The sequence below is a fragment of the Buttiauxella izardii genome (assembly GCF_003601925.1).
GTDB classification, from domain to species: domain Bacteria; phylum Pseudomonadota; class Gammaproteobacteria; order Enterobacterales; family Enterobacteriaceae; genus Buttiauxella; species Buttiauxella izardii.
Genome location: NZ_QZWH01000033.1, coordinates 1 through 49,499, shown reverse-complemented (window position 1 = coordinate 49,499; position 49,499 = coordinate 1). Strand labels below are relative to the sequence as shown.

Here is a 49,499-nt window from a genome sequence, read left to right as displayed (position 1 = left end):
GGCGACCCCGACCAGCCGATTATCACCGGGCGCACTTACCACGCCGCCAACCGCTCGCCGGGCGACCTGCCGGGCACCAAAACCCAGATGGCGATACGCTCGCAGACCTACAAGGGCAATGGTTATAACGAACTGATGTTTGAGGACCAGACCGGCCAGGAACTGCTGTCGATGCATGCCCAGAAGGACATGAAAACGGTGGTGCTGAATAACCGCGATACCGATGTGAAAGTCGACCACTCGGAAACTATCGGAAATAACCAGAGCATCAGCGTTGGGCTGGGGCAGACGGTGAAAGTCGGCAAGGAAAACGCTGGAGGGCATGACCAGAAAATCACCGTGGCGCACGACCGTAATATCACCGTCTGCAATGACCAGACGCTGAAAGTCACCCGCGACCGGACGGTGGACAGCGGACGTGATGACAACCTGTATGTGGAACGTGACCGTAAAGTGACAGTGAAGGGCAAGCAGGAGCACAGGACCAACGGAAACCACATCAGCCTGGTGGAAGGTAAGCACAGCCTGGAAGTAAAAGGCGACCTGGCGCGCAAAGTGACCGGAGCGCTGGGTATCCACGTTGACGGCGATATTGTGCTGGAAAGCAGCAGCCAGATTAGCCTGAAGGTGGGAAGTTCATTCATCGCAATACACCCGGCCGGTGTGGACATTATGGGTGTGAAAATCAACCTGAATGGTGGCGGGAGTCCGGGGATGCCGGTTCAGACGCTGGAAAGCACCCTGCAAGGTGAAATGAGTAGTGATGACAATAATACAGCGGAGAATAATAAAGGGAGCGATGATTCCGGCGGTGGTGGTGATGGATTTGGGGAGCAGGAGCCATCGAAAGAGAAGGACATCGTAGAAAATGATACAGATATAATTACTACAGAGACGATGGTAGCAATGCCGATCGACCGTAGCAGAAAAAGGATCGGTGTAGGCGAACAAGTAAACTTAACTTGCAACAATGAAGTCACTGCTTGGTCTTTGTTATCAATAGAGAGCGGCGTTTTGTTAAAAACAGGTAGCCATTCGGCTAGTTTTACCGCCTCTGACAAAACAGTGAAAGCGATGGTGACAGCTACGACGGCCAATGGAGAGAGTAGTGTTCAATTCATTATTGTGGAACCTTCAGCATTTGTGATGAAACGGGTACCAGGCTCGCCACTCCTCCATCACAACGGTTTTCCTGAATGCGGATGGCTTGGTAGACCCTATGTTGAACCTATTGATGTCAACTTCTACGCCATCTTTATAAGGGAAAGAGATTCCCAAGCTACTGGTACAGGGCCTTATGGGGGTTTGACAGGAGCGTGGCACGGAAGATACCCGACAGGAGCGTCCGATTGGTTTGGCATCGTTGCCCAGGAATATTCCCCTCATCTGGGAAATACTCTTGATTCAAGTATCTATGACACTATTTTTGCCACTATAGGGACTCATGCAGGTAGTGAAACACCATTTATAGCTTGTACTCTTTCAATGCCAATATTATGGGAGTGGACTATTGATAAGACTAAAATTTATAGTTTCCCCGGAACAGAACAAAAACATGAGATATTTACTGATGGACGTTGCACAACTACTAAAACAGTACATCATGAAACCACAAATTACACTGATTCAGATAGCGGTCTTAAGTTTATGCGTCGTTAGTTCTTTCTCAATACATTGTGAGAGTGAAATGAAAAATAATATTTATATGAGTTTGCATGAGGTCAGCGATAAAATACAACATTTTGAAAAAGACCCCACTCTTGAAAGCAATAATGCTAACTTACGAAGTGCAATTTCAATTTTAAATAATAGTGATTTTTCTCGGAATGAATCTTCACTATCCAATTATAACAAATATAGAGTAACTGCCCTGAAGTTGCATCTAAAGATTGTTGCGTTATTTGAGTTGTATTATATTGAAAATTATAAACCTGATAAGCCTTATTATATGAATCTCATGCCTCCTCAGAGTTCTGTAGATGCACCAGTTTTTGGTCCTGTGGACTCTATGCAAATTAAAGATAAGACAGTGCGTGAGAAATATATGTCAGACATTAATGAAAACAATAAAATCGGAAGGGAAATTTCATTTCAAAGTGAGTTGGCTTCTCTAAAAAATCTTTTGCAGACACCGGATGTGAAATTAGGGAGCATTGCCACTGTTGAGTATTTCATCAAAAAATATTATACCAAAGACTCGGCTTCTGAGGCTGAGATAAAAGAAGTTATTGGGCGCTCAGAGTTAAGTGGTAATGTTAAGAATAGAATTATTGAAGATATCACTAAATAACATTAATATTTTCCACTCATGGGGATTAAAAGGCGAAGATATCATAGAATGGGTGTTGAAATAGTAAAAGCCCTTACGGGCTTTTACTTAAATTAATGCAACCGTATTACTGCAACCAATAAACCGCCTCAAACGGCCGTAAACTCATTTCACCTGGTTTACCCGCTGCATCAGCGTAATTGCTCATCAGCACATCCCAGTCACCTTCAAAGGCTTCCGGCATCCACCATTGGTTTTCACGGCTGAGGTTGGCGGCAACGATCAAGGTTTGCCCTTGCCATTCGCGGCGATAGCACCACAAATACGGATGCTCAGGCAGCAGATCCAGATAATTACCCCAGGTGAAAACAGGGTTCGCTTTACGCAGCTTAATCAAATTTTGATAGGCGTAAAACACGGAGTCCGGGTCATCGACCGCCGCTTTGGCGTTGATCGTTTGGTAGTTATCGCACAGGTTTATCCACGGCGTGCCATCAGTAAATCCGGCATGTTCGCCATCATTCCATTGCATCGGGGTGCGGCTGTTATCGCGGGATTTACTGGCGAGGATCGCCAGCAGATTGTCGCTATCACGGCCTTGTGCGCGCAATTCTGCATACATGTTGTGACTTTCCACATCGCGGTAATCGACGATGCGTTTGAAGTGCGGGTTCGTCATTCCCAGCTCTTCGCCTTGATAGATATACGGAGTGCCCTGCATTCCGTGGAGCACCATCGCCAGCATTTTTGCCGCCGGAACACGTAACTCGCCTTCATCGCCAAAACGCGACACGATGCGCGGCTGATCGTGGTTACACCAGAACAACGCATTCCACGCCACGTTGTGCATGCCTTGCTGCCAGTGACTGAAAATGGCTTTCAGCGCCACGTAATCTGGAGCCGCCAGCGCCCATTTTTGCCCGTTGGGATAATCCACTTTCAGGTGATGGAAGTTGAACGTCATCGACAGTTCATCGCTGTTAAGCGCCGCGTATTGCTGGCAGTTATCCAGCGTCGTTGACGACATTTCACCCACCGTCATCAACTCGCGTGGCACAAACACATCGCGGCTCAACTCTTGCAGATATTCGTGAATGCGCGGCCCGTCGGTGTAGAAACGACGTCCGTCACCGCCTTCAATATCGTCCGGGAAATCCTGATCTTTCGACACCAGATTGATCACATCAAGACGTAAACCATCCACGCCGCGATCGGCCCAGAACTCACAAATCTTCTTCAGTTCAGAACGAACCTGTGGGTTTTCCCAGTTCAGATCCGCCTGCTCTGGCGCGAACAAATGCAGATAATACTGGCCGCTTTCCGCGTGCCAGCGCCAGGCGTTGCCGCCAAATTTAGAGCGCCAGTTGTTTGGCAACACATCCGGCGTGCCGTCGCGCCAGATATAAAACTCGCGGTATGGGCTCTCTTTATTGAGCGCTTCGTGGAACCAGGCGTGCTGAGTGGACGTATGGTTAAACACCATATCCAGAATGATGCGGATGCCGCGCTCATGGGCACCGGCCACCAACAAATCAAAATCATCCAGCGTGCCGTAGGTGTGGTCGATGGCGCAATAGTTCGCCACGTCGTAGCCGTTATCCACCTGCGGGGAAACATAAAACGGAGTCAGCCAAATGGCATCAACGCCCAGCAGTTTGAGGTAATCGAGGCGTTTGATGACACCAATCAGATCGCCAGTGCCGCTGCCGGTCGTGTCCTGAAAACTCTTCGGGTAGATTTGGTAGATGACGCCATGTTGCCACCAGGGAGTTGAGTTCATAATCCTTTCCTAAATCGAAGGGGCCAAAATTGGCCCCAGGTAAAACTAAACCACTAACAAAGTGCCCTGACGATGTTTGCGCTTATACATCACGCTGGTCAGTATGATTGGAACCACCACCGCAATCAGCATCGCGAGGGAATACACTTCCCAGTAACGCGGCTGAATGGACAAAATACCCGGCAAGCCGCCGACGCCAATCCCGTTCGCCATCACGCCGCTCAGGCCACACAGCAAGCCCGCGATACCTGAGCCAATCATCGCGCACAGCATCGGGAAGCGATATTTCAGGTTGATGCCGTACATCGCCGGTTCGGTCACGCCGAGGAAGGCGGAAATCGCTGCCGGAACGGAAATCTCACGTTCGTTATGTTTACGGCTACAGATAATGATGCCGACAACCGCAGACGCCTGAGCAATGTTAGACAGTGCAATCAGCGGCCACACTGGCGTTCCGCCCATGCTCTGAATCATCTGCATGTCGATGGCGAGCGTCGTCTGATGCACACCGGTAATCACCAGCGGTGCGTACAGGAAGCCAAACAGTGCGGCACCAATCGGTGCAAAACTTCCCGTCATCAAATGGCGAACCGCAAACGCCACACCATCACCAATCCAGCGACCAAACGGGCCGATAAACGCATGAGCCAGGAACACCGCCAGAATCAGCGAACACACAGGCACTATTACAAGATAGAGGTAATCTGGCACGATGCGTTTCAGACGCGTCTCAATAAAGCCCAAAGCCAGGCCCGCTAACAATGCTGGAATCACTTGCGCCTGGTAACCAACTTTCTCAATAGTGAACCAGCCAAAGTTCCACACTTCGGGAATTTTGCTACCTAATTCATAGGCATTCATCAGCTGCGGTGACACCAGTGTGACGCCGAGCACAATACCAAGGATAGGTGTCCCACCCATTTTTCGCACGGCAGACCAGCAAATTCCGACCGGCAGATAGAAGAAAATCGCTTCGCCAATCAACCACAAGAAGTCGTAGATTGATTGCAGGGAAGGGTGCATTTGTGCCAGCGTCTGGCCGTTACTCATTGGCAAATCGCCAATCACATTACGGAAGCCGAGGATCAAACCGCCGCTGATTAATGCCGGTAACAGCGGGAAGAAAATTTCTGCGAAGTGGGAAATAAGCTGCTCGTGCCATTTCATGTTCTGGCGCGCGGCGAGTTTCGCTTGTTCTTTATCTGCGGTGCTATGCCCTGTAGCGGCGATCAGCGCCTTGTAGTAATCGCCCACTTCCGGGCCAATCACCACCTGGAACTGCCCGGCGTTGGTAAAGCAGCCTTTCACCATCGGCAGCTCTTCAATCTCTTTCGGTTTCGCAATTGCGGTGTTGTTCAAAACAAAGCGTAAGCGGGTGATGCAGTGACTGACGGTGGCAATGTTTTCACGCCCGCCGACCAGTTCTATCAGCTTATCGATATCCTGTTGTTTCACTTTGGCCATGATGAGGTTCCAGAGTAAGGAGAGAGTTTTTATCTGCTGCAAGGTTATCTTTTAATCTTCCCATCGAAAATGGGAACGTTCCCGAAATCCAGCGACGATCACAATAAACCGTCATCGTGGGGTTTTACTGGAGAGTGCTGGGGATAACGATCTGGCGCAGTTCGCGGGCTTGTGTGACTTGCCCGATCAACTGCAATACCGACTGGCGGCCCGCTTCGGCGTACCCTGGGTCGACGGTAATAATTTCTGGATGCAGGAACTTCATCAGCGGCGTATTACCGACGCTCGCCAGTTGCAGCGTGGTGCGTTGGTGTTCTTGTAGATATTTGCTGGCACCCAGAGCGAGGGTATCGGTGGCGCATAACAGGGCGGTGGTTTCCGGCAGCAAAACTTCAGCAACGTGCTCGTAGCCCTGTTTCATCGCCAACCCCGGCAGCGCCACGTTTGGCGTCAGTTGATGTTGCTTGCAGAAGGCGAGATAGGCCTCATGGCGGCGTAAACCGGTGGTCACATCGCTATGCGGCACGCCGAGGAAACTGATCTGGCGATGGCCTTGCTCATAAAGGCGCGACATCAAAATATTGATGGCCCCTTCGTCGTCATAACAAACCGAGGCAAACCCTTTGGCATCACGCGCCATCAGCACCAGCGTCGCTTGCCACGGGGCGAGCATCTTTTCATTAATGCCGGTAAAACCGAACAGAATCACGCCGTCGATATTGCGGCGCTTGAGCATTCCCAGGTGTTCTTCCACCAGTTCCGGGTCGAACTGGCTTTCCATCATGATCGGGTCGTAACCCTGCTCGTAAAGCGCCGGCAGCATGGTTTGCACAGCGAGGTTTTCCGATAACGAATCCAGACGCGTCACAATAATGGCGACCACTTTATCGCTCTGCCCACGCATCGCGCGCGCCGAACGGGAAGGAGAAAACCCTTCTTGCTGCATCACCGCTTCTACGCGTTCACGTGTGCGAGCACTCACTCCGCTTTCATTATTCAATACACGAGAGACGGTAGATTTACCCACACCGCTTAAGCGGGCGATATCTTTTATCGTGAGGCGGCTTTGCATAACAATCCTTATTCCCGGCAATCAATTGCTCATTAGAGTACGGCGGTCAAACAATATCACAAGGGAAAAAATTCTGGTTTACGTTAGGTTGATGTTTCGGGGCGTATTGTATGTCCCACTCGAATGAGAGTGGTTACAACTGCTTGAAGTCTTTTGTAGGTCGGATAAGCGTAAGCGTCATCCGACAGGAACTTGATCTTCAATAGGTAGTGAATCTCAACATCTTTTTAACCGGAGGCGACATGGAACCTGATCCCAGTCCAGACCCTGTAATGACAGGAATCATCCGGTAAAAATCCCTTCTTAAATTAGAGGTGGCGCCTTACCGGATAGCGTAAGGCAGCGGCTTCAATCGTCCTTTTCGATTTGTCCCTGCTGATGAAAAAATTTGACCTGTAAGGTATGGCTTTGCCGTGCCCGCATGTTACCAGGCGCCGCCACTAGCGGTGCCGAGGGACTATTATGCTGTTAAAAAATCTGACCCGGCAGTTGTTCGCGCAACTTGGCCGTCACCTGCCTCGTCGCTTGATCCAGCGCGACCTGATGCCCGATGACAACACTGTTGCTCACGCACAAGAAGTTCCGGCTTCATTGAGCGAATCCTGCCTGAAATATGCACAAGCATCCGAAGAGCAACTGTATCGTGATTTCCAGAGCCACCCGGAAGGGCTAAATGCGCGTGAAGTTGAAAACGCGCTCGAACGCCACGGCCCGAACCAAATCCCGGCGCAAAAACCGTCGCCATGGTGGGTGCATTTATGGCTGTGCTATCGCAACCCGTTCAACATCTTGCTGACAATTCTCGGCATTGTTTCCTATTCCACCGAAGACCTGTTTGCCGCAGGCGTGATTGCGCTGATGGTGGTGATCGCCACCCTGCTGAATTTTGTGCAGGAAGCGCGCTCCACCAAAGCGGCGGATACGCTCAAAGCGATGGTCAGCAACACCGCCACCGTGCTACGCGTGGTGAATGAAAACGGTGAAAACGAGTTTGTCGAAATCCCGCTCGACCAACTGGTGCCGGGCGATATCGTCAAACTTGCGGCGGGCGACATGATCCCAGCGGATTTGCGCGTTATCCAGGCTCGCGATCTGTTTGTCGGCCAGGCATCGCTAACTGGTGAATCGTTGCCGGTTGAAAAGGTGGCGGTGAGCCGTGATATGTCACACAACAACCCGCTGGAATGCGACACGCTGTGCTTTATGGGCACCAACGTGGTGAGCGGCACCGCGCTGGCAATGATCATTTCTACCGGTGGCAACACCTGGTTTGGGCAACTGGCCGGGCGCGTGACGCAGCAAGAAAGCGAGCCGAACGCATTCCAGAAAGGCATCAGCCGTGTGAGCTGGGTGCTGATCCGCTTCATGCTGGTGATGACGCCAATCGTGCTGCTGATTAACGGCTTTACCAAAGGCGACTGGTGGGAAGCGGCGCTGTTCTCACTCTCCGTTGCCGTCGGTTTAACCCCTGAAATGCTGCCGATGATTGTTACTTCAACGCTGGCTCGCGGGGCGGTAAAACTCTCGAAACAGAAAGTGATTGTCAAACACCTCGACGCGATTCAGAACTTCGGCGCGATGGACATTCTGTGCACCGATAAAACCGGCACGCTGACCCAAGATCGCATCGTTCTGGAAACTCACACCGACATTCTTGGCGCGGTGAGCAACCACGTTCTGCACACCGCCTGGCTCAACAGCCATTACCAGACCGGGCTGAAAAACCTGCTGGATGTGGCGGTGCTGGAAGGTGTTGAAGAAGATCACGCTCGAAACGCTGCGGCTCGTTGGCAAAAAGTGGACGAGATCCCGTTCGACTTTGAACGCCGCCGGATGTCGGTAGTGGTTTCTGAGCAGCCCGAGGTTCACCAGTTGATCTGTAAAGGCGCGTTGCAGGAGATCCTCAACGTCTGCACGCAAGTGCGTTATGGCGATGAAATCGTGCCGCTGAGCGAATCCATGCTGGCGCGTATTCGCCGCGTCACTGACGATCTGAACCGCCAGGGTTTACGTGTGGTGGCGGTGGCGACCAAATTCCTTCCGGCGCGCTGTGAAGATTATGGCCGCGTAGATGAATCCGACCTGATCCTCGAAGGCTACATCGCGTTCCTCGATCCGCCGAAAGAAACCACGGCACCTGCGTTAAAAGCGCTGAAAGCGAGTGGGATTACGGTGAAAATCCTTACCGGTGATAGCGAGCTGGTAGCGGCGAAAGTGTGTCGTGAAGTGGGGCTGGATGTGGGCGAACTGGTTATCGGTAGTGATATCGAAAACATGGCCGACGAAGCGCTGGCGGAGCTGGCGTTGCGCACTACGCTGTTTGCTCGCCTGACGCCTATGCATAAAGAACGCATCGTGCGTCTGCTGCGCGGCGAAGGCCATGTAGTTGGATTTATGGGCGATGGCATTAACGACGCCCCGGCGTTGCGCGCCGCAGACATCGGGATTTCCGTGGATGGCGCAGTGGATATTGCCCGCGAAGCGGCGGATATTATCCTGCTGGAAAAAAGCCTGATGGTGCTGGAAGAGGGCGTTATCGAAGGCCGCCGTACTTTCGCCAACATGCTGAAATACATCAAAATGACCGCCAGTTCTAACTTCGGCAACGTGTTCAGCGTGCTGGTAGCCAGCGCCTTCCTGCCGTTCTTGCCGATGCTGCCGTTACACTTACTGATTCAAAACCTGCTGTACGATGTCTCCCAGGTGGCGATTCCGTTCGACAACGTGGACGACGAGCAAATCAAGAAACCGCAGCGCTGGAACCCGTCTGACTTAGGTCGCTTTATGGTGTTCTTCGGGCCAATCAGCTCCATCTTCGACATTCTAACGTTCTGCGTGATGTGGTGGGTGTTCAAGGCGAACGTGCCGGAAGCGCAAACCCTGTTCCAGACCGGTTGGTTCGTAGTCGGTTTACTATCGCAAACATTGATTGTGCATATGATTCGCACCCGTCGCATTCCGTTCATTCAGAGCCGTGCCGCCTGGCCGTTGATGATCATGACGCTGGTGGTGATGGTGGTTGGCATCAGTCTTCCGTTCACTCCGCTGGCAAGCTACCTGCAACTTCAGGCGCTGCCGCTGAGCTACTTCCCATGGCTGATTGCGATCCTCGCCGGATATATGACGCTGACTCAGTGTATGAAAGGCTTTTACAGCCGTCGTTACGGCTGGCAGTAATCTTAATATTGGCGGGATGTGATCTACATCCCGCTGGTTCCCTCCATAACCTTGATGAATATTTCCTCACGTGTTACCAGATTGTTTTTGCTTTTTTCTGGCCCGTCATTGTTAAAGGAATATTCATGTTTAAATCCATACGTTTGAGCCTGCTGGCAGGTTGCATCGCGGCAACTTGCCCGGCATGGGCCGCACCGGCTGGTGATTTGCCACTCATGCCCTGGCCGCAGGAAGTTGACCGCCCATCCGCCGAAGGCACGCTGCAAATTGATAACGCCATTTCCATAAAAATCAGCGGCGACAAACTGCCAGGTGCCACCGACCGCTGGCGGCAGCGCATCTCCCAGCAAACGGGCTGGCAACTGCAACCCGCTCAGGCGAATCCCGCCAAACCGACGATCGATATCCAAATCAAAAAAGCCGTTGATCCTTTACCCCAACTCAACAGCGATGAAAGCTACGAATTAAGCGTCACCGCTGACGGAGTAAAGCTGACCGCCAATACGCGATTTGGCGCGATGCGCGGCATGGAAACCCTGTTGCAGCTGATTCAAAATGGCCCGGAAAACACCGCCATTCCGTTTGTCGCCATCAAAGATCAACCGCGCTTCCCGTGGCGTGGGCTGTTGATCGACTCCGCCCGCCATTTCATGCCGGTTAAAGATATTCTTCGCCAGTTAGACGGCATGGCCGCCGCGAAAATGAACGTGCTGCACTGGCATTTAACCGACGATCAAGGCTGGCGCTTTGCTTCCACCGCGTATCCAAAATTGCAGCAACTGGCGAGCGACGGCGACTTTTACACGCAGGCGCAGATGAAAGAAGTGGTGCGCTACGCGACTTCGCTTGGCATTCGCGTAGTGCCGGAAATGGACTTGCCGGGACACGCATCGGCGATTGCGGTGGCGTATCCGGAATTGATGAGTGCGCCAGGACCGTATCAAATGGAGCGCCATTGGGGCGTGCTGAAACCGCTGCTCAACCCAACCAAAGACGCGGCTTATAAATTTGTCGATACCCTGATTGGCGAGCTGACGGCGATTTTCCCGGACAGCTATTTACACATCGGCGGCGATGAAGTTGACGATGAACACTGGCAAAAGTCGAAAGAAATCCAGGCGTTTATGAAGCAACAAAATCTGGCGGATACCCACGTGTTGCAGACGTACTTTAACCAGCGTCTGGAGAAGATCCTCGAAAAACATCACCGTCAGATGATGGGCTGGGACGAGATTTATCATCCGGATCTGCCGAAAAGCATTTTGATCCAATCCTGGCAGGGGCAGGACGCGCTGGGTGCCGTGGCCGCAAACGGCTACAAAGGCATTCTCTCGACTGGCTTCTATCTGGATCAACCGCAATCTACCGCTTACCACTATCGCAACGAAATCCTGCCGCAAGGCCTGAATGGCATTGATGAAATTAACGAAGCTGACAGCGCACAAAGTTGGTTCTTCAGTATGCCGCGCCTGAAAGGCAGTGCCGTGGAAGGCAGCTTTACGTTAGTGAATGGGAAAAGTTCATGGCGTGGGTTTATCGATTTCAAAGGAAAATCCCGCCGTGCGGTGCGCGATATCCAATGGCTAAGTCCAACGCAGGTGACATTTACCGTCGATACCTGGATGGGGGAAACTCGCCCGGTATTAACCCTGGATAAAGACAAACTCAGCGGCTACATGCTGGTGGGCAACGTGCGCTACCCGGCGACCGGGCAGAAGCTGGATGACGTACCAGATGGCATTCAGCCGGTGGTGCCAACGTCTGAGCAAATGCACAATATCATCGGTGGCGAAGCGGCTTTGTGGGCTGAAAACGTGGCATCCCCGTTGCTTGATATCAAACTGTGGCCACGAGCGTTTGCGGTGGCCGAGCGTTTGTGGTCCACCGAAGATGTGAAAGATATCGATAATATGTACCAGCGTTTGCAGGCGATAGACGCGTGGTCGACGGTTTCGGTCGGTTTGCAGCAACATGCGGCGGCGGCGGAGCAAATGACGCGCCTTGCGGGCACCACCGAGATTATGCCGTTGCAGATTCTCGCTCAGGCGGTTGAACCTGCACAGTATTACACCCGCCAGCATCTGAAATTCCAGGCCGGAAACTACCATCACTTCGAGCCGTTAAATCGCTTTGCTGATGCGCTCGGAGCCGAAAGCAACCAGGTGCGCGCGCTGGATACGTGGGTTGATAAACTGATTGCTGACCCGGAAGATGGCAATAGCGCGGACTCCCTGCGCCATACCTTTGCACGCTGGCAAAGCAACACGCCGGACGTGCTGGAATTAATCAACGGCAATTATCAGCTTAAGGCGTTAAAACCGGTGGCGGAAAATGTCGATAAGCTGGCAGGAATTGGCTTGCGATTAACGGACTTAGTGGCAAAACAGGGAACATTGAGCGCGGATGAAGTTCAGGCGATTCAGAAGCAGCTTGATGATGCGGCGCAAACGCAGGATGAAGTGGTGATTGCGGCGGTGTATCCGTTGCAGAAATTATTGCGGGCGAGCGTTAAACCGTAATTGTTCAAAAGGCCGCGAAAGCGGCCTTTAAATCGAGGGTTAGCGGCGAATCGCAATCGCTTCGATTTCAATCTTCACATCTTTTGGCAGGCGGGCAACTTCCACGCAAGAACGCGCAGGGAAAGTCGCTTTGTGCTCATTAAAGAACGCTTCGTAGGTCGCATTAACGGTCGCGAAGTCATTCAGATCTTTCACGAAAACGGTCGTTTTGACGATATCGCCCACTTTCAGGCCAGCCGCTTCAACAATCGCCTGCACGTTTTCCAGAGACTGACGCGCTTGCGCTGCCACATCTTCCGGTACGGTGCCGGTTTTTGGGTTAACCGGAATCTGGCCGGAAGTGATGATCATGCTGCCAAGGTCAACGCCCTGAACATATGGGCCGATTGCGGCAGGTGCGTTTTCGGTACTGATGGTACGAGAAGACATTTTCATTCCTTATGAGAAGTGATAAAGCTCCCATCCATTATAGGGACGAGAGCTTTAGCGGCAATGATTAATCTGCCAGCACAACGTAATGTGAGAACTCCTTCTCACAATATTTGCATTTGAGACTGATGTTTTCGTCGCGCTTTTTCACTGCAAAGGAGGAGTGAACCGGTTCGCTTCTGCTGATGCAGTTGGTATTCGGGCAGACCAATACTTTGTCGATGCGCGAAGGCAGGCTCGGTTTGCTCTTACCCACTACTTCATATTCATCAATACGGTTGACCGTGGCGTGTGGCGCATACAGTGCCAGTTGGTTAACTTGCTCGTCAGTCAGGAAAGTATTTTCGATTTTAATCAGGTCTTTGCGGCCTTGCTCGCGAGACGGCAGATTCAGGCCGATAGTGATGCGCTGGTCGGTTTCCGTTAACTGGAACAGCGTCAGCAATTTAAAACCAACCTGCGCAGGAATATGGTCGATAACAGTGCCGCGTTTAATCGCTTCAACTTGTAATTTGTTGTCGTGTGTCATCTTAATCTTCCTCTCACTCAAACCAGTTCAGGTTGCAAAACTAACGCCAGCAGAGCCTGGCGGGCATAAATACCGTTGCCTGCCTGCTGGAAATACCAGGCGTGCGGGGTTTTATCCACATCCGTGGTGATTTCATCAACGCGTGGCAGCGGGTGCAGCACTTTCATATTCTCGCGGGCATCCACCAAATCTGCGGCGCGCAGCACAAACTGCGCTTTCACGTTGGCGTATTCCGACGGGTCAAGGCGCTCTTTCTGCACGCGCGTCATATACAAAATATCCAGCTCAGCGACCACGTCGTCGATAGCTTCGTGGCAACTCCACTCAATGCCTTTTTCATCCAGCATATCGAGAATGTACTTCGGCATTGCCAGCGCGTTTGGCGCGATAAAGTAGAAGCGGTTGCCTTCGAATTTCGCCAGCGCCTGCGCCAGAGAATGCACGGTGCGGCCATATTTCAGGTCACCGACCATGGCGATATTCAGGTTTTCCAGGCGGCCCTGCGTTTCCTGAATGGTGAACAAATCCAGCAGCGTTTGCGTCGGGTGCTGGTTCGCGCCATCACCCGCATTCAGCACCGGTACATTGCCCGAGAACTCCGTTGCCAGGCGCGCCGCACCTTCTTGCGGGTGGCGCATCACGATGGCATCAACATAAGTGCTGATAACCGAAATGGTATCGGCCAGCGTTTCGCCTTTTTTGCCCAGCGACGTATTGCTGCTGTCTGAGAACCCGACCACCGACGCGCCCAGGCGGTGAATGGCGGTTTCAAAAGAGAGGCGCGTGCGCGTTGACGCTTCAAAGAAACAGCTGGCAACAACGATGTGTTTCAACAGTTCAGGTTGCGGATTCGCTTTCAGTTTTGCCGCGGTAGACAACACCAGTTCAAGTTCTTCACGACTGAGATCGTTTATGGAAATGATATGTTTTTGATATAGGGGGTTAGCCATGTTTATCTCCTGTTCTCGGGCGTCGGGCAAAAAAAAAGCCCCTCAATGAGGGGCCTTTGGAATTGATTGCTGCAACGGAGAAAAAAACAGGTTAGCGCCGTCTTTTAGACGACGTGGTGTGGCAATTTTTTGAACACACTGGACCATGCTTCCTCCGGCAAATTGTGGCGCATTATACGCATCTCAAAGGACACTTCAAGCGAATAATTCACAGTTTTTACCTATTAGCAATCGGTTGCCGTGAATAGTTATCCGGCTTTAATGCCACCGAAGGTGTTGCTGTCAGGCATTCTTACTGCGTAGTTCAAAACGCGGTGAAATCAGGCCGTACAACGTCCAGCCCAGGAATGTCACGATGGCACCGTACATCATCGCTTCTTCACCCGATGAATACAGGGCGTAGAAGCTATACATCGCACCAATGAATGCGAAGATATTGGCAATGCGCGCTTTGTTCGGTGCCACATTCGCCACTTTCTGAATAATCACTAACGCCGCCATCGACAGAATGTAAGGGATAATATTGGTGACTACCGCCAGGTTAACCAGCACGTTGAACTGTTTATTCAGCGACGGGCTGATGGTCATTAACGACAGCCCGGTCTGGATAAGCACGATAACAATCATGCCTTTTACAGGCGCATCGGCTTTGGTCAGTTTAGAGAAGACTTTAGGGAAATAGCCCTCGTCAGCAGAGGATTTAAACACTTGAGCGATAGTGAACTGCCAGCCCAACAGTGAACCGACGCAAGACATAATCATCAACGCCATGATGATTTTACCCACGCCAGGTGTGAACATCTGCGCAAAGGCTAAACCAAACGGTGCGGTTGAATTAGCCAGATCCATGTTTGGCACGATACCGGCAATCACGTTGGTAGAAATAATGTAAATCACCGCTGCGCCCAGCGTGCCGCCGAGTACCGCGATAGGCACATTACGCTCAGGATTTTCCACCACGTCAGTATTTGCGCAGGCAGATTCCAGACCTAAGAATGCCCATAAAGTCATGGCAATAGAAGAACCGACAGCTTCAAAAACAGGAAGATGATGCGGGTTCCAGGATTCTACGTACATTGTTGGGCTGAACCAGAACCAACCAATCACGGAAATTCCCAGTACCGGGATAATGACGCCCCAGACGGTGATGCCGCTAATCTGCCCGGTAATGCGAGCTCCGCCAAAGTTTGCCGCAGTGGCGAGCCACAAAACGCCGATAGTGGCGATACAAATCCCGATTGGGGATAAGGTCGCATCCAGTAATTCGGTGCCATAACCCACGGCGGAAATCGCAATCGCGACGTTCGCAATCAGCAGCGAAACCCCGTAAGTGTAGTTCGCCATAAAGTTGCCTGATTTGCCAAAGGCGTACTCTGCGTACCCGCCCATACCACCTGATTTGCGGCTAAACATCCCGCATTTCGCGAATGCATAAGCCAGCGCCATTGAGCCTAGCGCGGTGACTAACCATGAAATTATCGAAAGCGTTCCGACTTCCGCTAATTTGGTCGGCAACATGATGATTCCTGATCCCATCATGTTTACCGCAGTCAAAATGGTGAGCTGAACGACGCCCATTTTGTTGTTACGCTTAGACCTACTCATAATCTGTTCCTTTAATAATTTTGAGTAGCGAAGAACCGGAAATGTCACGCTTCTTCGCTGTTTCTTTTTTTATGGAAGAATCAATTTTTGCCAGTCACTCTGACGTTTTTTGATTTCAGATTTATTGTTTAATAACATAGCCATAAGCGCGTTTTTTGCGGTCCTCATCCAGTTTGATATATACCCCTTGCAACTCCGGCGCGAAGCCAGGTAACAAATTGATCCCTTCTTCCAGCGCCAGGAAATAGCGCTGTACAGAACCGCCCCAGATTTCCCCTGGAACCACACACAAAACGCCTGGAGGATAGGGCAGAGCACCTTCGGCGGCGATGCGACCTTCAACCTGCGATAGCGCCACTAACTCGACGTTTCCGCGCACAAACTCGATGTTTGCCTGTTGCGGATTCATCACGACTTTCGGGAAATGATCTTTACGGAACATCTCTTTTTGCAGCTGTTTCACGTCGTGGCTGACGTACAAATCGTGCATTTCCTGGCACAGTTGGCGGATGGTGTAACCGTGGTAGCGTTCTTCGTAGGTTTTGTAGATGGATGGCAGGACTTCAGATAACGGAGCATCTTCTTCAATCAGGCGTTCAAAACGCGCAATCTGGGCAACAAGGTGCTGCATCTTCGCCATGTCTTCCGCAGGCGTCATCAGGAACAAAATGGAATTCAGGTCGCATTTTTCCGGCACGATGCCGTTCTCGCGCAGGAAATTGGCGAGAATGGTCGCAGGGACACCAAATTTGTCGTACTCACCGGTTTGAACGTTGATTCCCGGCGTGGTCAGCATCAGTTTGCAAGGGTCGACGAAATATTGATGCTCTGCGTAGCCTTCAAATGAGTGCCAGCGATCGCCTGGGATGAAATTAAAGAAACGCAGATCGTTTGCCATGACCTCAGTATCAAAATCCTCCCATTTGCGGCCTTCCACTGTTTCTGGCACGAACGGGCGAATGTGTTTGCAGAGTTTTAACAGCAGCTTACGTGTTTCAATCCCCACTTTTACGCAGTCCATCCACATGCGCTTACCGCTTTCGCCTTCATGCATTTTGGCGTTGACATCAAGCGCTGCAAATAATGGGTAAAATGGGCTGGTGGAGGCGTGCATCATAAACGCGTTGTTCATACGTTTATGATTCACATAGCGATCCTGACCTTTTATATGTTTGTCTTTTTTATGGATTTGCGAGGTTTGCGAGAAGCCCGCCTGTTGCTTATGCACTGACTGTGTCACCAGAATCCCTGGATCGTTTTCATTCAGTTCGAGCAACAGCGGTGAGCAATCATTCATCATTGGGATGAATTGTTCGTAACCTACCCATGCGGAATCAAACAGGATGTAGTCGCACAGATGGCCAATCTTATCGACAACCTGACGCGCGTTATAAATGGTGCCGTCGTAGGTACCTAACTGAATAACCGCAAGGCGGAACGGACGTTTTTCAGCGCCACGATTTGGAGCTACTTCGCGCACTAAATCACGCAAATATTTTTCTTCAAAACAATGGGCATCAATACCACCGATAAAACCAAACGGGTTGCGAGCCGTTTCCAGATAAACAGGTGTGGCACCTGCCTGAATCAATGCGCCGTGGTGGTTTGATTTATGGTTATTACGGTCAAACAGCACCAAATCTCCCGGAGCCAGCAGCGCATTAAGCACCACTTTGTTTGAGGAAGACGTCCCGTTTAATACGAAGTAGGTTTTATCGGCGTTAAACACTTTCGCCGCATGCATTTGTGCGGTGCATGGTGCGCCTTCGTGAATCAGTAAATCGCCCATCGAGACATCTGCGTTACACAAGTCAGAACGGAAGAGTGTTTCACCAAAGTAATCAAAGAATTGGCGTCCGGCTGGGTGACGACGGAAGAACTGACCGCCCTGGTGTCCTGGGCAGTCAAATGCGGCATTGCCTTGCTGCACATATTCCACCAGGCTGCCAAAGAACGGTGGCAGCACTTCTTTTTCATATTTAACCGCTGCGGCTTCCAGCTGTTTGCCGTAGAAATCCACGTTTCCATCGCACAGTTCAAACACGCCGGTGACGCGTGGAAGCACTTCTGCAGGCAGCTCTTCTTCGCAACAGACCGCGACAAAAATTGGAATGCCGAAGCCTGTTTGTTCAATAGTATTCAGCATCCCTGAGATAGCATCTTTCACGGAAATAACAGCAGCAGACACATCAGTAAAATTAGTATTCGTTATATCGACGATTTCACGTTCGGTACTAAAGCATTCAGTTGTGCTGGTATTAACCGCTATTTTTAATTTTTCCATTTTGCTTGTGTTCTCTAATATTTGTAATGCATAAAATTTAGATATGGCATAGCCGTCAGATATTCCCTGTTGGGATTCCGATGCTTTGTTATTTTTTAAAGGCAATAGCTACCCGCAATAATTCTTAATATGGAATTATTGTTATGAGTCGTTAAATGCCAGGTGATTGATTCACCAGTCAGGCTTGTCTGTTAATTTGGATAATCAAATACTGCACGCAAAACAATAGATAATAGTAACCCTATTCAATGGTTTACTTGGTTTATCAATGTTTGGTGACAAGCAGGAACGAGTATCCGCATAAGCAGATGCCGGTGGGGGGAATTACTTAGAGTTGAAAAGGTGGAAGTCAAAGCAGCTACGATGTATCAGCATCATAATATGCGTAATACGTCGGATGTGTGGCATGGCCTTATTATTATTTTCCATTTTCTATTTCCCTTCATTTTTGGAAATCGGGGCTATTGTAATCATGATGATTTCTAAAACTGTGATGTATGTCACTTTTGATTTTTGTGTTAATAACAAAACATTGTTTTATTTGAAAGCTAATGAATAAGTTATCAATAGCTGGGGTTATTAATATGTGAAGCTATCAATTGCAAAATGGAGAATATTTTAAAAATAAATGCTTCTTGAGCGGGATTAATCGCATTATTTCTTAGCCAGAAGCTGTAGAACTGTAAAATTGATAACATAATGAAGCTCTTTTGTTAATGAATTTCCTTCATGTCCGGCAGGCGGAGATATTCATAAGAATGCTTATTTTGTATTACTTGGTGCATTTTTATTCACGAAGGTGATGTTAGCAATAAATGCTATTTTTTTGTCATTTTTTGAATCATCTCTCTTTGCGGTAATCCCTCGGTGATTTTAATCAGCTGTTTGTACATTTTTTGGAGGCAGCACAGGTTTTCTCAAAAAACTCGTGGCGACTAAAGAGGAATGCTCGTATAAATACCGTAATAAAACATCGTTTCAAAAAAGGTATTGATTATGATTATCGGCAACATTCATTCTTTGCAATCCTGGCTGCCGGAAGAACTGCGCCAGGCAATTGAGCACGTTAAACAGCACATCACGCCAGAAACCCCATTGGGCAAGCATGATATCGACGGTAACCGTCTATTTATGCTGGTTTCAGAAGACAGCACGCAACCCATTGCAGAGCGCCCGGCGGAGTTTCACCAGCGCTATCTGGATATCCAGATCGTAATGCGCGGCGTGGAAGGCATGACCTTTAGCTGCCTGCCTGCTGGCACGCCGGAAACGGATTGGCTGGCTGATAAGGACATCGCGTTCTTGCCGGAAGGCGAGCAGGAAAAAACCGTTATCCTTAATGAAGGGGATTTCGTGGTGTTCTATCCGGGCGAAGTTCACAAGCCGCTTTGCGCGGTGGGGAAACCGGCGACCGTGCGTAAAGTCGTGGTGAAGATGTTGGTTGGATAACAGAATTTGGCCATAACCCTCTCCCACGGGAGAGGGAAGGCTGGCGTTACTTGGTAAGCGTTGCGACCATCACCGCTTTAATGGTGTGCATCCGGTTTTCAGCCTGATCAAATACCACGCTATTCACCGACTCAAATACTTCATCAGTCACTTCCATTCCGCCGTGCATGCCGTATTGCTCAGCCATTTGTTTGCCCAGCGTCGTTTGGTCATCATGGAAAGCGGGCAGGCAGTGCATAAACTTCACGTCTGGATTGCCGGTTAGAGCCAGCATTGCACTATTCACCTGATAACCACGTAGCCGCTCAATACGCTCCGCCCATTTTTCCTTGGCTTCGCCCATCGACACCCAGACATCGGTATAAATGAAGTCGGCACCTTTGACGCCAGTTGCAACATCTTCCGTCAGAGTAATGTTCCCACCGTTGTGAACCGCGAGCGCCTTGCATTCTGTTACCAGATTTTCATCCGGCCAACAGGCTTGTGGAGCCACCAGACGCAGGTTAAGCCCGGTGAGCGCGGCAGCCTCCAGCATTGAGTTCCCCATGTTATTACGCGCATCGCCAGCGTATACCAGTGTCATTTGCTGGAAGGTTTTGCCGGGCAATTGCTCCTGCATCGTTAATAAATCGGCCAGCAACTGCGTGGGATGAAACTCGTTGGTCAACCCGTTCCACACCGGTACGCCTGCGTGCTGCGCCAGGGTTTCAACGATTTCCTGGCCATAGCCGCGATACTGAATACCGTCATACATCCGGCCTAAAACACGCGCTGTATCTTTAATTGATTCTTTATGCCCTATCTGGCTGCCGCTTGGGCCGAGATAAGTGACTCGTGCACCCTGGTCAAATGCGGCAACTTCGAAAGAGCACCTCGTGCGAGTCGAGTCTTTTTCGAAGATGAGCGCGATGTTTTTTCCAGTAAGCTGCTGAACTTCAGTGCCTTTTTTCTTATCTTTTTTCAGGCTTGCAGAAAGAGCGAGTAGTTCATGAAGTTGGGCAGGGGTGAAATCCAGTAATTTCAGAAAATGCTTTTGATAAAAATGACTCATATTTCCCTCATTTGGCACTCGCCATTTATTGAATATAAATTCAATTTATATGTGTATTTATTCATTTGCAACCCCCGGCGTAAAAACTTTACCGGGAAAGGTGGAGGCAAAGTCAGCCGTGTGTGAAAATAGAAGTATCTGTCTACAAAATTGAGGAAAGGTCCATGGCAAATCCAGAGCTGTTGGAAGAGCAACGCGAAGAAACGCGTCTGATTATTGAAGAATTACTGGAAGACGGTAGCGATCCTGATGCGCTGTACACTATCGAGCATCACCTTTCCGCAGACGATTTCGAAACTCTAGAGAAAGCCGCTGTAGAAGCCTTCAAAATGGGTTACGAAGTGACTGATCCGGAAGAGCTGGAAGTGGAAGAGGGCGACACAGTTATTTGCTGCGACGTGCTGAGCGAATCTGCACTGAAAGCTGAATTGCTGGACGAGCAAGTTGAGCAACTGCTGAACCTTGCCGAGAAATTCGGTGTGGAATATGACGGTTGGGGTACTTACTTCGAAGACCCGAACGGCGAAGACGGTGAAGAAGGTGATGACGACGAAGAAGTCGACGAAGAAGTCGATGAAGACGACGACGGCGTGCGCCACTAATCACTTCGGTGCAGCGGTGTCATGCCGCTGCATATTAAGGACAAATAACAATCCCTATGAACTACCCGCAACTCCTTTCCCCGGTATTAAATTTCCTGCATTGCCCAACGCCAGAAGCCTGGATTGAAAAAGCCCGTCAGCCGGAGCATTTACCGTTATTGCTTACTGATCATCTGGTCTGTGAGTTAAAAGCGGCGCAAACGGCGATGTTTTTTATTCGCAAATATGTTGCCGATAAAACCAGTGCCCAGGCGCTTCTCGACTGGCTCAAGCCGTATGAGGATTTTACCTTCCGTGAAGGTGCCGATCCTGATTTCATCGCGCTTCATAAAACCCTGAGCAAAAGCGTGATGCCAAAAACGGACAACGCCTGGGGTAAACAACTTATCGACAGCATGGTTTTGTTGATTAAAGAAGAGTTACACCACTTTTGGCAGGTGCGCGAGATTATGGTTGCTCGCAACATTCCTTACGTGAAAATCACCGCCAGCCGTTACGCAAAAAGTTTGCTGGGTGAAACACGGACCCATGAGCCAGTGATGCTGGTAGATAAATTGATTTGCGGGGCTTATATCGAAGCGCGATCTTGCGAGCGTTTTGCCGCGTTAGCGCCACATCTTGATGATGAATTGCAGAAGTTTTATTTGTCGCTATTACGCTCAGAAGCCCGTCATTATCAGGATTATTTAGCGTTAGCCGAGCAAATAGCAGGAAGAGATATTAGCGACCGTGTGCGTTTCTTTGGCGAAGTCGAGGCCGCTTTAATTAGCAGCCCGGATAGCGAGTTTCGTTTCCATAGCGGCGTACCCGTTTAAAGCGTTTTCAGCATCCGCACTTCGCAGTCTACATGCCCGGTACATCCAAGCGGTTCGGAGATGTGCTCAAAGCCCAGACGCTCATACAGCGCGATAGCTTCTGTCAGAAACGCGGTCGTTTCCAGGTAGCAGCGCTTGAAACCTTCTTCGCGGGCGAAATCCATCGCCTGCAACGCCAGGCGTTTTGCCAGCCCTTTGCCACGCACCATCGGCAGAAAGTACATCTTTTGTAATTCACAAATTTCCGGTTCGCTGCACGTTAATGGCGCTACACCGCCACCGCCAACAACTTCGCCGTCCATTTCCACAACCCAATAAGCATGGCCTGCCTGGCTGTATACCTGATAAAGCTCATCCAGATTAGGGTCAGCAACGGTATAGCCTTTATCGGCTGTTAAACCATATTCAGCAGAGACTTCGCGGATAACGCGTGCGACTGCCGCATTGTCGTCGAGGGTTATCCGGCGCAGCGCGATTTCAACCGGAGCGGTAATATTCATAATAAGACTCGTGATCCTTTAAACATATATTGCGAGTTAATAGCACTCTCGTAAAAAGGGCGCAAGAGAGAGCTTTTTAATCATGCATAAAAAAGGCCGGGAAATTTCCCGGCCTTCTCAAATCGCTCACTCAATTACAGAGCAGCAATCGTTTCTTTTTGCTCAGCCAGCTTAACTTTCGCTTCGCCACAGGCAGCCAGACGTTCGCGTTCTTTTGCGACAACGGCTTCTGGCGCGCGCGCCACAAAACCTTCGTTCGACAGCTTGTTCTCGATGGAGGTGATTTCCACATCCAGCTTCGCCATCTCTTTGTCCAGACGCGCAAGCTCAGCGGCTTTATCCACCAGGCCTGCCATTGGAATCAGCAGCTCTGCACCTTCGATGATTTTAGTCACGGAAACCGGGCCTTTATCATCAGCAGGCAGCAAGGTGATGCTTTCCAGACGCGCCAGGTTTTGCAGGAAGGTACGGTTCGCATTGACGCGACGTTCCGCTTCTGCGCTCACGTTACGCAGCAGGATTGGCAGTGGTTTGCCCGGAGAGATGTTCATCTCAGCGCGAACGTTACGCACGGCGGTGATCGCCAGCTTCAGCCACTCGGTATCGGCAAACGCAGCTTCATCGTCCTGCTCGCTGTTATACGCCGGGAACGGTTGCAGCATAATGGTATCTGCGGTGATGCCTTTGAAGGTTTTCACGCGCTGCCAGATGGTTTCAGTGATGAATGGAATGATCGGATGCGCAAGACGCAACAGACCTTCCAGCACGTTAATCAGCGTATTACGCGTACCGCGCAGTTCCGCTTCAGAACCGCTGTTCATCACCGGTTTGGTCAGCTCCAGATACCAGTCGCAGAACTGATTCCAGGTGAATTCATACAGAATGTTGGCAGCGATATCAAAGCGATAGCTGTCCAGCGCTTCACGATAGGCTTTCACGGTACGGTTAAACTCTGCCAGAATCCAGCGGTCTGCCAGAGACAGAACCATTTCGCCGCCGTTAAAGCCACAATCCTGGTCTTCTGTATTCATCATCACGAAACGGCTGGCGTTCCACAGTTTGTTACAGAAGTTACGATAACCTTCCAGGCGTTTCATATCCCAGTTGATATCGCGACCTGTTGACGCCAGAGCTGCCAGGGTAAAGCGCAGCGCATCGGTGCCGTGTGGTTCGATGCCGTTCGGGAATTGCTTCTCGGTACGCTTACGGATTTTCTCAGCCAGCTGCGGCTGCATCATGTTGCCGGTACGCTTCTCGAGCAGATCTTCCAGGGAAATACCGTCAACCATATCCAGCGGATCGATGACGTTACCCTTGGACTTGGACATTTTCTGCCCTTCGTCATCGCGGATAAGACCGGTCATGTAAACGGTTTTAAACGGAACCTGCGGCTTGCCGTCTTCATCTTTGATGAAGTGCATGGTCAGCATGATCATGCGTGCAATCCAGAAGAAGATGATGTCGAAGCCGCTAACCATCACGCTGGTCGGGTGGAAGGTGCGCAGCGCTTCGGTGTTCTCAGGCCAGCCGAGAGTGGAGAACGTCCACAGGCCGGAAGAGAACCACGTGTCCAGCACGTCTTCGTCCTGGTTCAGTGCAACGTCGTCGCCCAAATTATTTTCAGCACGAACTTCCGCTTCGTTACGGCCAACGTACACGTTGCCTTCGGCATCGTACCAGGCCGGGATGCGGTGACCCCACCACAGTTGACGAGAAATACACCAGTCCTGAATATCACGCATCCAGGAGAAGTACATGTTTTCGTACTGTTTTGGCACGAACTGAATGTCGCCTTGCTCAACCGCTTCAACCGCGACTTTCGCCAGCGGAGCAGTGCGCACGTACCATTGGTCGGTCAGCATTGGCTCGATAACCACGCCGCCACGGTCGCCGTAAGGAACGGTCAGATCGTGTGGTTTGATTTCTTCGAGCAGGCCCATTTCGTCGAACTTAGCTACCACAGCTTTACGCGCGGCGAAACGTTCCAGTTTCTGGAATTCAGCCGGGATGTCGTTGCTGTAAACGTCAGCTTCTTCGCCGTTAGTATCGAACACTTCTGCGGCTTCGCGGATATCACCGTCGAAGGTCAGAATGTTGATCATTGGCAGAGCGTGACGACGGCCAACTTCATAGTCGTTAAAGTCATGTGCAGGCGTGATCTTCACGCAGCCGGTGCCTTTTTCCATGTCAGCGTGTTCATCGCCAACGATTGGAATAAGACGGTTAACCAGCGGCAGCACCACAAATTTACCGATCAAATCTTTATAGCGCGGATCTTCCGGGTTAACGGCAACGCCGGTATCACCGAGTACGGTTTCTGGACGCGTGGTCGCAACTACCAGGTAATCTTTGCCATCAGCGGTTTTCGCGCCGTCAGCCAGCGGATAACGCAGGTGCCACATGGAACCTTTGGACTCGCGGTTTTCAACTTCCAGATCGGAAATTGCCGTGCGCAGTTTAGGATCCCAGTTTACCAGGCGCTTGCCGCGATAAATCAGGTCTTCTTTATACAGGCGAACGAACACTTCTTTCACCGCGTTGGACAAGCCTTCGTCCATGGTGAAGCGCTCGCGCTCCCAGTCTACGGAGTTACCGAGACGACGCATCTGACGGGTGATGGTGCCACCAGACTCTGCCTTCCACTGCCAGATTTTGTCGATGAAAGCGTCACGGCCATAGTCATGGCGTGTTTTGCCTTCTTCGGCGGCAATTTTGCGCTCGACGACCATTTGCGTCGCGATGCCGGCGTGGTCAGTCCCCGCCTGCCACAGGGTGTTTTTACCCTGCATGCGCTGGTAACGAATCATGGTGTCCATGATCGTTTGCTGGAAGGCGTGACCCATATGCAAGCTGCCGGTAACGTTCGGCGGTGGGATCATGATGCAGAAGCTTTCCTGGCTGGTGTCGCCGTTAGGCTTAAAGTAGCCCTGCTGCTCCCAGTGCTCGTAAAGCGGCTGTTCGATATCTTGCGGGTTATATGTCTTTTCCATTGTCTGCTATGTCGTTCCCGGCGGGGTATGAGTCGCCGTAGTCAAGTGGAAACCAGCAACGCGATAGGATTTGTAACGATCGCGGGCCAGTTGTTTCTGGGATTCTTCGTAAGGTACGAAGTCTATCACTTCATGGAAAGCGGTGGCAAAATCTGCGAACTGCGGCAACAGGCTAATCAGCACATCGCGGGGTGAACTTCCACGTCGTTGCGGCCAGGCCAACTCCACCGGGGCACCATAACGCGGCCCTTCACCGGCAAGATTATGCGGAACAAATGCATGCGCATCGCGCTGCCAGAGTGCTTCATCCAGACGGATAGCTTGTTGTTCATCAACACAAGCAATCAGCAGGCGTTTGCCTGCGCGAAAGCTTTCTGCCGCCAGTTCACAAACCAACGCTTCAACGGCACTCAACTCACCGGAAGGCGTGTCGTTGTCGAGCAGGTAGAACGTCGCGTTTTTCATTGAGCCAGCTTATATATTGAATGGTGTTTCTCCCTCATCCCGGCCTTCTCCCCAAGGAGAAGGAGAAAACCGGATTATCCCCTCTCCCGTGGGAGAGGGTTAGGGTGAGGGCGTAAATCACTCTTCGCCGTTAAACCCTGAACGGTTCAACAAGAATTGTGACAACAGCGCCACCGGGCGACCCGTCGCACCTTTGGCTTTACCAGAACGCCATGCAGTACCGGCGATATCCAGGTGAGCCCAGTTGTACTTACGGGTAAAGCGCGACAGGAAGCAAGCCGCAGTAATCGCACCACCCGGACGGCCACCAATGTTGGCCATATCCGCAAAGTTAGATTCCAGCTGTTCCTGATATTCATCAGCAATCGGCAGACGCCACGCGCGGTCACCGGCTTGCTCGGATGCACCGATAAGCTCGTGCGCCAGCGGATTGTGGTTAGACATCAAACCGGTAATGTGATGGCCAAGAGCAATCACACATGCGCCAGTCAGCGTCGCCACATCAATCACCACATCTGGCTCGAAGCGCTCAACGTAAGTCAGCACGTCGCACAGCACCAGGCGGCCTTCGGCATCGGTGTTCAGCACTTCAACCGTTTGGCCGGACATCGTGGTCAGCACATCGCCCGGACGATAAGCGCGTCCGCCAGGCATGTTTTCACAGCCCGCCAGCACGCCAATCACGTTAATCGGCAGATTCAGTTCAGCTACCATGCGCATCACGCCGTAAACGGAGGCCGCGCCGCACATGTCGTATTTCATCTCGTCCATGCCTTCGGCTGGCTTGATGGAAATACCGCCGGAGTCGAACGTCAGGCCTTTACCGACCAGCACGATTGGACGCATTTCTGGATCGGTGCTGCCTTTGTATTCGATTACGGACATCAGCGATTCGTTCTGGGAACCGTCACCCACCGCGAGGTAAGAGTGCATGCCCAGCTCTTTCATCTGCTGCTCGCCAATCACGCGGGTCACCACGTTTTTGCTGAACGCATCCGCTAACTGACGCGCCTGAGAAGCCAGGTACGCAGGGTTACAGATGTTTGGTGGCATATTGCCGAGATCTTTTGCGGCTTTAATACCCGCAGCAATCGCCAGACCATGCTGAATCGCACGTTCACCGCTAGTCAGTTCGCGGCGAGTTGGCACATTAAAGACCATTTTACGCAGCGGGCGGCGTGGCTCGCTTTTGTTGGTCTTCAACTGATCGAAGCTATATAAAGACTCTTTTGCCGTTTCTACTGCCTGGCGTACTTTCCAGTAAGTGTTGCGGCCTTTCACGTGCAGTTCGGTCAGGAAGCAAACAGCTTCCATCGAGCCAGTATCGTTTAGAGTATTAATCGTTTTCTGGATAACTTGCTTATACTGACGTTCATCCAATTCACGCTCTTTACCACACCCAATTAGCAGAATGCGCTCGGAGAGCACGTTCGGAACGTGGTGAAGCAATAAAGTTTGACCGGGTTTTCCCTCAAGCTCACCACGGCGCAAAAGTGCGCTGATGTAGCCATCGCTGATTTTATCGAGTTGTTCGGCGACCGGGGACAGGCGACGCGGTTCAAAGACTCCCACAACGATGCAGGCACTACGCTGTTTCTCGGGGCTACCGCTTTTTACACTGAACTCCATGCACTACGCTCCTGAATCTTAAAGACAACGGCGGTGGCTACAGCTAGAATTGCAAGCTTTCGTAACTCAACTCCGCGGTTGCGATGACTTCGTGTTAATCTTACGAGTATGTTTTTATACAGTTTCGGCGACGTCATTTAAATCACCCTGCGCCAGAATTATGCCGGGCTTTTTAATCTTAGCGATGTTTTCGACGACTCAAGAGAATAAATGACGTATAAGCGATGAAACAAGCGATTTTCCTGCAAAAAGACTCGTTTTCACAGGCGTATTTAATGTGATTATCATAAGATATCTCGTCCGGGAGACGCTCAAAAGCCAACTTGCGATCCTTTTCATCCTGCTGCTGATCTTCTTTTGTCAGAAGTTAGTCAGGATTCTGGGCGCGGCGGTTGATGGCGATATTCCGACAAATTTAGTGTTCTCTCTATTGGGACTGGGCGTGCCTGAAATGGCGCAGCTTATCCTTCCTCTTAGCCTATTCCTTGGGCTGCTCATGACGCTTGGCCGACTGTATACCGAGAGTGAAATCACGGTAATGCATGCCTGTGGCTTGAGTAAAGCGGTGCTGGTCAAAGCTGCAATGATCCTCGCACTCTTTACTGGCGTGGTCGCAACCGTCAACGTGATGTGGGCAGGGCCGTGGTCCTCACGTCATCAGGACGAAGTGCTGGCGGAAGCTAAAGCTAACCCCGGCATGGCCGCATTAGCTCAGGGTCAGTTCCAACAAGCGACGGACGGCAACTCTGTGCTGTTCATCGAAAGCGTGGATGGCTCAAGCTTTAAAGATGTATTCCTCGCGCAATTGCGCCCGAAAGGCAACGCGCGTCCATCGGTTGTGGTGGCTGATTCCGGTCATTTATCCCAGCGCCCGGACGGCTCACAAGTGGTGACGCTCAATACCGGCACACGCTTTGAAGGCACCGCCTTACTGCGTGATTTCCGCATCACCGACTTCCAGGATTATCAGGCTATCGTCGGGCATCAGGCGGTTGCGCTTGATCCCGATGATTCCAGCCAGATGTACTTCCGCACGTTGTGGGCAAGCGATACGCCGAATGCTCGGGCTGAATTGCACTGGCGTTTAACGCTGATTGCGACCGTCTTTATCATGGCATTGATGGTGGTTCCGTTAAGCGTGGTCAACCCGCGTCAGGGCCGTGTGCTTTCCATGTTGCCTGCGATGCTGCTTTATCTGGTCTTCTTCCTGTTGCAAACCTCGCTGAAATCTAACGCGGCGAAAGGGAAAATCGACCCGATGATTTGGATGTGGTTGGTGAACCTGGTCTATTTTGCCATCGCAGTGGTGCTTAACCTTTGGGATACGGTGCCGATGCGTAAGCTACGTGCAAGCTTTGGCAAAACTCGAGGAGCGGCATAATGTTTGGTGTTCTCGACCGTTATATCGGTAAAACCATCTTCACCACCATCATGATGACGTTGTTCATGCTGGTGTCGCTGTCGGGCATTATTAAATTTGTCGACCAGCTTAAAAAAGCCGGGCAGGGCAGTTATTCCGCTCTAGGTGCGGGTGTTTACACCGTGCTTAGCATTCCAAAAGACATCCAGATTTTCTTCCCGATGGCCGCACTTCTCGGTGCGTTGTTAGGGTTAGGGATGTTGGCACAGCGCAGCGAGCTGGTGGTGATGCAAGCCTCTGGTTTTACGCGTTTGCAAATTGCTTTGTCAGTCATGAAAACGGCGATTCCGTTAGTCTTGCTGACAATGGCGATTGGCGAATGGGTTGCGCCGCAAGGCGAACAAATGGCGCGTAACTACCGTGCGCAGCAGATGTACGGCGGTTCTTTATTAACCACGCAGCAAGGTTTGTGGGCAAAAGATGGCCACAACTTTGTCTATATCGAACGCGTGAAAAGCGACAACGACCTCGCGGGCATCAGCATTTACAGCTTTACCCCAGAACGTCGGCTGCAATCGGTTCGTTATGCGGCCTCCGCACAATACGATAACGAACACAAAGTCTGGCGGTTGTCGCAGGTTGATGAATCTAACCTGAGTGACCAAAAGCAAATCACTGGCGCTCAAACCGTCAGCGGCGAATGGAAAACCAAGCTGACGCCGGACAAGTTGGGCGTAGTGGCGCTGGATCCAGACGCGCTTTCCATCAGCGGCTTGCATAATTACGTGAAATACCTGAAGTCGAGCGGGCAAGATGCCGGACGTTATCAACTCAACATGTGGAGCAAAATCTTTGCGCCGCTCTCCGTTGCGGTGATGATGCTGATGGCGCTGTCGTTTATCTTCGGCCCGCTGCGTAGTGTGCCAATGGGCGTGCGTGTGGTGACGGGCATCAGCTTCGGTTTCGTGTTCTACGTGCTCGACCAGATATTTGGCCCGCTGAGCCTGGTGTATAACATTCCGCCGATTTTGGGTGCGTTATTGCCGAGTGCGACGTTCTTCTTAATAAGCCTGTGGCTAATGATGAAGCGCTCCTAAAATATCCTTCATAATTCAAGCTGCAGCTGTGTTGGCTGCACTCACAAACCCCAGTCACTTACTTATGTAAGCTCCTGGGGCTTTGCTCCTTTGCCGCCTTGCTGCAACTCGAATTATTTTGGCTATTAATTGTTATAGTTAATGTATAGATATTACCGCTTACGCCCACCCATAATACTGCCCAACACTCCGCGTATAATTTGATTGGTCACCTGGCGCGCCGCACTCTTCGCCATGGTTTGCACCACACCATCTTTCTTGCCGCCGCGTGGCCCGGTAGTGCCAAACAAAATATCTTTCAATCCGCCCAGAATCCCGTCATCGACGGCGACCGATTCACCTTTCGCCGGTGGCGCATTTTGTTGCTCACCTGCGGCCTGAACGCCTTGCTGTAAGCGTTCGTACGCTGATTCCCGGTCAACCGTTTCGTCGTATTTACCATACAGCGGCGAGTGGTTCAGAAGCCCATTACGTTCATCGTCAGTTACTGGCCCCATGCGCGAGCAAGGCGCAATCACCATCGCACGTTCCACGACTGTTGGGCTGCCTTTTTCATCCAGCAATGAGATTAACGCTTCGCCGGTTCCCAGTTCCTGAATCGCTTTTTCAGTGTCGAATTTAGGGTTGGCGCGCATAGTTTGAGCGGCGGTTTTCACGGCTTTCTGATCTTTGGGAGTAAAGGCGCGTAACGCATGTTGAATGCGATTACCGAGCTGCCCGAGTACGGTATCGGGAATATCAGATGGGTTTTGGGAAACGAAATAAACCCCAACCGCTTTGGAGCGAATCAGGCGAATGACCTGCTCGATTTTGTCGAGCAACACCTGCGGCGCATCGTTAAACAGCAAATGCGCCTCATCAAAGAAGAACGCCAGCTTTGGTTTTTCCTGGTCGCCTGCTTCCGGTAATTGCTCATAGATTTCTGAAAGCATCCAGAGCAAACTGGCGGCATACAGCTTCGGCATTTGATACAGCTTTTCGGCGGATAAAATATTGATAATGCCCTTGCCGTTGGCATCGGTGCGCATCCAGTCTTTGATATCCAGCATCGGCTCGCCAAAGAAATATTCGGCACCCTGTTGCTCAAGCTGCAATAGCCCGCGCTGAATCGCGCCGACGGACGCACTACTGATATTGCCGTACTGGTTCTGGAAAGATTTCGCGTTATCGCCGATGTACTGCGTCGCCGCGCGCAGGTCTTTAAAATCGAGCAGCAACAAACCCTGATCGTCGGCAATGCGGAAGATAATTTGTAGCACGCCCGACTGCACTTCATTGAGATTGAGCAGCCGTGACAGTAACAGTGGCCCGAGGTCAGAAACCGTTGCCCGCACCGGGTGGCCTTTCTCACCGAAGATATCCCACAGCACCACCGGATTGCCGTGGGGCGACCAGTCCGTCACACCGATTTTTGCCAGCCTGGCGAGCAGTTTCTCAGATTCTGCACCTTCTTGTGCAACACCGGTGAGATCGCCTTTTACATCCGCCATAAACACGGGGACGCCAATCTCTGAAAACGATTCGGCCAGTTTTTGCAGCGTGACCGTTTTACCTGTACCCGTCGCACCGGTTATTAACCCGTGGCGGTTCGCCATATTTGGCAATAAATGCAGTTCTTGTTCAGTGGTTCTGGCAATCAGGAGCGGCGCAATCATGGTGATTTCCCTGTGGCGACATTTCCATAAGCATAGCAAGCGGCAGGCGTTCGTCATCAGCCAAAATCCTGGATTGCGGCAGCTCTCGCAGCAAAGGCTATGCTTTGCATATGTATTACTTATTATTGGGAAACTATGTCCAGATTCTTCTTTAATGACCGTAAGCACATGGTCGACGACGCTATTGAAGGCGTCATTATCAGCTCTCGTTTTCGCAATCTGACCCGCTTAGATACCGATCCCGCCATTCGTGTGGTGGTGCGCAAAGACTGGAACAAAAGCAAAGTCGCGATAATTTCTGGCGGTGGCTCAGGCCACGAACCGGCTCACGCAGGCTTTGTCGGGAAAGGGATGTTAACGGCTGCGGTGTGCGGTGATTTGTTTGCTTCGCCGAGTGTCGAAGCCGTTTTGAACGCGATTGTAGCCGTGACCGGCGACCGTGGCTGCCTGCTCATCGTCAAAAACTACACGGGCGACCGTCTGAATTTCGGCCTTGCTGCCGAGCGTGCCAAAAAACACGGTTTGAAAGTTGAGATGGTTATCGTCGGTGACGATATTTCGTTGCCCGAAAACAAACAGCCACGCGGCATTGCCGGAACGGTTTTAGTGCACAAAATTGCGGGCTATGCCGCAGAGCAAGGCAAGTCTTTAAGCGACGTGCGAGAGGCTGCGCAAAGTGCCTGCGACAGCATTGCCAGCATGGGTGTCGCCATGCAAACCTGCAATCTGCCGGGGCAAAATGACGAAGAAGGGCGCATCAAAGCCGGGCATGTCGAATTAGGCCTTGGCATTCACGGCGAGCCTGGCGCCAGCACGCTTGATAGCCAAAACAGCCACAAAACGATTGCCACCATGGTTCAGCATCTGCGCAAAGCAACGGGGCCAGAAGCCCGTCTCGCGGTGCTAATTAACAACCTCGGCGGAACATCCGCGCTGGAAATGGCGCTACTGGCAAAAGAGCTGGTGCATTCAGAATTAAAAGAACAAATCGACTATTTGATTGGTCCAGCCGCATTGGTTACTGCTTTGGATATGAAAGGATTTTCACTTTCCGCCATTGCATTGAACAAGACATTTATCGAAGCGTTACAGGCTGATGTTGAAACCGCAGGCTGGCAGCCGATGGTGAAACTCGACGCCATGCCGTTGCAAAAACACAACGTAATACGCGCCGCAAGCCAGGCGAAACCGTCAGAAAATGCCGCCGTTAAAGCGCTGGTGGCAACGATTACCCGCACGCTTATCGAGCAGGAAGAGGCGCTGAATGCGCTGGATGCCAAAGTCGGCGATGGCGATACCGGTTCGACGTTCGCACTGGGGGCGAGGGAAATCGCACAGCTTAACGAAAACGACAAGTTGCCATTAAACGACACGGCGGCATTGCTGGAATTAGTCGGCGAGCGGTTAGCGACCGTCATGGGTGGTTCGAGCGGTGTACTGATGTCGATTTTCTTTACCGCCAGTGGGCAGAAAGTGGCTAAAAAGCAGCCGCTTGCAGATGCGCTATTGTTTGGACTTGAGCAGATGAAACGCTACGGGGGCGCGGAATTAGGCGATCGCACATTAATCGATGCGTTGCAGCCCGCGCTCGAAGCCTTGAAAGAGAGCGATCTGAACGCCGCTATAAAAGCCGCACAAAAAGGCGCAGAGGCGACAGCGAAAATGCAAAAAGCCAACGCCGGGCGCTCGTCGTATGTGAATAGCGAGAACTTGAATGGAGTGAAAGATCCCGGTGCGGTGGCGATTGCTGCGGTGTTTGCCGCGCTGGAACAATAACGATTCCGGGGAATTTCCCCGGTTCTTTTTACGCCTGGCCGCTTAACGCCATCTGCGTCAACCAAAGCCGCGTATCAAACTCGAGTTGATGATATTGCGGCTCCATATGGCAACACAGGGAATAAAACGCCTTGTTGTGGTCTTTCTCTTTCAGGTGCGCCAGCTCGTGAACCACAATCATGCGCAAAAAGGCTTCCGGCCCATTTTTAAATACCGTCGCCACACGAATTTCTGCTTTGGCTTTGAGCTTGTTGCCCTGAACGCGGGACACCGCCGTGTGCAGGCCCAGCGCGTTATTCAATACGTGGATCTTGCTGTCATAAGCGACTTTATTAATCGGCGGCGCATTGCGCAGATACTGGTTCTTCAGATCTTGCGTCCAGGCATACAACGCTTTATCCGTCGTGATGTTATGCGTATCCGGATAGCGTTTTTGCAGCACTTCCCCAAGACGTTGTTCCGCAATTAATGTTCTGACCTGCGCAAGCAAATGCTCGGGATAGCCTTGTAGATACGTTAAATTGCTCATTGGTCTGCTCAAAGTAAGGGGAAAAAAGGTATACTCACGCCCCCATTCGGGGATAAGCAGAAATTTTACCATCCAGGAGGGCCGATGAGCCAATTAGACGACGGTTTCCGTTCACTGACACTAAAACGTTTTCCAGAAACGGACGACGTTAACCCACTACAGGCGTGGGAAGCTGCCGATGACTATCTTTTGCAGCAACTGGACGAAATCGAAATCAGTGGCCCGGTCCTGATTTTTAACGATAACTTCGGGGCGCTGTCTTGCGTGCTGGCTGAACACAAGCCGTACAGCATCAGCGACTCGTACCTTAGCGAACTGGCTATCCGCGAGAACCTGCGCGAGAACGGCATCGTTGAGTCCAGCGTAACGTTCCTTGATAGCACCGCGAAATATCCAGAAGCGCCAGCAGTTGTTCTGATTAAGATCCCTAAAACACTGGCATTGCTTGAGCAGCAACTGCGCGCGCTGCACGAAGTCCTGACGCCGGAAACGCGCATTATTGCCGGTGCGAAAACCCGTGATATTCACAACTCCACCATCGAGTTGTTTGAAAAAATCATCGGGCCAACCACCACCACTCTGGCGTGGAAAAAAGCGCGTTTGATCAACTCGACGTTCAACGCGCCGGTTCTGAAAGAAGCCGCAGAAACCCTGAGCTGGAAACTGGAAGGCACGCCGTGGACGATTCATAACCACGCCAACGTGTTTTCCCGTACCGGTCTGGATATTGGCGCACGTTTCTTTATTGAAAACCTGCCGACCAATCTGGAAGGCGAAATCGTCGATTTAGGTTGCGGCAATGGCGTGATTGGCCTGCATTTGCTTGAGCAAAACCCAGAAGCGAAAGTGGTCTTTGTTGATGAATCACCGATGGCCGTAGCGTCAAGCTACAAGAACGTCGAATTCAACATGCCGGAAAACCTGGAACGCTGCGAGTTTATGATTAACAACGCACTTTCCGGTGTTGAGCCGTATCGTTTTAACACGATTCTGTGCAACCCGCCGTTCCATCAGCAGCACTCTTTGACCGATCAGGTGGCGTGGGAAATGTTCCACCATGCGCGTCGTTGCCTGCAAAATGGCGGCGAGCTGTACATCGTTGCTAACCGCCATCTGGACTACTATCACAAGCTGAAAAAGATCTTCGGTAACTGCGACACCGTTGCGACCAACAAAAAGTTTGTGGTGTTGAAAGCTGTGAAATTAGGCCGCCTCCGCTAGGATTTATCGCTTATCCACCCTGTCCGTAGGTCGGATAAGCGCAGCGTCATCCGACAAGGCCAGACGCTAAATTTCCAATGCTAAATGGGTGCCCTGCGCGATTGCGCGTCGGGCATCCAGTTCCATCGCCACATCCGCACCACCAATCAAATGCAGCGTTTTCCCCAGTTCGCGTAACGGTTCTGCCAGTTCACGACGTGAATCCTGACCGGCACAAATAATCACGTTATCCACTGCCAGCGTCTGCGGCTCACCGCCTACCGTAATGTGCAAACCTTCGTCATCAATGCGTTCATAAGTTACGCCCGCCACCATTTTCACGCCACGCGCCAGCAATGTGGTGCGGTGAATCCAGCCCGTTGTTTTGCCTAACCCTTCACCCGGTTTACTGGTTTTACGTTGCAACATCACAATCTTGCGTGGGCTTTTAGGCAGTTGCGCGCCTTCCGGGCGCAATCCACCCGCATGTTGCAGGCTGGTGTCGATACCCCATTCCACGCAAAATTCAGCGATATTCTGGCTGGTGGATTCCCCTTCCTGGCTCAGATACATCGCGGTATCAAAGCCAATCCCACCCGCACCGATGATAGCCACACGGTCGCCGACCGGGGCTTTCTCGCGCAGCACATCAATATAATTCAGTACTTTAGGATGCATGATCCCGTCGATCAGCGGCAGGCGCGGCTCGATGCCGCAGGCGAGAATTATCTCGTCGAACTCTTTAAGCAGCGGTGCGGTAACGTACTGATTCAGGCGAACTTCAACGCCAGTTATTCCCAACATGCGGCGGTAATAGCGCAGAGTTTCGTAAAACTCCTCTTTGCCGGGGATTTGCTTGGCGATATTAAATTGCCCACCGATTTCAGAGGCGGCATCAAATAACGTCACTTTGTGCCCGCGCGCTGCGGCGTTGATCGCAAAAGCTAATCCCGCCGGGCCTGCGCCAACTACGGCCAGGTTTTTACGAACCGCTGCCGGAGCAATCGGCATTTTGGTTTCGTGGCAGGCGCGTGGGTTAACCAGGCAGGAGGTGACTTTGCCGAGAAAAATCTGATCCAGGCACGCCTGGTTGCAGCCAATACAGGTGTTTATTTCATCTTCACGGCCTTGCTCAGCCTTAGAAACAAACTCCGCGTCGGCAAGGAACGGTCGCGCCATCGATACCATATCGGCATCGCCATCGGCGAGGATCTTCTCGGCAGTTTGCGGATCGTTAATGCGGTTGGTGGTGACTAATGGGATCGATACTAATCCTTTGAGTTTGCGCGTCACCCAGCTAAACGCACCGCGTGGAACCGGCGTCGCAATGGTCGGAATACGCGCTTCATGCCAGCCGATACCAGTGTTGATCAACGTGGCGCCGGCTTTTTCGATAGCTTTGGCAAGCTGTACGGCTTCGTCAAAAGTGCCACCGCCATCGACCAAATCCAGCATCGACAGACGATAAATAATAATGAAATTAACCCCGACTTTTTCACGCACCGCACGCACCACTTCGATGGCAAAACGCATGCGCCGGGTGTAATCACCGCCCCATTCGTCGTCGCGCTGGTTAGTTCTTGCCGCCAGAAACTGGTTAATTAAATAGCCTTCGGAACCCATGATTTCGACGCCATCGTATCCGGCTTGCTGTGCAAGGCTGGCGCATCGGGCGAAGTCTTCTATCAGCGTGAGAATTTCTTCGTGGCTTAAAGCGTGGGGCTTAAAGCGGTTAATCGGGGCCTGAATGGCGGAAGGAGCGACCGGGTTTGGCTGGTAACTATAACGCCCGGTATGCAGGATTTGCAGGGCAATTTTGCCACCTTCGCGGTGAACTGCGTCAGTCACCACTTGATGATGTGCGAGCTGGCTTTCGTCATTGAGCACCGCGCCGCTTTCCACGCCGACGCCGGAAGGCGAGGGGGCAACGCCGCCCGTGACAATCAACGCCACGCCGTGACGGGCGCGTTCGGCATAAAAGGCCGCTAAACGCTCGGCACCTTTTGGGTGTTCCTCAAGCCCGGTGTGCATCGAACCCATCAGCACGCGGTTTTTAAGTGTGGTGAAACCCAAGTCTAGTGGGGCAAACAGCGACGGATAGCTCATATTCTCTTCCTGAAGGGTCATTATTATTATGTGGTCGGATGAGTTAGTAATTTAGCTGGATGTAGCGCAAATGGGGAGAAGTTGTCGAATGATTGTGACATAACTCAAAGAACGGGTCGGGTGAGCGAACGCTCCCCGACACAACAGCCGTTTTAATCTTGTAGGTCGGGCAAGCGAAGCGCCCCCGACACAACACGTAATTACTGCGCCAGACGTTTTCCTAACGCATCAAACAGGTGAAGATGCTGCTCATCAACACCCAATTGCAGCGGCGTACCCGCAGTGAAATTAAGCTGCTGGAATGATTTGAGGCACACCGATTGCCCGGCTAAATCCAGATACACCAGCGTCGAATCCCCCTGAAGTTCGGTAAACCTGGCGACTCCGCTGAACTGATAATCCGCATTTTCATTCAGGCGCAGGTGTTCCGGACGAATCCCGATAAACACTTTATCGCCCTCATTCAAGTTCTGCGCAGGCGCAGCGAGCGGCAATACCACATTGTCGGCGATGACCAGGGTATTGTGGGTAAACACTGCGGGCAGAATATTGATTTTCGGGGTGCCAATAAACTCGGCGACGAATAAATTTTGCGGCGCGTTATACAACTCAAGCGGCGTTCCGACCTGCTCGATTTTGCCTTTGTAGAGCACCACAATTCTGTCGGCCAGCGTCATCGCTTCAACCTGATCGTGGGTGACGTAAATCATCGTGTTCTGCAAATTGCCATGCAGGCGGCTGATTTCCTGGCGCATTTCGACGCGTAATGCCGCATCCAGATTGGAAAGTGGCTCGTCAAAAAGAAATATTTTGGGCTGCTGAACAATAGAACGCCCAATCGCCACACGCTGTCGCTGCCCGCCGGAAAGATTTTGCGGCAGGCGATCGAGCAACTCCTCAAGCTGCAACATTTTTGCCGCTTGCTCGAGGCGTCGCGCAATTTGATCCGCTGGCGTTTTGACATTTTTCAGCCCAAAACTGAGGTTATCGCGCACCGTCATATGCGGATAAAGCGCGTAGGACTGAAACACCATCGACAGTTCACGCTGGCCCGCCGGTAATTCCGTCACGTTGTTTTCACCGATGATAATCGACCCGCTGTTTAAGCTTTCCAGCCCGGCAATAATGCGCAGCAGCGTTGATTTGCCGCAGCCAGAAGGGCCAACCAGCACAATAAATTCACCGGAATGAATATCGAGGGACAGGTTTTCAATAATGGTGTTCTTTTCGTAGCTTTTATTAATATTTTTCAGGGTAACAGTGGTCATTATTTTCTCCGAAAAGACTCACAGCGATTCAATCAGTGATAACAGCATTGAGGTTTTTTCCTGCATCAGCGCTTTATCATTGCGGCTTTCCACATTCAGGCGCAGTAAGGGTTCGGTATTAGAACTGCGCAAATTAAAACGCCAGTGGGTGAATTCCATACTCAACCCATCGCAATCAGACTGGCTCAGGCAGAGTGGTAAAAGCTCTGTCTCAATATGCTTCATGACTGCGAGAGGATTCTTAACCGTGATATTTATTTCGCCTGAAATCGGGAAGCTTTTAATACGTTCAGCGATGAGTTCTGAGAGTTTTTTTTGATTGGTATTTAAGAGCTGAATCATTAGCAGCGCGGGGATCATGCCGCTATCGCAATAACCAAATGAGCGGAAATAGTGGTGCCCGCTCATTTCGCCACCATAAATCGCATTTTCACGGCGCATGGCATCTTTAATAAACGCGTGTCCGGTTTTTGATTCCACGGCGACGCCCCAACACTGGCTGATGATCTGTCGGGTATTCCACATCAGGCGCGGATCGTGAATGATGGTTTCACCAGGATTTTGCTCCAGGAACCACGCCGCCAGCAGCCCGACCAAATAATAGCTTTCGATAAAATCGCCATGGCTGTCGAAGAAAAAGCAGCGGTCAAAATCCCCGTCCCAGGCGATACCTAAATCGGCTTTATAAAGCACCACGGCGGCGCGGGTATCAAAGCGGTTTTCCTCCAGCATTGGATTCGGCACACCCGCCGGGAAATGCCCATCAGGATCGAAATGCAGTTTGATAAATTCAACCGCAGCATGTTGTTTGTGCAGGGCTTTTTCAATCGCGTCAAATGCCGGGCCGGCGGCACCATTCCCGGCATTCACGACCACGCGTAACGGGCGCTTCAGCGGCGTGGTGATGTAACTCATCAGGTGCTCAACCCACGCATCACGATGGTCACAGCGCTGATAATTCCCCGGTTGTGCGGCAGGGGTAAAATCATTCGCCAGCGCCAGAGCTTTAATTTCCAGCAGCCCGTTATCGTTGCTCACCGGGCGTGCCTGTTCACGGACGATTTTCATGCCGTTGTAATTAGCAGGATTATGGCTGGCGGTAATTTGTATACCGCCATCGGCGTTTAACAGCCGGGTGGCGAAATAAACTTCTTCGGTGCCGACCATGCCGATATCAATCACATCGACACCGCTGCGGATTAATCCTTTTGCCAGTGTCTGTTTGTATTCTTCTGATGTCAGGCGGCTGTCGCAGCCAATCACTATCCGTTTTGGTTTAAGCCAGGTTGCGACGGCTTGTGCAATGCGCAAGACAATATCGTGATTAATCGTGATATCCACTTCACCGCGAATATCATAGGTTTTGAAACACTGTAATTCATCCATAAATCAACCTGTGTTAGCCGGAGTGTCACGTTGACTCCCCTTCAATAAATTGATAATCCAGCTCGTAGTGGATTTTATTATTCTCTTCAAGCAATAATTTGACGGCGGTTTTTCCTTTATCCTCGGCATGTTGAGAAATCGTTGTCAGGCGAATACCCGAAGAATTCACAGGAATATCATCAAAACCGGTAATAGCCACTTGCTGTGGCACCGATATATTATTTTCAACGCAATAATTTACCGCTCCGGCGGCAAAGCGGTCAGATAAGCAGATAATGGCACTCATATCCGGATGCTCATTTAGCAGTATTTGTGCGGCCTGCGCGCCATGGGTTTCATCATGCAGCGTTTCATATAACCAACAATCACTGAGATTAATGGCATGTGCGGCAAGGGTTTCGCGGCAGGCATTAACCCTGGTCAGCATTAAGTTATTATCCCCAGTGATCGCTTGTTCGAGCGAGCGCAGACCCGCTGCGGATTTTGTAGATGGGAATGAAATGATGCCAAATTTGCGATGCCCCTTCTTGAGTAAATACTCGCAAATCTCACTCATCGCTTTTTTGTTATTAATCGAAACGCTACTGTAATCCGGCAGCGAAAAATCAATGGTGACCACGGGAATATTCTTAGCCAGCGCCTGTTGGATCACTTCGTCGCTATTATGGGTAGCGTTAAGAATATAACCATCAACCAGGGTATTCAGGCGTTTTACTTTCACATTCTGGCTATTTTTTAAGGGAATGAGAACCAGATTCACATCGTGATTTTCACACTGCGTGGCGATGCCTTTCATCAAACTCAGATCGTGATTATCAATAAACACGTAACTCATCGAATCGTTAAAAATCACCCCAATAGTATCTGACTTGCCGGTACGCAAGGCGCGCCCAAGCCGGTCGGGGCCTTGAAAGCCGCAGGATGCCGCGTACTCAAGGATCTGTTTGCGTAGTTCATCAGACAGTTTGTCCGGGTTGTTCCACGCATTGGAAACGGTGGTATGCGAGATACCCAGCGCAGATGCGATTGATTTAGTCGTCACTTTTTTATTGCTATTCATGTCATCAATACTTTTTGTCTTTTATATTGGGTTACTTTTACTTTGCCATAAGTTTAACGTTAAACAAAAGTGATTGTGTGATCGGTTTAACGTTAAACATAAATTCCTGATGCTAGCGTAAAAATAGAGTAGCGCTTATGTTTTCTAAGGAGAGTTCTAGTGAAAGTTTCGACACTGGCTAAATGGACTGCGTCAATTCTGTTGGCAACGGTTATTTCGGGTTGCGACAAGGATGATGAAAAAACGGCACAAGCCGATGCGACGCCAATAAAAATGTGGGTCGCACCCAATGAAAATGAAGAAGCCTTCTGGAATGCGATGGTCACAGAATGGAATAATTCACCGCAGCATCGAAAAGTTGAATTTACCACTATTCCGGCGGCAAGTAGTTCTGAAGAAGCGATTATGAACGCGCTGGCTTCAGGCACAGAACCTGATATTTCCAGCAATGTTTTTATTGGTTTTGCCAGCCAACTTAATGAAATGGATCAGCTCGTCGATTTAGCCAAATTACCCAATTATCCGCAGCTTATTGATACCCGAAATATGGGTGAAATTGTTCCGGCTTGGGAAATTAAAGGCCAGACAAATGTATTGCCTATTTACATCAACCCGATTGTTTATTGGTGGCGCATGGACTTACTGAAAAAGTATGGCTATGAAAAAGTGCCGACCACTTATCAGGATATTTACACGCTTTCACAGCGCCGTGCCGATGATAAATCGGGTTATGCGATACAACTTACCGCCGGTAAAAACTGGTGGGATCGTTGGTTCGATTTTATTCCGTTGTATTACGCGCAGACCAACGGGCAGGCTTATATTGCTGATAATAAAGCCCAATACAATAGTTCGCAGGGCGAAACCGTGTTGGCGTTTATGACGAAAATATTTGCCAACAAATGGAGCAGCTACGATTTCACCGCTGCTGATGATCCACTCGCAACCGGCCAGGTGATGGCATCGGTGCGCGGCCCGTGGGATATCGCGCGTTATCGCAAACAGTACCCCGCCATTCTTGAAACCATCCAGATTGGCCCGATGGTCACTGTTGACGGGCACCCGCAACCGCATACGCTGGCGGACAGCAAAGGTGTGGTGATGTTTAAAAGCAGTAAACATCAAACCGAAGCCTGGGAGTTTATTCAGTGGGTATTTAGCAACCCGGAACACGACCTGAAATGGCTTGAGCTAACCGGCATGCCGCCTGCGCGTGGGGACTTACTGACCAACAACTTGTTCACTGCGTACCTTGACCGCAGCCCGGTTGAAAAGCAGATTGCTGCGCATGTCGCTAATGCGCAGCCGCCAGCGGCGACGACTAAAACCACTGAAATTCAGCGCAGCATGACGCAAATGATTGAGCGCACCATTTTCTCCGGAATGACGCCGATTGACGCACTGAATCAGTCTGCCGCCGAAACTGACAAGCTGCTCGGGCAATAATCACGATGCGCAGAATCCGCATTAGCGACTCTTCATTAGGGGGCTTATTAGCCTCCTCGTGGCTCGGATATTCCGTGTTGTTTTGGTTTTATCCGTTTGCCTGGCTGGTGATATTAAGCGTGACGCAGTGGCAGTTTATTGGCACTCCACGCTTTAATGGCCTGTATAACTTTATCGGCGTGATGCAGGATGAATTGTTCTGGAAATCCATGCTCAATGTGCTGCGATTCCTGCTGTATTACATTCCGATAGTGTTAGTCGCCTCGTTACTTTTTGCGGCGGGATTAAAACGTATTAAATATGGCAAAGGGTTTATCGCTCTGAGCTTTCTGTTAGCCAATGTCTCATCGGGCGTAGCTTATTCCATTGTATTCTCTAAATTGTTTAGTGAGTTCGGGCCGATTAATGGTTTTTTACGCGAAACGTTTGGCTTCGCTATTCCGTGGTTTACCAACCCCGATTGCGCGATGTTATCCATCGCTTTAATTGTGACGTGGAAGTTTGTCGGCTATTACGGCCTGATTCTTTATTCCGGCATGATGGCGATTCCCAAGGATATTTATAGTGCTGCGACACTCGATAAAACGCCGCCTTTTAAACAGCTTTACGCCGTCACGTTGCCGATGATGAATGCGCAAATCATTATGGTGCTGGTTCTGGCGATTACCGTGGCGTTTGGCATTTTTACCGAACCTTATCTGATTACCGGCGGTGGTCCGTTAAACAGCACCACGATGCCGATGGTGGTGATGTACGAAGTCGCATTCCAGAATATGAAGCCAAGTTGGGCGGCCACCATGTCGATTATTGTGGCGGTGTGTAGCTTTGCGTTGATCTGGGTTTTACGTCGCCTGTTTGAAAAAAATATCGAGATAGTCTGATGAAAGCACTCAAACCGGTCAGTTTACTGATTCATCTCGTGATGTTGATTCTTGCCGTCAGCTGGCTTTATCCGTTTATCTGGATGGTGATCGCTTCGTTTAAAGACACCGCCCAGATTTATACCACCGGCTTATTTGACGGGCGTTTCTCACTCGATAACTACGCATTTTTGTTTGATAACAGCGCCAGGGCGGATAAACCTTTCCTGCGTACTTTGTTTAACTCGATGTTTATCGCTATCACTATCACCGCCAGCGTGACATTAACCTCAACGCTTGTCGGTTATGCGGTGGCGAAAATCCAGTTCCGTGGGCAGAAAGCGTTTAAAAACCTGCTGATTCTGCAAATGGTATTCCCGGCATTTATGTTCATTATTCCGCAGTTTGTTTTGATGCGTGAACTGGGGTTGATCAACAGCTATAGCGCGATGATCCTGCCGTTTATGATGAGCGCGTGGGGCATCTTTATGGTGTCGCAAAGTTTTAAAGGCACACCGAACGATTATATTTACGCCGCAAAACTCGACCACGCCAGCCTGTGGGGAATATTACGCCATGTGATGATGCCGCTGAATAAATCTATTCTGGCGATTGTGGCGTTGTTTACCTTTTCCAGCGCCTGGGACAACTTCCTCTGGCCGTTAATTGTGATGCGTGAAGCAGAGAAAATGCCGTTCTCGGTATTGCTGGCGACGTTTAGTAAATCCTACGGCGTCTATCTTGGCCCGGTAATGGCAGGCGCGGTGGTGCAAACTTTGCCAGTCGTTATTTTGTTTATTCTGTTCCGTAAATACTTCCTCCAGGGAATGTCGCTGTCACTGAAATAATAAGGAACCTGGCATGAACAATTCCCATTGGTGGAATGAGCGCGTTTTTTATCAGGTCTATTTGCCGTCATTTTGTGACGGGAATAATGACGGACTCGGTGACTTTCACGGCTTGCTATCCAAAATTGATTATCTGGCCGACCTCGGTATTAAGGGATTGTGGGTAACGCCTTTTTACCCGTCGCCGCTGGTCGATAACGGCTACGACATTAGCGATTACTGCGCCGTTGACCCGCGTTTTGGCGATATAGCCGCCTTTAAAGCGGTGCTGGACGCGTGCCATCAGCGCGGCATGAAAGTGGTAATCGACGTGGTGATCAATCACGTTTCGGATCAACACCCGTGGTTCCTGGATGCGTGGAATAACCCGCAAAGCCCGTGGCGCGATTTCTTCATCTTTAGCGACCAACCGAATAACTGGCAGTCGTTTTTTTCCGGTTCGGCGTGGAGCAAAGAGCCGGACACCGGGCAACATTACTACCACAAATTTTCCCCGCAGCAGGTTGACCTCAACTGGAGCAACCCGCGCGTTGAGCAGGAAATCCGCCAGACGCTCGATTTCTGGATTGCGCAGGGCGTGGATGGTTTCCGCTTTGACGTGATTAATTTCCTGACCACCGACGGCATTACGGCGGATAACCCAGAAATTGCCGGGGAACAGCAACACGACAACGATATCAACCAGCCCGGTTTAAGCGCGGTGCTGGCGCGTCTGTGCCGCCATATTCGCCAGCAAGGCGACTACTTTCTGATTGGCGAAGTGGGCAGCGAAGATCTGGATATTTTGCAACGTTATCAGCGCCCGGAACTGCTGGATGTGGTGTTTAACTTCAATCTTGGCAGCCAGAAAACGTTCTCTGCCAACGCGATTTATCAGCAATTAAAGGCGATGGAACAGCAGCAATCTGGCGTGCCGACGCTGTTTTTCTCAAGCCATGATATGTCGCGCATGATTAGCCGTTTCGGAGAATCACCGCGTGATACCGAACGGGCCATTGCCGTGATGGCGCTGCAAATCAGCGCGCGCGGAGTGCCATTTATTTTCCAGGGTGAAGAGAACGGCATGACCGATTATCAGGCCCAGGCGCTCGACCAAATTTATGACATTCAGGGGCAGACGCATTACCACTCGGCCATTGCCGATGGTCTAACGGCAGACGAGGCGCTGGCGCAAGCCATCGAACATTCGCGAGATGGCTCGCGTTCACCGTGCCAGTGGAATGATGCAGCGTATGCCGGGTTTTCAACCCGCTCGCCATGGATGCCGGTTAACGCCAATTATCCGCAGGTGAATGCCCGCGCCATGCAAGGCGACCAGGGCTCTATATTCCACGCTTACCAGACGCTTATCGCGCTACGCAACCAGTCGCAGGCGTTGCAGAAGGGGGAATATGTGTTCCTCGAGTGTCTCGATGAGTGCCTGTATTTTTCCCGCCGTTTTGACGATGAAACGGTGACGGTGGCGATTAATTTTGGTTCCACAATCGTAAACCCATGCCGGGAAATCGACGGTGAATTGTTGTATGGCGAAGATGCGCCACTGCTTTCAAAAAATCATATTGTTATCAAGAGGAAATTCCATGGAAAGGCATAGTCAAAACCCGCTGATTACACCTGCTGATGTCAAACCATCACACCCATCAATGAAAGTTGAATGTGTTTTTAATGCGGGCGTCACCGAATTTAACGGTGAAATTATTCTGCTGCTGCGCGTCGCCGAAAGCGTTCTTAACAACTCGACGCAAACCGTTCATGTGCCGTTATTAGAGCAACAAGGCAACAAGTGGGTTTGCACCACCGCTGTTTTTGATCTCAGCGACGATCGTTATGATTTCAGCGATCCGCGCACCATTGTGATGATTGATGATCTTGATGAGGTGTATTTGACGTCAATGTCTCACCTGCGCATAGCCCGCAGCCGCAACGGTGTAGATTTTGTTATCGACGATGAACCATTTATTTTCCCGGATACCCAGTACGAACAATTTGGCTGCGAAGATCCGCGCATCACGCAAATCGATGGCGCCTGGTATATCAACTATTCCGCAGTGTCGAGCTACGGGATTTCTACCGCATTAGCCGTCACCCATGATTTCAAAACCGTTGAGAAACTGAGCGTGATTTTCTGCCCGGATAACCGTGATGTTTGTTTCTTCCCTGAAAAAATTAACGGCAAGTTCTACGCTCTGACGCGCCCGGCACCGAAGCATTTCGGTAAGCCTGAAATTTGGTTAAGTGAATCACCGGATTTGCTGCACTGGGGCAACCATCGCCATTTATTAGGTGCTTCCGGGGACAAATGGGATGCCCGCAAATCTGGCGGCGGTGCGCCATTGCTGAAAACTGAAAAGGGCTGGCTGGCGATTTATCACGGCGTCGATGCCGATCAGCGCTACTGCCTTGGCGCGTTATTACTCGACATTAATGACCCGACCAAAATCCTCGCCAAATCGCCAGTTCCCTTGCTGCAACCTGAAGCCATCTATGAAAAAGAGGGGTTCTTCGGCAACGTGGTGTTTGCCTGCGGAGCGCTTATTAAAGATGACACATTGCGCGTTTGGTATGGTGCTGCGGATGAATGTATGGCGCTGGCGACGCTGCCAATGTCTGAGTTGTGGCAACATTTACGGTTGGCATAAACCATGACTGCGCCAACGGTTAACGCATTATTGGCGGCGTATCGGAGCCGCCGCCCACATCGTTTGCAACGCCAGAAAATGGTTTTTCATGGCGTTGACGGGCGGGATGTTTATAACCCGACGAAGCCATTCAGATTTAACCAACAGTGGGTGATGGCGGCGCGCGTCGAAGCGCGTGAAAGCGAGTTTTCACAGGTGCGATTTTTCCGTGTGGAGGATTTTAAACAGGCGTATTTACTGGAAGATGCGCCGGTTTTTAATTTGCAGGATCCGTTTATCTGCATGGTTGCAGGCGAGATGGTGTTTGGCGGCGTCGAAGTGGCGATATCGCCAGAAGACGCAACAACTCTGACCTGGAAAACGTGTTTCTGGCGCGGTAATGATTTGACGTCGCTGCGCCATTTTGCTGATGGGCCACAAGGCATGAAAGATATTCGCCTGGTGGATTTAACCGACGGGCGAATTTTGTTGTTCACCCGTCCACAAGGCGCGAACGGCGGGCGCGGGAAAATCGGCTGGACGATTATCGACTCACTGGAATGCCTGACGCCACAAGCTATTGATAATGCGAAATTACTCCAACATGTCGACGACTTGAGCTGGTGCGGTGTGAATGAAGCGTGGGAAAGTTCAGCGGGTATTGTCGACGTATTGGCTCATGTCGCTTGTTTCGATGAACAAGGAAATCGCCATTATTACGCTGCGGTGTTCCAGTTTGATATTTCTCTTTCGCAAAGCCCGCCCATCACAATTATTGCTGAACGTGATGATTTCCTGCCAGGTGATGCAAAACGTATTGATTTAAATGATGTGGTATTTCCAGGTGGACTATTATCCATAAATAAGAATAAAGCCCTATTATTTTGTGGAACCAGTGATTGTGAGGTGCAGTGGTTATTGGTTGATGATTTCTTTATGAGATTCAACTCGCAAAATAATGATTTGGAAGCTTTTAAATATTAATTAAGTGATAAAAAAGAAACTGCATTAATTTCTTCTCATCAATACATTTAGTTTCACTATGAATCAGGGTTTAGTATTCAACTATTTAATGTAATGACAGATAAATAGTCTATCCCTTTTGTATTAATTAGTTTGATGAATGTTTCATGGACTCTATAAGGATATAAAGAAATATGAAAATAAAAATCGGGGCTTTATTAGTCGGGCTTGCCCTGTCTGCGGGAGCGGCAGCGACTAATACAACAAATCGTAATATTAGTTTAGAACAACGCCTGAATCAGTTAGAGCAACGGGTCATCGCGGCTGAACAACGTGCAGCAGTTGCGGAAGCAGAAGTGCAAAAAATAAAAGCGACTCCGGCGCGCACAATCGCACCTGTCGCCGTTGTCAGCGAGCAATCTGTAACGAATAAAGCCGATAATCAATCACCGAAATTAACCTTGAGTGGTTATGGCGACCTTAAAATATATGGCGACGTAGAATTTAATATGGATGCGGCCAGCCGAAGTAATGGCCTGACATCAATGCGCAATAGTGCCAATACTAATTGGGCTGATGGCACTAATGAACGTTGGGATATTAACGGTCGTATTCTGCTTGGTTTTGATGGTTATCGCCGCATGGACGATGGCAAATTTGCCGGGTTTACTGTCCAGCCGTTAGCGGATTTAACCGGGCATATGAATCTTGATGATGCGGCATTCTTCTTTGGTCAGGAGAACGACTGGAGAATTAAAGTGGGCCGTTTTGAAGCCTACGATATGTTCCCGTTAAATCAGGATACCTTTGTTGAATATTCCGGTAATACCGCCAACGATCTTTATGGCGATGGTTACGGCTATATCTACATGATGAAAGAAGGGCGCGGGCGTAGTGATACCGGCGGTAACTTCATGCTGAGCAAAAATATCGACAACTGGTATTTCGAATTAAACACGCTGCTTGAAGATGGCACTTCGTTGTATCAGGACAAGTCATATCACGGCAACGATATGCAAAAAGACAAAAACGTCGTTTACGTGCGCCCGGTGATTTCCTGGTCTGAGGGGGCTTTCTCCGCCGCGGCGGCGATGGAAGCGCAAGTGGTGAACAACGCTTATGGCTATACCGATGCTAACGACCAAATGGTCGACCAATCCAGCCGTACCGGTTATGGCCTGACGATGACGTGGAATGGGCAGAAAGCCGACCCGGACAACGGTATTGTCGCCAACTTCAACACGGCTTATCTGGATGCCGAAGATGAAACCGACTTCACCGCAGGCGTGAACGCCTTATGGCAGCGCTTCGAGCTGGGTTATATCTACGCGCACAACGATATTGATAAGTTCGATGTGAATAATGCGATTGAGAATTGCGACAGCGATTGCTGGATTACCAACGCGGGCACCTACGATATTCATACCCTCCACTCTTCGTATCTCTTCCCGAACGTGATGGGCATGAAGAACTTCAATATTTACTTGGGGACGTATGTGTCGTGGGTTAGCGCGGATAATGACTCTAACGATGGCAGCGATAATACGCGCTATGGCGGGCGTGTGAGATTTAAGTATTACTTCTAATAAGAGTGAAAATTGCCCTCACCCTAACCCTCTCCCCCAGGAGAGGGAATTGACTAGTTTTCTCCCTCTCCCTGAGCTGTCTCTTAGTCACATTTCTGTGAGTCGGGAGACAGTTCCGTTCACCCGATGTTCAGTGTTTTATTTAGCCACTGAACCGGTGAA

At 50.6% G+C, this 49,499-nt stretch carries 38 protein-coding genes; 18 read left to right on the top strand and 20 right to left on the bottom strand.

Features of this window, described 5'->3' with window-relative positions:
* Both D6029_RS22855 and D6029_RS14935 read left to right on the top strand, forming a co-directional pair.
* A partial coding sequence (locus D6029_RS22855) for a bacteriophage T4 gp5 trimerisation domain-containing protein (RefSeq protein ID WP_418230266.1) occupies positions 1-1,659 on the top strand: 1,659 nt, incomplete at its 5' end.
* Positions 1,660-1,687: 28 nt separating this feature from the next.
* Positions 1,688-2,290, top strand: coding sequence for a hypothetical protein (locus D6029_RS14935; RefSeq protein WP_120065512.1), 603 nt, complete (start codon positions 1,688-1,690; stop codon positions 2,288-2,290).
* A gap of 106 nt (positions 2,291-2,396) precedes the next feature.
* Here the strand turns inward: D6029_RS14935 and treC are convergent, their stop codons facing one another.
* From treC to treR, 3 genes are all read right to left on the bottom strand, one after another.
* A complete protein-coding gene (gene treC / locus D6029_RS14930) occupies positions 2,397-4,049 on the bottom strand; it encodes an alpha,alpha-phosphotrehalase (protein ID WP_120065511.1) in 1,653 nt (550 codons plus the stop codon).
* 45 nt (positions 4,050-4,094) lie between these two features.
* Positions 4,095-5,513: a PTS trehalose transporter subunit IIBC gene (gene treB, locus D6029_RS14925; protein WP_120065510.1), complete on the bottom strand. Its 1,419-nt coding sequence runs from the start codon at positions 5,511-5,513 to the stop codon at positions 4,095-4,097.
* Between the two features lie 124 nt (positions 5,514-5,637).
* Positions 5,638-6,585, bottom strand: a complete 948-nt coding sequence (gene treR, locus D6029_RS14920) for a trehalose operon repressor TreR (RefSeq protein ID WP_120065509.1) — start codon at positions 6,583-6,585, stop codon at positions 5,638-5,640.
* Between the two features lie 462 nt (positions 6,586-7,047).
* On the opposite strand from treR, the gene mgtA reads away from it, so the two are divergent.
* Both mgtA and D6029_RS14910 read left to right on the top strand, forming a co-directional pair.
* On the top strand, positions 7,048-9,762 hold the full coding sequence (mgtA, locus tag D6029_RS14915) for a magnesium-translocating P-type ATPase (protein WP_418230265.1): 2,715 nt from the start codon (positions 7,048-7,050) through the stop codon (positions 9,760-9,762).
* Positions 9,763-9,887: 125 nt separating this feature from the next.
* On the top strand, positions 9,888-12,281 hold the full coding sequence (locus tag D6029_RS14910; protein WP_120065508.1) for a beta-N-acetylhexosaminidase: 2,394 nt from the start codon (positions 9,888-9,890) through the stop codon (positions 12,279-12,281).
* A 39-nt stretch (positions 12,282-12,320) separates the two neighbouring features.
* Here the strand turns inward: D6029_RS14910 and ridA are convergent, their stop codons facing one another.
* From ridA to speFL, 6 genes are all read right to left on the bottom strand, one after another.
* Positions 12,321-12,710 carry a 2-iminobutanoate/2-iminopropanoate deaminase gene (gene ridA, locus D6029_RS14905; protein ID WP_064560965.1) on the bottom strand — a complete coding sequence of 130 codons (390 nt, stop codon included), beginning with the start codon at positions 12,708-12,710 and terminating at the stop codon, positions 12,321-12,323.
* Between the two features lie 67 nt (positions 12,711-12,777).
* Positions 12,778-13,239 (bottom strand): aspartate carbamoyltransferase regulatory subunit, encoded by a 462-nt coding sequence (gene pyrI / locus D6029_RS14900; protein WP_034498777.1) that lies wholly within the window; start codon positions 13,237-13,239, stop codon positions 12,778-12,780.
* Positions 13,240-13,256: 17 nt separating this feature from the next.
* Positions 13,257-14,189, bottom strand: a complete 933-nt coding sequence (pyrB, locus tag D6029_RS14895) for an aspartate carbamoyltransferase (RefSeq protein ID WP_120065506.1) — start codon at positions 14,187-14,189, stop codon at positions 13,257-13,259.
* A 282-nt stretch (positions 14,190-14,471) separates the two neighbouring features.
* On the bottom strand, positions 14,472-15,794 hold the full coding sequence (gene potE / locus D6029_RS14890; protein ID WP_120065505.1) for a putrescine-ornithine antiporter: 1,323 nt from the start codon (positions 15,792-15,794) through the stop codon (positions 14,472-14,474).
* Positions 15,795-15,915: 121 nt separating this feature from the next.
* Positions 15,916-18,078 carry an ornithine decarboxylase SpeF gene (speF, locus tag D6029_RS14885; protein WP_120065504.1) on the bottom strand — a complete coding sequence of 721 codons (2,163 nt, stop codon included), beginning with the start codon at positions 18,076-18,078 and terminating at the stop codon, positions 15,916-15,918.
* A gap of 324 nt (positions 18,079-18,402) precedes the next feature.
* Positions 18,403-18,507 carry a leader peptide SpeFL gene (gene speFL, locus D6029_RS14880; protein WP_115627191.1) on the bottom strand — a complete coding sequence of 35 codons (105 nt, stop codon included), beginning with the start codon at positions 18,505-18,507 and terminating at the stop codon, positions 18,403-18,405.
* A gap of 567 nt (positions 18,508-19,074) precedes the next feature.
* On the opposite strand from speFL, the gene D6029_RS14875 reads away from it, so the two are divergent.
* Positions 19,075-19,527 carry a NanQ anomerase/TabA/YiaL family protein gene (locus tag D6029_RS14875; protein ID WP_120065503.1) on the top strand — a complete coding sequence of 151 codons (453 nt, stop codon included), beginning with the start codon at positions 19,075-19,077 and terminating at the stop codon, positions 19,525-19,527.
* Between the two features lie 46 nt (positions 19,528-19,573).
* On the opposite strand, the gene argF is transcribed toward D6029_RS14875, so the two are convergent.
* On the bottom strand, positions 19,574-20,578 hold the full coding sequence (gene argF / locus D6029_RS14870) for an ornithine carbamoyltransferase (protein ID WP_120065502.1): 1,005 nt from the start codon (positions 20,576-20,578) through the stop codon (positions 19,574-19,576).
* Positions 20,579-20,742: 164 nt separating this feature from the next.
* On the opposite strand from argF, the gene rraB reads away from it, so the two are divergent.
* Both rraB and miaE read left to right on the top strand, forming a co-directional pair.
* Entirely contained in the window at positions 20,743-21,180 is a 438-nt protein-coding gene (gene rraB, locus D6029_RS14865) for a ribonuclease E inhibitor RraB (RefSeq protein ID WP_120065501.1), read from the top strand.
* Between the two features lie 56 nt (positions 21,181-21,236).
* Positions 21,237-21,995 (top strand): tRNA isopentenyl-2-thiomethyl-A-37 hydroxylase MiaE, encoded by a 759-nt coding sequence (gene miaE, locus D6029_RS14860; protein ID WP_120065500.1) that lies wholly within the window; start codon positions 21,237-21,239, stop codon positions 21,993-21,995.
* On the opposite strand, the gene D6029_RS14855 is transcribed toward miaE, so the two are convergent.
* From D6029_RS14855 to pepA, 4 genes are all read right to left on the bottom strand, one after another.
* Complete coding sequence (locus D6029_RS14855) at positions 21,992-22,495, bottom strand: GNAT family N-acetyltransferase (protein ID WP_120065499.1); 504 nt, start codon at positions 22,493-22,495, stop codon at positions 21,992-21,994. The two genes, miaE and D6029_RS14855, sit on opposite strands and share 4 nt — an antisense overlap.
* Positions 22,496-22,629: 134 nt before the next feature.
* Positions 22,630-25,485, bottom strand: a complete 2,856-nt coding sequence (locus tag D6029_RS14850) for a valine--tRNA ligase (RefSeq protein WP_120065498.1) — start codon at positions 25,483-25,485, stop codon at positions 22,630-22,632.
* 6 nt (positions 25,486-25,491) lie between these two features.
* A complete protein-coding gene (locus D6029_RS14845; RefSeq protein ID WP_120065497.1) occupies positions 25,492-25,950 on the bottom strand; it encodes a DNA polymerase III subunit chi in 459 nt (152 codons plus the stop codon).
* A 117-nt stretch (positions 25,951-26,067) separates the two neighbouring features.
* Complete coding sequence (gene pepA, locus D6029_RS14840; protein WP_120065496.1) at positions 26,068-27,579, bottom strand: leucyl aminopeptidase; 1,512 nt, start codon at positions 27,577-27,579, stop codon at positions 26,068-26,070.
* A gap of 277 nt (positions 27,580-27,856) precedes the next feature.
* Here pepA and lptF point away from each other — a divergent pair, with 277 nt between their 5' ends.
* Together lptF and lptG are read left to right on the top strand one after the other, a co-directional pair.
* Positions 27,857-28,960: an LPS export ABC transporter permease LptF gene (gene lptF / locus D6029_RS14830; protein WP_120065495.1), complete on the top strand. Its 1,104-nt coding sequence runs from the start codon at positions 27,857-27,859 to the stop codon at positions 28,958-28,960.
* Complete coding sequence (gene lptG / locus D6029_RS14825; protein WP_120065494.1) at positions 28,960-30,036, top strand: LPS export ABC transporter permease LptG; 1,077 nt, start codon at positions 28,960-28,962, stop codon at positions 30,034-30,036. The genes lptF and lptG overlap by 1 nt, the downstream gene beginning before the upstream one ends.
* A gap of 152 nt (positions 30,037-30,188) precedes the next feature.
* On the opposite strand, the gene D6029_RS14820 is transcribed toward lptG, so the two are convergent.
* Positions 30,189-31,691 carry a helicase HerA-like C-terminal domain-containing protein gene (locus D6029_RS14820; RefSeq protein ID WP_120065493.1) on the bottom strand — a complete coding sequence of 501 codons (1,503 nt, stop codon included), beginning with the start codon at positions 31,689-31,691 and terminating at the stop codon, positions 30,189-30,191.
* 135 nt (positions 31,692-31,826) lie between these two features.
* Between D6029_RS14820 and D6029_RS14815 the strand changes: the two genes are divergently transcribed.
* The gene (locus tag D6029_RS14815) at positions 31,827-33,467 is read left to right on the top strand and encodes a glycerone kinase (RefSeq protein ID WP_120065492.1); all 1,641 of its coding nucleotides are present in this window, start codon (positions 31,827-31,829) and stop codon (positions 33,465-33,467) included.
* Positions 33,468-33,495: 28 nt separating this feature from the next.
* Here the strand turns inward: D6029_RS14815 and D6029_RS14810 are convergent, their stop codons facing one another.
* Positions 33,496-33,996 carry a M48 metallopeptidase family protein gene (locus D6029_RS14810; RefSeq protein ID WP_120065491.1) on the bottom strand — a complete coding sequence of 167 codons (501 nt, stop codon included), beginning with the start codon at positions 33,994-33,996 and terminating at the stop codon, positions 33,496-33,498.
* An 84-nt stretch (positions 33,997-34,080) separates the two neighbouring features.
* Between D6029_RS14810 and rlmG the strand changes: the two genes are divergently transcribed.
* A complete protein-coding gene (gene rlmG / locus D6029_RS14805; RefSeq protein ID WP_120065490.1) occupies positions 34,081-35,217 on the top strand; it encodes a 23S rRNA (guanine(1835)-N(2))-methyltransferase RlmG in 1,137 nt (378 codons plus the stop codon).
* Positions 35,218-35,283: 66 nt separating this feature from the next.
* Here rlmG and D6029_RS14800 read toward each other — a convergent pair whose 3' ends face one another.
* The 4 genes from D6029_RS14800 to D6029_RS14785 all read right to left on the bottom strand — a co-directional run bounded on the left by D6029_RS14800 (position 35,284) and on the right by D6029_RS14785 (position 41,016).
* Positions 35,284-37,302, bottom strand: a complete 2,019-nt coding sequence (locus tag D6029_RS14800; RefSeq protein WP_120065489.1) for an oxidoreductase — start codon at positions 37,300-37,302, stop codon at positions 35,284-35,286.
* Between the two features lie 200 nt (positions 37,303-37,502).
* Entirely contained in the window at positions 37,503-38,570 is a 1,068-nt protein-coding gene (locus D6029_RS14795) for an ABC transporter ATP-binding protein (protein WP_120065488.1), read from the bottom strand.
* 18 nt (positions 38,571-38,588) lie between these two features.
* The gene (locus D6029_RS14790) at positions 38,589-39,956 is read right to left on the bottom strand and encodes a phosphohexomutase domain-containing protein (RefSeq protein WP_120065487.1); all 1,368 of its coding nucleotides are present in this window, start codon (positions 39,954-39,956) and stop codon (positions 38,589-38,591) included.
* Positions 39,957-39,981: 25 nt separating this feature from the next.
* Positions 39,982-41,016 (bottom strand): LacI family DNA-binding transcriptional regulator, encoded by a 1,035-nt coding sequence (locus tag D6029_RS14785; RefSeq protein ID WP_120065486.1) that lies wholly within the window; start codon positions 41,014-41,016, stop codon positions 39,982-39,984.
* A gap of 159 nt (positions 41,017-41,175) precedes the next feature.
* Between D6029_RS14785 and D6029_RS14780 the strand changes: the two genes are divergently transcribed.
* From D6029_RS14780 to D6029_RS14750, 7 genes are all read left to right on the top strand, one after another.
* On the top strand, positions 41,176-42,462 hold the full coding sequence (locus D6029_RS14780; protein WP_120065485.1) for an ABC transporter substrate-binding protein: 1,287 nt from the start codon (positions 41,176-41,178) through the stop codon (positions 42,460-42,462).
* A gap of 5 nt (positions 42,463-42,467) precedes the next feature.
* A complete protein-coding gene (locus tag D6029_RS14775) occupies positions 42,468-43,343 on the top strand; it encodes a carbohydrate ABC transporter permease (protein WP_167456007.1) in 876 nt (291 codons plus the stop codon).
* Entirely contained in the window at positions 43,343-44,170 is an 828-nt protein-coding gene (locus D6029_RS14770; protein ID WP_120065484.1) for a carbohydrate ABC transporter permease, read from the top strand. Before D6029_RS14775 ends, D6029_RS14770 begins: the two co-directional genes overlap by 1 nt.
* 13 nt (positions 44,171-44,183) lie before the next feature.
* Positions 44,184-45,764 (top strand): alpha-amylase family glycosyl hydrolase, encoded by a 1,581-nt coding sequence (locus D6029_RS14765; protein ID WP_120065483.1) that lies wholly within the window; start codon positions 44,184-44,186, stop codon positions 45,762-45,764.
* Entirely contained in the window at positions 45,751-46,809 is a 1,059-nt protein-coding gene (locus tag D6029_RS14760) for a glycoside hydrolase family 130 protein (protein ID WP_120065482.1), read from the top strand. Before D6029_RS14765 ends, D6029_RS14760 begins: the two co-directional genes overlap by 14 nt.
* Before the next feature lie 3 nt (positions 46,810-46,812).
* Complete coding sequence (locus D6029_RS14755; protein ID WP_120065481.1) at positions 46,813-47,772, top strand: DUF1861 family protein; 960 nt, start codon at positions 46,813-46,815, stop codon at positions 47,770-47,772.
* Positions 47,773-47,945: 173 nt separating this feature from the next.
* A complete protein-coding gene (locus D6029_RS14750; protein WP_120065480.1) occupies positions 47,946-49,337 on the top strand; it encodes a carbohydrate porin in 1,392 nt (463 codons plus the stop codon).
* Positions 49,338-49,499: the final 162 nt, after the last annotated feature.

Bases quoted from the DNA above. Each gene is read 5' to 3' on its own strand.
- D6029_RS14935 (WP_120065512.1), top strand. From the start codon at position 1,688: ATGAAAAATAATATTTATATGAGTTTGCATGAGGTCAGCGATAAAATA.
- treC (WP_120065511.1), bottom strand. From the start codon at position 4,049: ATGAACTCAACTCCCTGGTGGCAACATGGCGTCATCTACCAAATCTAC.
- treB (WP_120065510.1), bottom strand. From the start codon at position 5,513: ATGGCCAAAGTGAAACAACAGGATATCGATAAGCTGATAGAACTGGTC.
- treR (WP_120065509.1), bottom strand. From the start codon at position 6,585: ATGCAAAGCCGCCTCACGATAAAAGATATCGCCCGCTTAAGCGGTGTG.
- mgtA (WP_418230265.1), top strand. From the start codon at position 7,048: ATGCTGTTAAAAAATCTGACCCGGCAGTTGTTCGCGCAACTTGGCCGT.
- D6029_RS14910 (WP_120065508.1), top strand. From the start codon at position 9,888: ATGTTTAAATCCATACGTTTGAGCCTGCTGGCAGGTTGCATCGCGGCA.
- ridA (WP_064560965.1), bottom strand. From the start codon at position 12,710: ATGTCTTCTCGTACCATCAGTACCGAAAACGCACCTGCCGCAATCGGC.
- pyrI (WP_034498777.1), bottom strand. From the start codon at position 13,239: ATGACACACGACAACAAATTACAAGTTGAAGCGATTAAACGCGGCACT.
- pyrB (WP_120065506.1), bottom strand. From the start codon at position 14,189: ATGGCTAACCCCCTATATCAAAAACATATCATTTCCATAAACGATCTC.
- potE (WP_120065505.1), bottom strand. From the start codon at position 15,794: ATGAGTAGGTCTAAGCGTAACAACAAAATGGGCGTCGTTCAGCTCACC.
- speF (WP_120065504.1), bottom strand. From the start codon at position 18,078: ATGGAAAAATTAAAAATAGCGGTTAATACCAGCACAACTGAATGCTTT.
- speFL (WP_115627191.1), bottom strand. From the start codon at position 18,507: ATGGAAAATAATAATAAGGCCATGCCACACATCCGACGTATTACGCAT.
- D6029_RS14875 (WP_120065503.1), top strand. From the start codon at position 19,075: ATGATTATCGGCAACATTCATTCTTTGCAATCCTGGCTGCCGGAAGAA.
- argF (WP_120065502.1), bottom strand. From the start codon at position 20,578: ATGAGTCATTTTTATCAAAAGCATTTTCTGAAATTACTGGATTTCACC.
- rraB (WP_120065501.1), top strand. From the start codon at position 20,743: ATGGCAAATCCAGAGCTGTTGGAAGAGCAACGCGAAGAAACGCGTCTG.
- miaE (WP_120065500.1), top strand. From the start codon at position 21,237: ATGAACTACCCGCAACTCCTTTCCCCGGTATTAAATTTCCTGCATTGC.
- D6029_RS14855 (WP_120065499.1), bottom strand. From the start codon at position 22,495: ATGAATATTACCGCTCCGGTTGAAATCGCGCTGCGCCGGATAACCCTC.
- D6029_RS14850 (WP_120065498.1), bottom strand. From the start codon at position 25,485: ATGGAAAAGACATATAACCCGCAAGATATCGAACAGCCGCTTTACGAG.
- D6029_RS14845 (WP_120065497.1), bottom strand. From the start codon at position 25,950: ATGAAAAACGCGACGTTCTACCTGCTCGACAACGACACGCCTTCCGGT.
- pepA (WP_120065496.1), bottom strand. From the start codon at position 27,579: ATGGAGTTCAGTGTAAAAAGCGGTAGCCCCGAGAAACAGCGTAGTGCC.
- lptG (WP_120065494.1), top strand. From the start codon at position 28,960: ATGTTTGGTGTTCTCGACCGTTATATCGGTAAAACCATCTTCACCACC.
- D6029_RS14820 (WP_120065493.1), bottom strand. From the start codon at position 31,691: ATGATTGCGCCGCTCCTGATTGCCAGAACCACTGAACAAGAACTGCAT.
- D6029_RS14815 (WP_120065492.1), top strand. From the start codon at position 31,827: ATGTCCAGATTCTTCTTTAATGACCGTAAGCACATGGTCGACGACGCT.
- D6029_RS14810 (WP_120065491.1), bottom strand. From the start codon at position 33,996: ATGAGCAATTTAACGTATCTACAAGGCTATCCCGAGCATTTGCTTGCG.
- rlmG (WP_120065490.1), top strand. From the start codon at position 34,081: ATGAGCCAATTAGACGACGGTTTCCGTTCACTGACACTAAAACGTTTT.
- D6029_RS14800 (WP_120065489.1), bottom strand. From the start codon at position 37,302: ATGAGCTATCCGTCGCTGTTTGCCCCACTAGACTTGGGTTTCACCACA.
- D6029_RS14795 (WP_120065488.1), bottom strand. From the start codon at position 38,570: ATGACCACTGTTACCCTGAAAAATATTAATAAAAGCTACGAAAAGAAC.
- D6029_RS14790 (WP_120065487.1), bottom strand. From the start codon at position 39,956: ATGGATGAATTACAGTGTTTCAAAACCTATGATATTCGCGGTGAAGTG.
- D6029_RS14785 (WP_120065486.1), bottom strand. From the start codon at position 41,016: ATGAATAGCAATAAAAAAGTGACGACTAAATCAATCGCATCTGCGCTG.
- D6029_RS14775 (WP_167456007.1), top strand. From the start codon at position 42,468: ATGCGCAGAATCCGCATTAGCGACTCTTCATTAGGGGGCTTATTAGCC.
- D6029_RS14770 (WP_120065484.1), top strand. From the start codon at position 43,343: ATGAAAGCACTCAAACCGGTCAGTTTACTGATTCATCTCGTGATGTTG.
- D6029_RS14765 (WP_120065483.1), top strand. From the start codon at position 44,184: ATGAACAATTCCCATTGGTGGAATGAGCGCGTTTTTTATCAGGTCTAT.
- D6029_RS14760 (WP_120065482.1), top strand. From the start codon at position 45,751: ATGGAAAGGCATAGTCAAAACCCGCTGATTACACCTGCTGATGTCAAA.
- D6029_RS14755 (WP_120065481.1), top strand. From the start codon at position 46,813: ATGACTGCGCCAACGGTTAACGCATTATTGGCGGCGTATCGGAGCCGC.
- D6029_RS14750 (WP_120065480.1), top strand. From the start codon at position 47,946: ATGAAAATAAAAATCGGGGCTTTATTAGTCGGGCTTGCCCTGTCTGCG.